The 55,635-nt window shown below is 62.6% G+C and carries 53 protein-coding genes and 1 other RNA gene (2 of these 54 running past the window's edge); 22 read left to right on the forward strand and 32 right to left on the reverse strand.

The window, feature by feature from the left end; translation table 11 throughout:
• Positions 1-448, reverse strand: partial view of a gamma-glutamyl-gamma-aminobutyrate hydrolase family protein gene (locus JFU57_RS05975; protein ID WP_020295896.1) — the 5' portion only. 329 nt of this gene lie to the left of the window's left edge; 448 of the gene's 777 nt are visible here — the first part of the coding sequence; the start codon lies at positions 446-448; its stop codon lies beyond the left edge, outside the window.
• Between the two features lie 278 nt (positions 449-726).
• Between JFU57_RS05975 and JFU57_RS05980 the strand changes: the two genes are divergently transcribed.
• Positions 727-2,103, forward strand: a complete 1,377-nt coding sequence (locus JFU57_RS05980) for a glutamine synthetase family protein (protein WP_020295897.1) — start codon at positions 727-729, stop codon at positions 2,101-2,103.
• 159 nt (positions 2,104-2,262) lie between these two features.
• The gene (locus JFU57_RS05985; RefSeq protein ID WP_201128467.1) at positions 2,263-2,895 is read left to right on the forward strand and encodes a TetR/AcrR family transcriptional regulator; all 633 of its coding nucleotides are present in this window, start codon (positions 2,263-2,265) and stop codon (positions 2,893-2,895) included.
• Between the two features lie 74 nt (positions 2,896-2,969).
• On the opposite strand, the gene JFU57_RS05990 is transcribed toward JFU57_RS05985, so the two are convergent.
• The 10 genes from JFU57_RS05990 to argE all read right to left on the reverse strand — a co-directional run bounded on the left by JFU57_RS05990 (position 2,970) and on the right by argE (position 13,371).
• Positions 2,970-3,185, reverse strand: coding sequence for a TOBE domain-containing protein (locus JFU57_RS05990; RefSeq protein ID WP_003213899.1), 216 nt, complete (start codon positions 3,183-3,185; stop codon positions 2,970-2,972).
• A gap of 108 nt (positions 3,186-3,293) precedes the next feature.
• Positions 3,294-4,100, reverse strand: a complete 807-nt coding sequence (gene ssuB / locus JFU57_RS05995) for an aliphatic sulfonates ABC transporter ATP-binding protein (protein WP_201128468.1) — start codon at positions 4,098-4,100, stop codon at positions 3,294-3,296.
• Positions 4,097-4,885: an aliphatic sulfonate ABC transporter permease SsuC gene (gene ssuC, locus JFU57_RS06000; protein WP_020295900.1), complete on the reverse strand. Its 789-nt coding sequence runs from the start codon at positions 4,883-4,885 to the stop codon at positions 4,097-4,099. Before ssuC ends, ssuB begins: the two co-directional genes overlap by 4 nt.
• A gap of 8 nt (positions 4,886-4,893) precedes the next feature.
• Complete coding sequence (gene ssuD / locus JFU57_RS06005; protein WP_201128469.1) at positions 4,894-6,042, reverse strand: FMNH2-dependent alkanesulfonate monooxygenase; 1,149 nt, start codon at positions 6,040-6,042, stop codon at positions 4,894-4,896.
• Between the two features lie 25 nt (positions 6,043-6,067).
• Entirely contained in the window at positions 6,068-7,033 is a 966-nt protein-coding gene (locus JFU57_RS06010) for a sulfonate ABC transporter substrate-binding protein (RefSeq protein ID WP_078470544.1), read from the reverse strand.
• A gap of 99 nt (positions 7,034-7,132) precedes the next feature.
• Entirely contained in the window at positions 7,133-7,726 is a 594-nt protein-coding gene (gene ssuE, locus JFU57_RS06015) for an NADPH-dependent FMN reductase (protein ID WP_020295903.1), read from the reverse strand.
• Between the two features lie 260 nt (positions 7,727-7,986).
• On the reverse strand, positions 7,987-8,625 hold the full coding sequence (locus JFU57_RS06020) for a peroxiredoxin (protein WP_201128470.1): 639 nt from the start codon (positions 8,623-8,625) through the stop codon (positions 7,987-7,989).
• Positions 8,626-8,895: 270 nt separating this feature from the next.
• Positions 8,896-10,266, reverse strand: a complete 1,371-nt coding sequence (locus tag JFU57_RS06025) for an OprD family porin (RefSeq protein WP_201128471.1) — start codon at positions 10,264-10,266, stop codon at positions 8,896-8,898.
• 514 nt (positions 10,267-10,780) lie between these two features.
• Entirely contained in the window at positions 10,781-12,079 is a 1,299-nt protein-coding gene (gene argA / locus JFU57_RS06030) for an amino-acid N-acetyltransferase (RefSeq protein ID WP_020295906.1), read from the reverse strand.
• A 134-nt stretch (positions 12,080-12,213) separates the two neighbouring features.
• Positions 12,214-13,371: an acetylornithine deacetylase gene (gene argE / locus JFU57_RS06035; RefSeq protein WP_020295907.1), complete on the reverse strand. Its 1,158-nt coding sequence runs from the start codon at positions 13,369-13,371 to the stop codon at positions 12,214-12,216.
• 158 nt (positions 13,372-13,529) lie between these two features.
• On the opposite strand from argE, the gene JFU57_RS06040 reads away from it, so the two are divergent.
• Positions 13,530-14,897 (forward strand): CYTH domain-containing protein, encoded by a 1,368-nt coding sequence (locus JFU57_RS06040; protein ID WP_201128472.1) that lies wholly within the window; start codon positions 13,530-13,532, stop codon positions 14,895-14,897.
• Between the two features lie 56 nt (positions 14,898-14,953).
• Here the strand turns inward: JFU57_RS06040 and JFU57_RS06045 are convergent, their stop codons facing one another.
• Positions 14,954-15,424 (reverse strand): Lrp/AsnC family transcriptional regulator, encoded by a 471-nt coding sequence (locus tag JFU57_RS06045; RefSeq protein ID WP_020295909.1) that lies wholly within the window; start codon positions 15,422-15,424, stop codon positions 14,954-14,956.
• A 124-nt stretch (positions 15,425-15,548) separates the two neighbouring features.
• On the opposite strand from JFU57_RS06045, the gene JFU57_RS06050 reads away from it, so the two are divergent.
• Together JFU57_RS06050 and JFU57_RS06055 are read left to right on the forward strand one after the other, a co-directional pair.
• On the forward strand, positions 15,549-15,878 hold the full coding sequence (locus JFU57_RS06050) for a hypothetical protein (RefSeq protein ID WP_201128478.1): 330 nt from the start codon (positions 15,549-15,551) through the stop codon (positions 15,876-15,878).
• Between the two features lie 131 nt (positions 15,879-16,009).
• Positions 16,010-17,788 (forward strand): GspE/PulE family protein, encoded by a 1,779-nt coding sequence (locus JFU57_RS06055; protein WP_201128485.1) that lies wholly within the window; start codon positions 16,010-16,012, stop codon positions 17,786-17,788.
• Here JFU57_RS06055 and JFU57_RS06060 read toward each other — a convergent pair.
• Positions 17,785-18,807 carry a hypothetical protein gene (locus JFU57_RS06060; protein WP_201128487.1) on the reverse strand — a complete coding sequence of 341 codons (1,023 nt, stop codon included), beginning with the start codon at positions 18,805-18,807 and terminating at the stop codon, positions 17,785-17,787. The genes JFU57_RS06055 and JFU57_RS06060 overlap by 4 nt on opposite strands.
• A gap of 209 nt (positions 18,808-19,016) precedes the next feature.
• Here JFU57_RS06060 and JFU57_RS06065 point away from each other — a divergent pair, with 209 nt between their 5' ends.
• Positions 19,017-19,334: a DUF2388 domain-containing protein gene (locus JFU57_RS06065; protein WP_020295913.1), complete on the forward strand. Its 318-nt coding sequence runs from the start codon at positions 19,017-19,019 to the stop codon at positions 19,332-19,334.
• 86 nt (positions 19,335-19,420) lie between these two features.
• On the opposite strand, the gene gcvP is transcribed toward JFU57_RS06065, so the two are convergent.
• The gene (gene gcvP / locus JFU57_RS06070; protein ID WP_201128492.1) at positions 19,421-22,294 is read right to left on the reverse strand and encodes an aminomethyl-transferring glycine dehydrogenase; all 2,874 of its coding nucleotides are present in this window, start codon (positions 22,292-22,294) and stop codon (positions 19,421-19,423) included.
• 187 nt (positions 22,295-22,481) lie between these two features.
• Between gcvP and JFU57_RS06075 the strand changes: the two genes are divergently transcribed.
• Entirely contained in the window at positions 22,482-23,624 is a 1,143-nt protein-coding gene (locus tag JFU57_RS06075; protein WP_078470537.1) for a DegT/DnrJ/EryC1/StrS family aminotransferase, read from the forward strand.
• A 53-nt stretch (positions 23,625-23,677) separates the two neighbouring features.
• On the opposite strand, the gene gcvH is transcribed toward JFU57_RS06075, so the two are convergent.
• The 9 genes from gcvH to JFU57_RS06120 form a co-directional block, all read right to left on the reverse strand.
• Positions 23,678-24,061 (reverse strand): glycine cleavage system protein GcvH, encoded by a 384-nt coding sequence (gene gcvH, locus JFU57_RS06080; protein ID WP_020295916.1) that lies wholly within the window; start codon positions 24,059-24,061, stop codon positions 23,678-23,680.
• A 52-nt stretch (positions 24,062-24,113) separates the two neighbouring features.
• Positions 24,114-25,196, reverse strand: a complete 1,083-nt coding sequence (gene gcvT, locus JFU57_RS06085; RefSeq protein ID WP_078470536.1) for a glycine cleavage system aminomethyltransferase GcvT — start codon at positions 25,194-25,196, stop codon at positions 24,114-24,116.
• Positions 25,197-25,350: 154 nt separating this feature from the next.
• Positions 25,351-26,967, reverse strand: a complete 1,617-nt coding sequence (locus JFU57_RS06090; protein WP_201128493.1) for an ABC transporter permease subunit — start codon at positions 26,965-26,967, stop codon at positions 25,351-25,353.
• A gap of 136 nt (positions 26,968-27,103) precedes the next feature.
• Complete coding sequence (locus tag JFU57_RS06095) at positions 27,104-28,105, reverse strand: extracellular solute-binding protein (RefSeq protein WP_078470534.1); 1,002 nt, start codon at positions 28,103-28,105, stop codon at positions 27,104-27,106.
• A gap of 128 nt (positions 28,106-28,233) precedes the next feature.
• A complete protein-coding gene (locus JFU57_RS06100; RefSeq protein ID WP_201132082.1) occupies positions 28,234-29,451 on the reverse strand; it encodes a 2-octaprenyl-3-methyl-6-methoxy-1,4-benzoquinol hydroxylase in 1,218 nt (405 codons plus the stop codon).
• Between the two features lie 9 nt (positions 29,452-29,460).
• A complete protein-coding gene (locus JFU57_RS06105; RefSeq protein ID WP_201128494.1) occupies positions 29,461-29,946 on the reverse strand; it encodes a DUF4442 domain-containing protein in 486 nt (161 codons plus the stop codon).
• Positions 29,939-31,126, reverse strand: a complete 1,188-nt coding sequence (gene ubiH, locus JFU57_RS06110) for a 2-octaprenyl-6-methoxyphenyl hydroxylase (RefSeq protein WP_201128496.1) — start codon at positions 31,124-31,126, stop codon at positions 29,939-29,941. The genes JFU57_RS06105 and ubiH overlap by 8 nt, the downstream gene beginning before the upstream one ends.
• Positions 31,123-32,457 (reverse strand): Xaa-Pro aminopeptidase, encoded by a 1,335-nt coding sequence (pepP, locus tag JFU57_RS06115; protein WP_201128498.1) that lies wholly within the window; start codon positions 32,455-32,457, stop codon positions 31,123-31,125. Before pepP ends, ubiH begins: the two co-directional genes overlap by 4 nt.
• A gap of 27 nt (positions 32,458-32,484) precedes the next feature.
• Positions 32,485-33,042 carry a YecA/YgfB family protein gene (locus tag JFU57_RS06120; RefSeq protein WP_078470529.1) on the reverse strand — a complete coding sequence of 186 codons (558 nt, stop codon included), beginning with the start codon at positions 33,040-33,042 and terminating at the stop codon, positions 32,485-32,487.
• A gap of 140 nt (positions 33,043-33,182) precedes the next feature.
• Here JFU57_RS06120 and JFU57_RS06125 point away from each other — a divergent pair, with 140 nt between their 5' ends.
• From JFU57_RS06125 to JFU57_RS06140, 4 genes are all read left to right on the forward strand, one after another.
• On the forward strand, positions 33,183-33,392 hold the full coding sequence (locus tag JFU57_RS06125) for a TIGR02449 family protein (RefSeq protein ID WP_007940359.1): 210 nt from the start codon (positions 33,183-33,185) through the stop codon (positions 33,390-33,392).
• The gene (locus tag JFU57_RS06130; protein WP_020295926.1) at positions 33,389-33,712 is read left to right on the forward strand and encodes a cell division protein ZapA; all 324 of its coding nucleotides are present in this window, start codon (positions 33,389-33,391) and stop codon (positions 33,710-33,712) included. The genes JFU57_RS06125 and JFU57_RS06130 overlap by 4 nt, the downstream gene beginning before the upstream one ends.
• A 23-nt stretch (positions 33,713-33,735) precedes the next feature.
• Positions 33,736-33,914, forward strand: a non-coding RNA gene (gene ssrS / locus JFU57_RS06135) — 6S RNA.
• A gap of 68 nt (positions 33,915-33,982) precedes the next feature.
• Positions 33,983-34,648, forward strand: coding sequence for a 5-formyltetrahydrofolate cyclo-ligase (locus JFU57_RS06140; RefSeq protein ID WP_201132083.1), 666 nt, complete (start codon positions 33,983-33,985; stop codon positions 34,646-34,648).
• A 7-nt stretch (positions 34,649-34,655) separates the two neighbouring features.
• Here the strand turns inward: JFU57_RS06140 and JFU57_RS06145 are convergent, their stop codons facing one another.
• The gene (locus JFU57_RS06145) at positions 34,656-34,802 is read right to left on the reverse strand and encodes a hypothetical protein (RefSeq protein ID WP_178102934.1); all 147 of its coding nucleotides are present in this window, start codon (positions 34,800-34,802) and stop codon (positions 34,656-34,658) included.
• A 194-nt stretch (positions 34,803-34,996) separates the two neighbouring features.
• Here JFU57_RS06145 and JFU57_RS06150 point away from each other — a divergent pair, with 194 nt between their 5' ends.
• The 4 genes from JFU57_RS06150 (at position 34,997) to JFU57_RS06165 (ending at position 40,451) form a co-directional block, all read left to right on the forward strand.
• A complete protein-coding gene (locus JFU57_RS06150) occupies positions 34,997-35,446 on the forward strand; it encodes an EVE domain-containing protein (RefSeq protein WP_078470527.1) in 450 nt (149 codons plus the stop codon).
• Between the two features lie 195 nt (positions 35,447-35,641).
• Positions 35,642-36,607 (forward strand): HlyD family secretion protein, encoded by a 966-nt coding sequence (locus JFU57_RS06155; protein WP_078470526.1) that lies wholly within the window; start codon positions 35,642-35,644, stop codon positions 36,605-36,607.
• The gene (rbbA, locus tag JFU57_RS06160) at positions 36,604-39,333 is read left to right on the forward strand and encodes a ribosome-associated ATPase/putative transporter RbbA (RefSeq protein WP_201128500.1); all 2,730 of its coding nucleotides are present in this window, start codon (positions 36,604-36,606) and stop codon (positions 39,331-39,333) included. The genes JFU57_RS06155 and rbbA overlap by 4 nt, the downstream gene beginning before the upstream one ends.
• Positions 39,333-40,451, forward strand: a complete 1,119-nt coding sequence (locus tag JFU57_RS06165; RefSeq protein ID WP_201128502.1) for an ABC transporter permease — start codon at positions 39,333-39,335, stop codon at positions 40,449-40,451. The genes rbbA and JFU57_RS06165 overlap by 1 nt, the downstream gene beginning before the upstream one ends.
• Positions 40,452-40,582: 131 nt before the next feature.
• On the opposite strand, the gene JFU57_RS06170 is transcribed toward JFU57_RS06165, so the two are convergent.
• Positions 40,583-40,990, reverse strand: coding sequence for a flagellar basal body-associated protein FliL (locus tag JFU57_RS06170; RefSeq protein WP_020295933.1), 408 nt, complete (start codon positions 40,988-40,990; stop codon positions 40,583-40,585).
• Positions 40,991-41,148: 158 nt separating this feature from the next.
• Here JFU57_RS06170 and JFU57_RS06175 point away from each other — a divergent pair, with 158 nt between their 5' ends.
• On the forward strand, positions 41,149-42,126 hold the full coding sequence (locus JFU57_RS06175) for an NADPH:quinone oxidoreductase family protein (RefSeq protein ID WP_201128504.1): 978 nt from the start codon (positions 41,149-41,151) through the stop codon (positions 42,124-42,126).
• Positions 42,127-42,143: 17 nt separating this feature from the next.
• Here JFU57_RS06175 and JFU57_RS06180 read toward each other — a convergent pair whose 3' ends face one another.
• On the reverse strand, positions 42,144-42,791 hold the full coding sequence (locus JFU57_RS06180) for a gamma-glutamylcyclotransferase (RefSeq protein WP_201128513.1): 648 nt from the start codon (positions 42,789-42,791) through the stop codon (positions 42,144-42,146).
• 305 nt (positions 42,792-43,096) lie between these two features.
• Here JFU57_RS06180 and JFU57_RS06185 point away from each other — a divergent pair, with 305 nt between their 5' ends.
• A complete protein-coding gene (locus JFU57_RS06185; RefSeq protein ID WP_078470521.1) occupies positions 43,097-43,576 on the forward strand; it encodes a sn-glycerol-3-phosphate transporter in 480 nt (159 codons plus the stop codon).
• A gap of 30 nt (positions 43,577-43,606) precedes the next feature.
• Here JFU57_RS06185 and JFU57_RS06190 read toward each other — a convergent pair whose 3' ends face one another.
• The 5 genes from JFU57_RS06190 to JFU57_RS06210 all read right to left on the reverse strand — a co-directional run bounded on the left by JFU57_RS06190 (position 43,607) and on the right by JFU57_RS06210 (position 48,846).
• The gene (locus tag JFU57_RS06190) at positions 43,607-44,575 is read right to left on the reverse strand and encodes a CDP-6-deoxy-delta-3,4-glucoseen reductase (protein ID WP_078470520.1); all 969 of its coding nucleotides are present in this window, start codon (positions 44,573-44,575) and stop codon (positions 43,607-43,609) included.
• A complete protein-coding gene (gene ubiD, locus JFU57_RS06195) occupies positions 44,575-46,041 on the reverse strand; it encodes a 4-hydroxy-3-polyprenylbenzoate decarboxylase (protein WP_020295938.1) in 1,467 nt (488 codons plus the stop codon). Before ubiD ends, JFU57_RS06190 begins: the two co-directional genes overlap by 1 nt.
• 141 nt (positions 46,042-46,182) lie before the next feature.
• Positions 46,183-47,442: a transcription termination factor Rho gene (rho, locus tag JFU57_RS06200; RefSeq protein ID WP_020295939.1), complete on the reverse strand. Its 1,260-nt coding sequence runs from the start codon at positions 47,440-47,442 to the stop codon at positions 46,183-46,185.
• 249 nt (positions 47,443-47,691) lie between these two features.
• Positions 47,692-48,021: a thioredoxin TrxA gene (gene trxA / locus JFU57_RS06205; protein ID WP_003206727.1), complete on the reverse strand. Its 330-nt coding sequence runs from the start codon at positions 48,019-48,021 to the stop codon at positions 47,692-47,694.
• 120 nt (positions 48,022-48,141) lie between these two features.
• Entirely contained in the window at positions 48,142-48,846 is a 705-nt protein-coding gene (locus JFU57_RS06210; RefSeq protein WP_078470519.1) for a FadR/GntR family transcriptional regulator, read from the reverse strand.
• Positions 48,847-49,100: 254 nt separating this feature from the next.
• Between JFU57_RS06210 and JFU57_RS06215 the strand changes: the two genes are divergently transcribed.
• From JFU57_RS06215 to ppx, 5 genes are all read left to right on the forward strand, one after another.
• Positions 49,101-49,886, forward strand: a complete 786-nt coding sequence (locus tag JFU57_RS06215) for a transporter substrate-binding domain-containing protein (protein ID WP_020295941.1) — start codon at positions 49,101-49,103, stop codon at positions 49,884-49,886.
• A 21-nt stretch (positions 49,887-49,907) separates the two neighbouring features.
• Positions 49,908-50,576: an amino acid ABC transporter permease gene (locus JFU57_RS06220; RefSeq protein WP_201128515.1), complete on the forward strand. Its 669-nt coding sequence runs from the start codon at positions 49,908-49,910 to the stop codon at positions 50,574-50,576.
• Positions 50,573-51,223, forward strand: a complete 651-nt coding sequence (locus tag JFU57_RS06225; protein WP_078470518.1) for an amino acid ABC transporter permease — start codon at positions 50,573-50,575, stop codon at positions 51,221-51,223. Before JFU57_RS06220 ends, JFU57_RS06225 begins: the two co-directional genes overlap by 4 nt.
• On the forward strand, positions 51,210-51,947 hold the full coding sequence (locus JFU57_RS06230; protein WP_078470517.1) for an amino acid ABC transporter ATP-binding protein: 738 nt from the start codon (positions 51,210-51,212) through the stop codon (positions 51,945-51,947). Before JFU57_RS06225 ends, JFU57_RS06230 begins: the two co-directional genes overlap by 14 nt.
• A gap of 118 nt (positions 51,948-52,065) precedes the next feature.
• Positions 52,066-53,568, forward strand: coding sequence for an exopolyphosphatase (ppx, locus tag JFU57_RS06235; protein ID WP_078470516.1), 1,503 nt, complete (start codon positions 52,066-52,068; stop codon positions 53,566-53,568).
• A gap of 45 nt (positions 53,569-53,613) precedes the next feature.
• On the opposite strand, the gene ppk1 is transcribed toward ppx, so the two are convergent.
• Positions 53,614-55,635, reverse strand: partial view of a polyphosphate kinase 1 gene (ppk1, locus tag JFU57_RS06240; protein ID WP_078470515.1) — the 3' portion only. It continues 207 nt past the right edge of the window; 2,022 of the gene's 2,229 nt are visible here — the last part of the coding sequence; the start codon falls outside the window, past its right edge — the gene reads right to left on this strand; the stop codon is at positions 53,614-53,616.

The following is a 55,635-nucleotide window of genomic DNA, read 5'->3' on the forward strand; positions in this document are numbered from 1 at the left end:
CCTCCAGCGGCTGGCTGGGATCTTCGCGGTGGTCCATGTAGGGGCCGACCAGATGAACGTTCTGATGCAGGCTGCCGCCGAAGGCGACGTTCATTTCCTGAAAGCCGCGGCAGATGCCGAGCACTGGAATTCCGGCCGCAACAGCAGCACGAATCAACGGGAGGGTGGTGGCGTCGCGTGCAGAATCATGAGCAGTACCCGGCGCACTGGCCTGGCCCTGGTAATGAAAAGGTTCGATATTGGAAGGGGAGCCGGTAAAGAGAATGCCGTCCAGACCGTCAATAATATCGTTCGGGTCGAGCAGCTCTGCCAGGGCTGGCAGAATCAATGGCAAGCCCTTGGCAGCAACAGCAACTGCGCGGACGTACTTATCGCCACTGATATGATAAGCATGCAGACCGACCTGCTTGGTGCAGGCGGTGACGCCGATTAACGGCAGGCGAGACATGAAGCACCCCGGTATTATTGCTGTTATGGGTTTGAATCGAGCTTAGCCTTGTTCATTTTTTTACACAACACCCCCGTAAAAAATACAACACGGCCCGCTCAAGCCTGCGGTACCGGAGGTAGCTGAAGACGGAAAAACGCCCTGTTTTGCCGCGAAAGTGCCGTGCAAGCGCTTTATTAGGGCGTAAAAGGCCTCACTTGACTTCGGCATGCCGTTCGGGTTGACTGAAACCAGAAAAGATCAATGATTGATATTTTTAACAACAAAGGTGTTGCATCATGTCGGTACCCCCGCGTGCCGTTCAGCTTAACGAAGCGAACGCGTTCCTTAAGGAACATCCTGAGGTTCTGTACGTTGACCTTCTGATTGCGGATATGAATGGTGTGGTGCGCGGCAAGCGCATCGAACGCACCAGCCTCCACAAGGTTTACGAGAAAGGCATCAACCTGCCGGCCTCTCTATTTGCTCTGGATATCAATGGCTCGACGGTGGAAAGCACCGGCCTGGGTCTGGACATCGGTGATGCTGACCGAATCTGTTATCCGATCCCCGATACCCTGTGCAATGAGCCGTGGCAGAAGCGCCCCACCGCGCAACTGTTAATGACCATGCACGAACTCGAAGGCGAACCTTTCTTCGCCGACCCGCGTGAAGTGTTGCGCCAAGTCGTTACAAAATTCGATGACCTGGGCCTGACCATCTGCGCCGCGTTCGAGCTGGAGTTCTACCTGATCGACCAGGAGAACGTGAATGGCCGCCCGCAACCGCCGCGCTCGCCGATCTCCGGCAAACGCCCGCACTCGACACAGGTCTACCTGATCGACGACCTCGACGAATACGTCGACTGCCTCCAGGACATTCTGGAAGGTGCGAAAGAGCAAGGCATCCCGGCTGACGCCATCGTCAAGGAAAGTGCCCCGGCGCAGTTCGAAGTGAACCTGCACCACGTCGCCGACCCGATCAAGGCCTGCGACTACGCAGTACTGCTCAAGCGCCTGATCAAGAACATCGCCTACGACCATGAGATGGACACCACCTTCATGGCCAAGCCTTACCCGGGCCAGGCGGGCAACGGTCTGCACGTGCACATTTCGATTCTGGACAAAGACGGCAAGAATATTTTTGCCAGTGAGGATCCCGAGCAGAACGCCGCATTGCGTCACGCGATCGGCGGTGTGCTCGAGACCCTACCGGCGCAGATGGCTTTTCTCTGCCCGAACGTCAACTCGTACCGTCGTTTCGGCGCTCAGTTCTACGTGCCGAACTCGCCGTGCTGGGGCCTGGACAACCGCACCGTGGCGATCCGCGTCCCGACCGGTTCGTCCGATGCCGTGCGCATCGAACACCGCGTAGCCGGCGCCGACGCCAACCCGTACCTGCTGATGGCTTCGGTCCTCGCAGGCGTGCACCACGGCCTGACCAACAAGATCGAGCCGGGGGCGCCGGTTGAAGGCAACTCCTACGAGCAGAACGAGCAAAGCCTGCCGAACAACCTGCGCGATGCCCTGCGCGAGTTGGACGACAGCGAAGTCATGGCCAAGTACATCGACCCGAAATACATCGATATCTTTGTCGCCTGTAAAGAGAGCGAGCTGGAGGAGTTCGAACACTCCATCTCCGACCTCGAATACAACTGGTACCTGCATACCGTGTAAACGGTTGCGATAAAAACAACGCCGCAGGCTTCAGCGCCTGCGGCGTTTTTTTATGGGTCGCCACCAGGCGCGTTTATCAGCGGCGGTGCGCGACGGTGTCCTGGCAGACAACACTCCACCCTGCTCGTACAATGCCCGCTGCCCAGTGAGGAGACTTCGATGACCCGCCCCGCCCCCCTTCGCAAACCCCGCGCTCGCAGCCAGGCCCGCATCGACTCGATCCTCGATGCCGCCCGCACCCTGCTGGCCGCCGAGGGCGTGGCCAGCCTGTCGATCTACAGCGTGGCGGAACGGGCGCAGATCCCGCCGTCGTCGGTCTACCACTTCTTCGCCAGCGTCCCGGCGTTGCTGGAGGCCCTCACCGCCGATGTGCACGCCGCCTTTCGCGCCTGCCTGCAAGAACCCATCGAAACCACCCGCCTGCACAGCTGGCGCGATCTCTCGCGCCTGGTGGAGCAACGCATGCTCGCCATCTACAGCGAGGATGCCGCGGCCCGCCAGTTGATCCTCGCCCAGCACGGCCTGACCGAAGTCACCCAGGCCGACCGCCAGCACGACCTTGAGCTGGGCGACCTGATGCACACTCTGTTCGATCGGCATTTCCAGTTGCCGGCGCTGCCGACCGATGTCGACGTGTTCGCCCTGGCCATGGAGCTGGGCGATCGGGTCTATGCGCGCTCGGTGCAACAGCACGGCCAGATCACCCCGCGCATGGCCGAGGAAGGCATGCGCGTGTTCGACGCCTATCTGGGGCTGTACCTGCCGCCGTACCTGGCCAAACGCGAGGCGTGACCCGCCGCTTGCCCGGGCGCCCATAAAAAAGCCCCGAAGGGCTCACACCCGTCGAGGCTGTCTCAACACCGCGATCACAACTTGGCGATCGACACCTCGGTGGATTTCACGAACGCGATCACTTCGCTGCCGATCACCAGCTCAAGCTCCTTGACCGAACGGGTGGTGATCACCGACGTGACGATGCCGGAGGCCGTCTGCACGTCGATTTCCGACAGCACGTCGCCTTCGACGATTTCCTTGATGGTGCCTTTGAACTGGTTACGGACGTTGATGGCTTTGATAGTCATGCGATTTCTCCTAGGGTCGAAAATAAGCGGCAAGTGGCGAGCTTCAAGCAGCAAGTAAAAGCGCCGTGCTCTTGCTTGCCGCTGGACGTTCGCAACGTGCAGCTGCTCTTACTGTGCCCAGCGTAATTGCGTGGGCAAGGGTGAAACAGGTTCCGGCTCCGGGGGTGACCCTGGCAGCGACAGCACACGATTCAGGACTTCGGTTTCCAGCGCGGCCAGGCGGTGCGAACCACGGGCCCGAGGGCGCGGCAGGTCCACCAGCAGGTCGAGGCCGACTTCACCGTCTTCGATCAGGATCACGCGGTCGGCAATGGCCACCGCTTCGCTGACGTCATGGGTGACCAGCAACACCGTGAAGCCATGTTTTTGCCACAGGCCTTCGATCAGCTGCTGCATCTCGATCCGGGTCAAGGCGTCCAGGGCACCCAGGGGCTCATCCAGCAACAGCAGGCGCGGCTGGTGGATCAAGGCGCGGGCCAGGGCCACGCGCTGCTTCTGCCCGCCGGAAAGCGCCGCCGGCCATTCCTGAGCCCGATCCGCCAGGCCGACCGCCTCCAGGGCCTGCAACGCCTGCGGACGCCAGTTGCCCTTGAGGCCAAGGCCGACGTTGTCGATGACTTTTTTCCAGGGCAGCAGGCGCGCCTCCTGGAACATCAGCCGGGTGTCTTCAATCGCCTCGCTGAGCGCTGCCGACCCCGCCAGCAGCTCGCCGGCCGTGGGCTTGTCGAGACCGGCCAGGAGGCGCAGCAAGGTGCTCTTGCCGCAGCCGCTGCGACCGACCACGGCCACGAACTGCCCGGCCGGAATATGCAGGTCGACCTCGCGCAACACCTGGCGCGAGCCAAAAGTCTTTTGCAGCTTGCGCACTGCCAGCGGAATGCCGCGCAGCAGGCGTGGAGGTTGTTGAGCCGTCATTGCGCACCGCCTTTAGCCACTTGATAGGCCGGATGCCAACGCAACCAGACACGTTCCAGGCCCCGGGCGGCCAGGTCGGCCAGCTTGCCGAGCACGGCGTACAGGACGATCGCCAATACCACCACGTCGGTCTGCAGGAATTCCCGGGCGTTCATTGCCAGGTAACCGATGCCGGAGCTGGCAGAGATGGTTTCCGCCACGATCAGCGTCAGCCACATAAAGCCCAGAGCAAACCTCACCCCCACCAGAATCGATGGCAGCGCACCCGGCAGGATCACCTGGCGGAACAGGCTGAAGCCGGACAGGCCGTAGCTGCGGGCCATTTCCACCAGCGCCGGATCGACGTTGCGGATGCCGTGATAGGTGTTGAGGTAGATCGGGAACAACGTCCCCAAGGCCACCAGGAAGATTTTTGCCGACTCATCGATGCCGAACCACAGGATCACCAGCGGAATCAGCGCCAGGTGCGGCACGTTGCGAATCATCTGCACCGAGCTGTCCAGCAGGCGCTCGCCCCACTTCGACAGGCCGGTGATAAAGCCCAGGGCCAGGCCGATGCCGCCGCCGATCAGGAAGCCGATCGCCGCGCGCCAGCCGCTGATGGCCAGGTGGGTCCAGATTTCGCCGCTGCGAATCAGGCTGACCCCGGCTTCAATCACGGCGCTCGGTGCCGGCAGGATCCGCGTCGATAACCAGCCCGCCGACACCGACAGCTGCCACACCGCCAGCAGCAATACCGGCAAGGCCCACGGCGCCAGCCGATGGAATACGTTTTGACTGTTCATGGCCGCGCTCAGCTCTGGGACACAGCTTTGGGAAGGATGTCGTTGGCCACCATCTCGCCGAACGGGCTCACGTAACCGCTGCTTTTGGGCAATTCGGGACGCTCGATATCCAGGTGCGGGAAGAGCAGTTCGGCAACCCGATAAGCCTCTTCCAGGTGTGGGTAACCGGAGAAGATAAAGGTGTCGATGCCCAGGTCCGCGTACTCCTGCATGCGCGCTGCCACCGTCGGCCCGTCGCCGACCAGGGCAGTGCCGGCACCACCGCGCACCAGGCCGACGCCGGCCCAGAGGTTGGGGCTGACTTCCAGCCGGTCGCGGTTGCCGCCATGCAAGGCTGCCATGCGCTGCTGGCCGACCGAATCAAAGCGCGCCAGCGAGGCCTGGGCCCGGGCGATGGTGTCGTCGTCCAGGTGGGAAATCAGGCGCTCGGCGGCTTGCCAGGCTTCGTCGTTGGTTTCACGCACGATCACATGCAGGCGAATACCAAAGCGCACGGTGCGCCCCAGCTTGGCCGCCTTGGCCCGCACCTGTTCGATCTTCTCGGCCACCGCCGCCGGGGGCTCGCCCCAGGTCAGGACCATCTCCACCTGCTCGGCCGCGAGATCCTGGGCCGCTTCCGACGAACCGCCAAAGTACAGCGGCGGGCGCGGTTGCTGGATGGGCGGGTACAGCAGCTTGGCGCCCTTCACACTGATGTGCTGGCCGTCGTAGTCGACGGTTTCACCTTCCAGTACCCGGCGCCAGATGCGGGTGAACTCCACGGAAGCCTGGTAACGCTCTTCATGGCTCAGGAACAACCCATCGCCGGCCAATTCATCCGGATCGCCACCCGTCACCAGGTTGAACAACGCCCGGCCACCGGACAGGCGATCCAGGGTCGCTGCCTGACGCGCCGCCACCGTCGGGGAAATGATCCCGGGGCGCAGGGCTACCAGGAATTTCAGGCGCTGGGTCACGGGGATCAACGAGGCGGCCACCAGCCAGGAGTCCTCGCAGGAACGTCCGGTAGGGATCAGCACCCCGCCAAAGCCAAGACGATCGGCGGCCTGGGCAATCTGCTGCAGGTAACCGTGATCGACGGCCCGTGCGCCTTCGGCGGTGCCAAGGTAATGGCCGTCACCGTGGGTAGGCAGGAACCAGAAAATATTGAGGCTCATGGAGTTGTCTCCTAAGGGGTTCGAGTTACGGCGCTTTGGCAACGGCGGCAGGTGGGGTCCAGATCACATCCTTGATGCTCAACGGCTTGGGAATCAGCTTGAGCTGGTAGAAGCTGTCGGCGATTTTCTGCTGCGCGGCCACCACCTCGGGGGTCAGGAACAACGCGCCGTAGCCCTGGCGCTTGACCGACGTCAGGGTGATGTCGGCGGGCAGGCCCAGCAGCGGCGACACCTGTTTGGTCACCTCCTCGGGGTTGGCCTTGGACCATTCACCGACTGCGCGCACTTCTTCCACCAGGGCCTTGATCACCTCAGGGTGTTGCTCGGCGTAGGGCTTGGTTGCCAGGTAGAACTGGTGGTTGTCGACGATGCCGCTGCCATCGCGCAGGGTGCGCGCTTGCAACTGTTGCTCGGCGGCGGCCTGGTAAGGGTCCCAGATCACCCAGGCATCGACACTGCCGCGCTCGAAAGCGGCACGGGCATCGGCGGGTGGCAGGAAAATGGTCTGGATATCGCTGTATTTCAGGCCTGCATCTTCCAGGGCCCGCACCAGCAGGTAATGCACGTTGGAGCCTTTGTTGAGCACCACCTTCTTGCCCTTGAGGTCCTGCACCGACTTGATCGGCGAGCCCTTGGGCACCAGGATCGCTTCGCTGGTCGGTGCCGGCGGCTCATAAGCCACGTAGAGCAGATCGGCACCGGCGGCCTGGGCGAACACCGGCGGGGTTTCACCGGTCACACCGAAGTCGATCGAACCGACATTGAGCCCTTCAAGCAGCTGCGGGCCACCGGGGAACTCGGTCCACTGCACGTCGACGCCTTGCGCCGCCAGGCGTTTCTCCAGGGAACCCTTGGCCTTGAGCAGCACCAGGGTGCCGTACTTCTGATAACCGATACGCAGGCTTTCAGCCTGGGCTTGGGTGATGGCGCCGAAGGACACAGCCGCAACAAACAGAGCGACCAGACCGCGACGCAAAACTACAGGGCGCATGGCGCTCTCCTTTTGCTGTGGGGTTTTTGGCTGCACCTGCTTGGCCGTTAGCGGCTGAGTAAGGTGAGTACTGCAAAATTCGGGTAAGGCGGTTGCGGCTCAAATGCTCCAGCGAGCACTCAACAAACGTTCATTCAAGATATGCGGATCCAGCGGCTTGGGACGGCGTGCCATGGCGCTGTGGAACTGCTCCAGGGCCTCGCTCAGACGCTGCTCCAGAGCCGGCGCCAGTTGCGCCTGGGCACTGCCTTCGCCGTAAGCGATCTGGCTGTCCTCGGCAAAAATGCCGTGCAGCATTTCCTGGGCCTTGAGCGCCGACAGCACCGGCTTGAGCGCGTAATCCACTGCCAGCATATGGGCGATGCTGCCACCCGTGGCCATTGGCAACACCACCTTGTGACTCAGGGCGCGTTCGGGCAGCAGATCGAGCACGGTCTTCAACGCGCCGGAGAACGACGCCTTGTACACCGGCGTGGCGATCAGCAAGCCGTCGGCCTGGTCGATCTGTTGCAACAGGTCGATCACTTTTGGGCTGTCGAAGCGGGCGTGCAGCAGATCTTCGGCCGGGAAGTCCCGTACCTGATAGCTGACAACTTCCACACCGTGCTGCTGCAACCAGCGCCTGGAGTGATCCAGCAGCACCCCGGAACGGGAGCGTTGGCTGGGACTTCCACCGAGTGAGACGACCAGCATGCAGAGGTTTCCTTGAGGGCTGAAAGCGATTCGCGGTTTGCGATCTCGCTGAATGGGACAGACCTTAACAGTCAATTTATATATCTATAAATCTTATTTTTTCATTTGTTTATTCTTAAAAAGAATATAAGAAGCAAAATCTTCCAGGCAAAAAAATAGGCCGTCGAGACGGCCTTAAACCCCTGCTTCATGATTCTGCAAAGCCCAGGGGGAGCGGGCATGGCAGCCCATAGTCCGTCGCCAGGCTCCCCCAGGCGCGATTAACGATTGGGCTGTGGCGTCAGGCGCAGGTAGGGCTTCACTGCGCGGTAACCTTTAGGGAAGCGTTTCTTGATTTCGTCTTCGTCCTTGAGGGACGGCACGATCACCACTTCATCACCGTCCTGCCAGTTGGCGGGAGTCGCCACCTTGTAGTTGTCGGTGAGCTGCAGCGAGTCGATCACCCGCAGGATCTCGTGGAAATTGCGCCCGGTGCTGGCCGGGTAGGTGATGGTCAGGCGGATTTTCTTGTTCGGATCGATCACGAACAGCGAACGCACGGTCAGGGTGTCGTTGGCATTGGGGTGAATCAGGTCGTAGAGGTCGGACACCTTGCGATCGGCGTCGGCCAGGATCGGGAAGTTGACGATAGTGTTCTGGGTTTCGTTGATGTCCTCGACCCACTTGTGGTGCGAGTCCACCGGGTCCACCGACAGGGCAATGGCCTTGACCCCACGTTGGGCGAATTCGTCCTTGAGCTTGGCGGTAAAGCCCAGCTCCGTGGTGCACACCGGGGTGAAGTCCGCCGGGTGGGAAAACAGCACGCCCCAGCTGTCGCCGAGCCATTCGTGAAAACGGATCTTGCCGGCGCTGGAATCCTGCTCGAAATCGGGGGCGATGTCGCCCAGTCTTAGGCTCATGGGTGCTGCTCCTGTGAGTGCGGTATGCAGCTACTCTGCCTGCACTGGAGCTTATTTAAAAAGAATAAATATCGATTTATTCAGATCATAAAGGAATATTAAAAATCTATTCACTGGACCCACAGGCAGGCGAAGACCACCATTCTCATCAGGGTTCGAGAAGGCCTTGAGTGGTTGCAAAGAGGGGATTCGGGAAGGGCTCGCGGGGGTGGGCCCGACTTGAAACAGCACCACGCCCGGCATTGCGCCGGGCGTGGTTTTAACGCGGTATTACAACAGCGGCAGCGAGTAGCTGACGATCAGACGGTTTTCGTCCTGGTCGCGCTGGCCCGGTACATCGTTGCGCCACATGGCGTTTTTCCAGGTCAGACCCAGGTTTTTCAGCGGGCCTTCCGGAATAACGTAGGCAACGGTCAGGTCGCGTTCCCACTCGGAGCGGCCGGAGCCTGCAACGGAACGGTTCGCCGCTACGGTGTCGATGTTATCGCCACGCAGGTAGATCACACCGGCGGTCAGGCCTGGTGCACCCAGCTTGGCGAAGTCGTAAGCGTAACGCGCCTGCCAGGTACGCTCGCCAGCGCGGTTGAACTTGGCGATCTGCATGTCAGTGGTCAGGTAAGCCGAAGCGCCGTCACCCTGGTTCAGGAACGGGAAGTCACTGCTGCCGTTGCTGACCTGGTAACCGCCACCGAAGGTATGACCGGCGACCGAGTACAGGAACAGGCCGCTGTACAGGTTGTTATCGACTTTGCCTTTACCGCTAGGCACACCGGAGTAGTTGCCGGAGGTGTAGTAGGCCGCTTCGTGGCCGTTGGCACCGTCGTCACGGCTATTGAAGTAACGCAGGTCGGACTTCAATACGCCAGGGCCGATCGCCCAGTTATGGGTCAGACCCAGGAAGTGCTGTTTGTAGAAGTCTTCCAGATTGCCGTAGTAGTACTGGGCAGTCAGGTCTTTGGTGATTTTGTAGTCACCACCACCGTAGTAGAACTTGTTGCTGAACTTGCCATTGCCAAAGTTGGAACCACCGTTGGCGCCCGCAATGGACAGGTTTTCATTGTTGCTGGAGTTACGACCTTTGGCTTTCTCGATCTGACCACCGACCAGAGTCAGGTCCTTGATGTCGTTGGAAGTGATCTGGCCGCCCTGGAAGGTTTGCGGCAGCAAACGACCATCGTTGGTCACGATAACCGGCAGTTTTGGCTGCAGGGTGCCGAGCTTGAGCTCGGTCTGGGAGATCTTGGCTTTGGCAGTCAGGCCCAGGCTGGAGAAGTCATCAACCGCTTCGCCGTTGGACTTGCTTGGGAACACGATGCCGCCATAGGAGCCGGAGTTGGCGCCGGAACGTGCGGTTGCACCGTTGGTGCCGCCACCGGAATCAAGTTTGACGCCGAGCAGACCAATGGCATCAATACCAAAACCGACAGTGCCTTGGGTGTAACCGGAAGTGAAGTTGAGCTGGAAGCCCTGACCCCATTCTTCGCTCTTGTTCACAGTGGCAGCAGAGTCACGGTTGTCTTGGTTGATATAGAAGTTACGCAGACCCAAGGTTGCCTTGCTGTCTTCGATAAAACCAGCGGCGCCTGCTTGCTGCGCCAAAACCCCTACGGCCACAGCCAGGGCCAAGGTGGACTTATTCATGTTTCGCTCCTCGTTTCTAATTTTTGTGGTTCTTTGGCCCTGGGTCGTACGCCCGGATCCACAGATGCGCGATTAGCGCCAGACCGTGACTGATAAGTCAATCGCAACTATCGGCGTCTACGACCATGGTCTAATCGTGCTGATTTGGTCCCTGCAGGGTAATGAATTCCTCATAAACCCAAAAAGAATTATTTCATTCTTTTTCATACCATTCAGGAATATGCCTTGGCGTGCCGTAAGCCAGCCGAATCATCCACATCGGCTACCGAGCCAATTCCTTAATGGTATTTCCCATAAATGCTTAAGACCGATCTGATTTGGCGCAAGTAAATACGTCAAACCAGGTCAGAAAAGCGACGCCATCATGGCGAAGAGCTCATCCTCCCGTCAATTTGTTACAGTTTATGTGTCGAACAGACTTTTTTTTGCAACATTGCCGCTATACGCCTGACACATGCCGCTGCAGGACAGCGGCGAGTGCGCCCCCGCCGATACGGCGGGGACGAGCAGGATTTCAGAGTGCTTTTTCGAAGATTTTCGAGTTGCGCTGGTAGTTGTACAGCGAGGCCCGCGCCGATGGCAGGCGCTCGACACTGCTGGGCACAAAGCCGCGCTCGCGAAACCAGTGGGCGGTGCGCGTGGTCAGTACGAACAGGGTTTTCAGCCCTTGAGCCCGGGCCCGGGTTTCAATCCTTTCCAACAGTTCATCGCCGCGACGGCCGTGGCGGTACTCGGGGTTCACCGCCAGGCACGCCAACTCGCCGGCATCGGAGTCGGCGATCTGATACAGCGCCGCGCAGGCAATGATCATCCCTTCGCGCTCGACCACGCTGAACTGCTCGATTTCACGCTCCAGCACTTCCCGCGAGCGGCGCACCAGAATCCCCTGTTCTTCCAGCGGGCTGATCAGATCCAGCAAACCGCCGACATCCTCGATGGCTGCCTCGCGCACCAGCTCGAACTGCTCCTGGGCCACCAGGGTGCCGCCGCCGTCGCGGGTGAAAAGCTCGGTCAGCAGCGCACCATCTTCGGCGTAGCTGACGATATGGCTGCGCCCCACGCCACCGCGACAGGCTTCGGCAGCGGCATCCAGCAGTTCGGCCTGGTAATTGGCCCCCAGGCGCTGCAAGTGCGCGGGCACCTGTTGCGGCCGCAGTTCGCGCACCAGCTTGCCGTTTTCGTCGATCAGCCCGCGGTCGGCGCCAAACAGCAGCAACTTGTCGGCCGCCAGGTCGATGGCGGCGCGGGTGGCGACGTCTTCGCAGGCGAGGTTGAAGATCTCCCCGGTCGGCGAGTAACCCAGGGGCGACAGCAGCACGATCGAGCGCTCGTCCAGCAGGCGGTTGATGCCCTTGCGGTCGACCCGCCGCACTTCACCGGTGTGGTGGAAGTCCACGCCTTCGAGCACGCCGATCGGCCGCGCCGTCACCAGGTTGCCGCTGGCGACCCGCAGGCGCGAGCCCTGCATCGGCGACGAGGCCATGTCCATGGACAAGCGCGCCTCGATGGCAATCCGCAGATGGCCGACCGCATCGATCACGCACTCAAGGGTCGCGGCATCGGTAATGCGCAGGCCGTGGTGGTAATGGGGGGTCAGGCCTCGCGCAGCCAGGCGGGTTTCAATCTGCGGCCGCGAACCGTGCACCAACACCAGGCGCACGCCCAGGCTGTGCAACAGCACCAGGTCGTGGACGATATTGCCGAAGTTGGGATGATCAACCCCATCGCCGGGCAACATGACGACGAAGGTGCAATCGCGGTGGGCGTTGATGTAAGGAGAAGCGTGACGAAGCCAATTGACGTATTCGGGCATGAACCTGAGCCTTAATAAAAAGCAGCCTATAAAAGGGTGAAACAGAGAACGCACATCGGGCTGATGGTTATCGTCGGAACAGGCTTGGCGACACGCTGACTCTCCTTATAGGTACGGACCTGGGCACCGGCGCTTTACTGGGGTTGGGCCGGCGTCAGGCAATAATGTTCGATCAGTTCACGTAATAGATGCACGGTAGGCTGCAAGCGTGACATTTCGAGGTACTCCCCCGGTTGATGCGCACAGGCGATGTCGCCAGGGCCCAGTACCAGGGTCTCGCAGCCAAGGCGCTGAAGATAAGGCGCTTCGGTGCCAAACGCCACCGCTTCGGCGCGATGCCCGGTCAGTCGTTCGGCCACCCGCACCAGTTCGGCATCTTCTGCCTGTTCAAAGGGTGGCACTTCAGGGAACAGTGGCGCGTAGTCGATCTTCACCTGATGGCGCTCGGCCAGGGGTTCCAGTTTCTGCCGGATGGCCGCGCGCAGCATCTGCGGGTCCATGCCCGGCAAAGGCCGCAGGTCGAATTCCAGGGAACACTGGCCGCAAATTCGATTGGGGTTGTCGCCGCCGTGAATGCAACCGAAGTTCATGGTTGGCTGCGGCACACTGAATTGCGGGTTGCGAAATTCGCGCTGCCACGCCAGCCGCAGGCCGCGCAGCTCGCCGATGGCGTCATGCATCGCCTCCAGCGCGCTGTGGCCCAGGCGCGGGTCAGAGGAGTGCCCGCTCTGCCCGAGGATGTCGATGCGTTCCATCATCACCCCCTTGTGCAGGCGGATCGGCTTGAGCCCGGTGGGCTCACCGATCACCGCAGCGCGGCCCAGTGGCCGACCGGCTTCGGCCAGGGCGCGGGCCCCGGCCATGGAGCTTTCCTCGTCACAGGTGGCCAAAATCAGCAGCGGTTGCTTGAACGGCTGGTCCAGCAGCGGCTGGACCGCCTCGATCACCAGGGCAAAAAAGCCCTTCATGTCACAGCTGCCCAGGCCGATCCAGCGCCCGTCGACTTCGGTCAGTTTCAAGGGGTCGGTCTGCCACAAGGCTTCGTCGAATGGCACGGTATCGCTATGACCTGCCAGGACCAGCCCGCCCGGGCCGCTGCCGAAGCTGGCCAGCAGGTTGAACTTGCCGGGGCTGACCTGCTGGATATCACAGGCAAACCCCAGGTCACCGAGCCAGGCGGCAAGCAGGTCGATCACTGCACGATTGGATTGATCCAGCGCCGCCTGGGTGCAGCTGACGGACGGTGCGGCAATCAGCGCGGCGAACTGGTCTTTCATGGACGGCAATGGCATGCGCTGGCTCCCGACGGCAAAGATGAGGCTCATCATAGAGCCATCTTGCGACAGGAATAAACCGGCGCGGCACCTCCAGGCGCCTTGTCCTGTACACTGCACGGCCTTGGCAGCCACACATTCCCCTGGCTGCGCTCCCGATTCTGGATTTTCCGGCCATGCAGAAAGAAACTGAAATCAAACTCCGCGTCAGCCGCGAAACCCTCGCCGCCTTGCGCGAGCACCCGCTGCTGAAAAAACGCAACAAAAGTGGCTGGGAACGCCGTGAGCTGATGAACCAGTACTTCGACACCCCAGAGCGTGACCTGGCCCAGGCCAAGGTCGCCCTGCGCCTGCGTCGCGATGGCGAAGAAGTGATTCAGACCCTCAAGACCCGTGGCCACAGCGTTGCCGGTCTGTCCGAGCGCAATGAATACGACTGGCACCTGGCCAAACCCAAGCTCGACGTGAAAAAGCTCGACGGCGAATGCTGGCCCGAAGAACTGGCCGAGCTGGACAAAAAGACCCTCAAGCCAATCTTCACCACCGACTTCGTCCGCGAACGCGCGGAAATCGCCTGGGGCCGCGGCAAGGCCAAAGTAGTGATCGAGGCCGCCCTGGACCTGGGCCACGTGGTTGCTGGCAAGCAGAAGGAAGAAATCTGCGAGCTGGAACTGGAACTGCGCGAAGGTGAACCGGCCGCGCTGCTGGAGCTGGCCGCAGAACTGGCGGCGACCCTGGCCCTGATGCCGTGCGATATCAGCAAGGCCGAGCGCGGCTATCGCCTGTTCGATGCCAACAGCTACACGCTGAGCCTGCCGGCACCGGAGTTAAGCGCCGAAACCGCACTGGATGACGCCTTTGCCGCCCTGACCTGGCACCTGCTGGGCAGCAGCCAGCGCCTGGCCGAACAGTATCGCTTCAACGGCCACTGGCGCCTGCTGCAGGACTGGGTGGAAAACCTCGCCGAACTGCGCGCCCTGCTCAGCAGCCTGGGCCAGGCCGCACCGCGCCAGTCCACCGCCGAACTGCGCAGCGCCCTCGACGCCCTGCTTGAAGACTGGCGCCCACTGGTGCAAGCCGGCCTGGAAGACGAAGACGTGCGCAAGGCAGCGCCGGAGCAGTTCATCGAAGAACTGGAAGACGTGCGCTGGGGCCTGTTCTCGCTGAACACTTCGCGCTGGTTGCTGGCCCGCAGTTGGACCACCGAGCGCAACACCCGTGGCAACCGCCAGGGCGCCGCGCAACTGGGCAACTGGCTGCCGCGCCTGCTGGCCGACGAGGCCGTGGCCCTGCAACTGCCGCGCTATCAGCAACAGCCTGAAGACCTGGCTGAACAGTTGCCGCGTATCGAACGGATCCAGGCCTGGCTGCACCACGCCCGCAACGTCCTGGACATCCCGGAGCTGGACCGCCTGTACGGCGAACTGAACAAGCTGGTGCAACTGGCCAACGAGCCCATCAGCGATGAAGTGCTCGACGCGCGCAAACAGCAAGCCATCACCGTGTTCCAGAGCCGTGCCTGGAAAACCCTGCTGCGCCTGTAACCTGCTCCTCACCGGCAAGCCTGCGGGCCTGTCGGTGAGCGCACCGCCCTAGAGTTTCAGCGCAGCACCGGCAAACTCGTCGTCGACTTGATTTCGGACAAGGCGACGATCGAGTTCACCTCCTGGATTCCCGGCACCATCGACAGCTTCTCGAAGAAAAACCGCTCATAGGCTTCAATATCGGCGGTGACGATGCGCAGCAGGAAATCCACCGCCCCCATCAGCACATAACACTCCAGCACTTCGGGAAAGCCGCGAATCGCCTCGGTGAACTCCGTAAAGTTGGAGCGCCCGTGGGCGTTGAGTTTGACCTCGGCGAAGATCTGCGTGTTGAGGCCGATTTTCTTGCGATCGAGCAAGGTCACCTGGGCGCGAATCACCCCCTCCTCTTTCATCCGCTGAATCCTGCGCCAGCATGGCGACTGGGACAGCCCGACCTGCTCGGCGATCTGCGCGCTGGACAGCGAGGCGTCCTCCTGCAGCAAGGCGAGAATCCGGCGGTCATAGGCGTCAAGCTCGCTGTGCATAGATATTCCTTTAATAGGCATATACAAGAAATGAATAATTCATTATTCGCCCAATCACGCTCATCTTAGATAAGAAATACCCGGGACCCCATGTAAAAATTTCTCCACTGATCTGGAGAACGCCATGCCCCACCTCGAAGCCGTAAACCGTGAACCTTGCCGTGCCGATGTGTGGAGCCGCGCCAACAGCCACTGCCAGGTGCGCTATCAATTGAGCGCGGAAGCCGAAGCCGACGTGCTGTGCCGGGTGCTCAACCATTTCGCCTTGCAGAGCCTGGTGCCGCAGCAGGTTGCAGTGCTGCAACGGGATGGCCAGTTACACATCGAGGTGGCGCTCGACGGTCTGAGCTGGCACCGGGCCGGAGTGATTGCGGAAAAACTTCGTAACCTGATCAGCGTGGAATCGGTAACGCTCGAGCCCATCGAGCTTTCCCGCCTGCACGCGGCGGGCTGACAGGCTGCCGGCAAAACCCTGCAACCCTTGGACGACGGGCCGTCGGTTACCCGGGACTATTCTTGGCAATTCGCGGTCAGAGGCGCACACCTTGAAACCGCTTGGTGCCCGAATACCCCCAAGGAGCCCGAATGCCTGTTTCCCGCGTTACCCAGGACCGCTGGCTGGACCTCAATGATGTGCTGCGCGACCTGCTCAGCCAGGGCCTGCTCAACCAGGACTCGGCCGAACGCGCACTGAGCAGCCGGCGCAACGCCGCCAACAGCCAGCTGCACCCTCTGGAATTTCTGGCCGGCCAGCAACTCGATGATCAGCGTCGCCCCGGACGCAGCCTGGACTTGGAAAGCCTGACCCTGTGGCTGGCACAACGCGCGGGCCAGCCCTACCTGCGAATCGACCCGCTGAAAATCGATGTCGCCAGCATCACGCCGCTGATGTCCTACGCCTTTGCCCAGCGCCACCAGATTCTCGCGGTGGCCATCGACCCCCATGGGGTCACCGTGGCCAGCGCACAGCCTGATGTGAACGCCTGGGAAGCCGACCTGGCCCATGTCCTGAAACTGCCCATCAAGCGTGTCGTGGCCAACCCGGCGGATATCCAGCGATTCACCCAGGAGTTCTACCGCCTGGCCAAGTCGGTCAGCGGCGCCAACACCGAACGCAAGATGCACAGCCTGGGCAACTTCGAACAACTGCTCAACCTCGGCGCCAGTGACCAGCAGCCCGACGCCAACGACGCCCATATCGTCAATATTGTCGACTGGCTGTTCCAGTACGCCTTCCAGCAGCGCGCCAGCGATATCCATATCGAGCCCCGCCGCGAGCAGGGCACGGTACGCTTTCGCATCGACGGGATACTGCACAACGTCTACCAGTTCCCGCCCCACGTCACCGTGGCCATCGTCAGCCGCCTGAAGAGCCTGGGGCGAATGAACGTCGCGGAAAAACGCAAACCCCAGGATGGCCGGGTCAAGACCAAGACCCCGGATGGCGCTGAAGTGGAACTGCGCCTGTCGACCCTGCCCACCGCGTTTGGCGAAAAAATGGTGATGCGCATCTTCGACCCGCAGGTGTTGCTCAAGGACTTCGACCAGCTCGGCTTCGGCGCCGAGGACCTGCTGCGCTGGCAGGACATGACCCGCCAGCCCAACGGCATCATCCTGGTCACCGGCCCCACCGGCTCGGGCAAGACCACCACCCTGTACACCACCCTCAAGCAACTGGCGACGTCCGAGGTCAACCTGTGCACCATCGAGGACCCGATCGAGATGGTCGAGCCGGCGTTCAACCAGATGCAGGTCCAGCACAATATCGACCTGACCTTTGCCAGCGGCGTGCGCGCCCTGATGCGCCAGGACCCGGACATCATCATGATTGGTGAAATTCGCGATCTGGAAACAGCGGAAATGGCGATCCAGGCCGCGCTCACCGGACACCTGGTGCTGTCCACGGCACACACCAACGATGCCCCTGGCGCCATCAACCGGCTGCTGGAACTCGGCGTGCCCCATTACCTGATCAAGGCCACGGTGTTGGGGGTCATGGCCCAACGCCTGGTACGCACCCTGTGCCCGCACTGCAAGGCACCGCAGAAGCTGGGCGCAGATGACTGGCAGGCCCTGACCCACCCCCGGCAATTGCCCCTGCCCGAACATGCCTGCCGCGCCGTTGGCTGTGCGGAATGCCGGGACACCGGCTACCACGGGCGGGCCGGGGTGTACGAGATCATGCAGATGAGCGACAGCCTCAAGGCCCTGATCAGCCGCGACACCGACCTCCTGGCCTTGCGCCGCCAGGCGGCCAGGGACGGCATGCGCAGCTTGCGCCTATCGGGCGCGCAGAAGGTCGCTGCCGGCCTGACCACCCTGGAGGAGGTGTTGCGCGTCACACCGCAAAGCGAGCAGCCCTAGCCCCCGAACTCCTCCCAGTCGATGACCCCGACCTTGTCATTGGGCTGGATATCCAGCACCGCGCCATCGGCACGCTGCTGCAGAATGGAACGCCCCACGGACAGCTTCTTGCGGGTCTGATGGTTAACCGCGGTGGACTCGCGGGTCGGGCTGAACAGCAGGCGGTCCGGCGCTTCCTGGCGCACCCGCATGCCTGCCGGGTAATGCCATTCCCCGAGCTGCACCGGCTGGGCCAGGACACCCGACCATTGGCGTAACTGTTGGTTTTCATCCAGGTCCAGGGTCAGCGACAGGAACTGCATGCCCTGGTAGGCCACGGGACTCGGCACCTCGCCGTCGGTGCGCACGATAAAGCCGGAGGACTCGTGGAACACCTGGCTGCCCGCGGGCCAGGTGACATCGGCCAAGCGGGCATCCGGGCTCATGTGGCATTCATCGAAGCGCCAGCGGCTGGGAAAGGTCCGGTCTTCGACGGTGCGGTCAAAGCTGACCCAGCCGCCACCCTTGCAGGGCCAGCCGGCGATCTGTTGGTCGCCCACCAGCAACAGTTTTGAAAAGTAGTAATGCGGCGGCATGTCTATTTCGCTGACCTGCAGGCCCAGCACCGACTGCGGCGTCTTGAACGTCGCATAAGCGACGCTTTGCAGGCCCGACAGCTGCGACTCCCCCTTCCAGTCCACCGGGTCCAGGGTATCGAGCTTGACCAGGGTCCCGGCCGGGAAGTGCAGTTCGTCCAGTTGAAGATCCGCTTGCAACCGCGGGTTCAGCGCCTGGGTCCGCTCTTGTTGCGCGACGGAAAGGGCCACCATACCCCACACAAACTTGAGCCCCAGGCCGACGAAAAACAGCATGGCCAGGGTCAGGGGCACGTGCAGCCACAGGCGCTTGCGCAGTCGCTGGCGTTTTTCCGGGTGGCGCAGCGCCATGACCAGGGACACCAACCCTGCCGCGCTGGCGCCGCAGAGGATCAGCAACAGGTACAGGTACATGAACGCGATGGGGCTGGGGCCGAAAATCAAAGGTGAACATCCGTGCTCTGGCAGAAGCCGCGCATCGTGCCAAATTTTCCCCGGCGGGCATACCGCTGGATCACACGCTGGGCAGTTGAAACACGCACTCGCCGGCCAAACACCCACCACAGGTCGAAAACCTTCTTCCCATGCCACGGAACTCCTTCAGGTCGTCTGTAATCAAATTGTTCAGATACCCCCAGTCGGAGTCACCCACCATGCGTCTAAAAATAGCTGTCGCGACACTTGCCTTGCTCTCCCTTCCTGTCGGTTCGGCAATGGCCGACAGCTTCTGGCGTAACGTCATTTCCTCCGGTGCCACCACCGGTTCCACCTACCTGACCTTCAAGGATCACAAACTGATCGTTGCGGCGCAGGACGACGCGGGCAGTTTCGTTGCCAGCGACGGCGGGATCCGTGGCCCGTACCTGGAAGCTGCCATGCAGAAAGTCCGGGCCGATAACCCGGGCCTGCAGGCAACGGACATGGAACTGGCCAACGCCATCCTGGCCAAAAACGCGGTCGCGCAAGAGTGATCGCGGTTGTGAGATAAAAGTTGTGAGATAAAAAATGCCGCTCCCATGAGCGGCATTTTTTTGCCTGTTTTTTGATCAGTCCGCCCTCAGCGATAGGCATCCACCGGCACGCAAGCGCAAAACAAGTTGCGATCGCCATAGACGTTATCGACCCGATTCACTGTCGGCCAGTACTTGTGGCTGCGGGTATGGGCGCTGGGCAGCACCGCCTGTTGAATGCTGTAGGGCCGCTCCCAGACTCCGGTGATATCGGCCAGGGTATGGGGCGCACCCTTGAGCGGGTTGTCGTCGGCTGGCCAGTGGCCGTCCTGGACCAGGGCGATCTCCGCGCGAATGCTCAGCATCGCCTCGATAAACCGATCCAGCTCGGCCTTGGACTCGCTCTCCGTGGGTTCGACCATCAGGGTTCCCGGCACCGGAAAGGACATGGTCGGCGCATGAAAGCCGTAATCCATCAGGCGCTTGGCCACGTCCTCCTCGCTGATTCCGGTCTGGGCCTTTAGCGGTCGCAGATCGAGGATGCATTCATGGGCCACCCGCCCATTGCGCCCGCTGTAGAGCACCGCAAAGGCCCCGCTCAACTGCTCCGCCAGGTAATTGGCCGCCAGGATCGCCACCTCGCTGGCATCCACCAATTGCGGGCCCATCATCGCGATGTACATCCAACTGATGGGCAAGATGCTCGCGCTGCCCCAGGGCGCCGCGCTGACCGCATCGTTGCCTGGCAACGGCCCCTCCAGCGGCACCACCGGATGATTGGCGACAAACGGCGCCAAGTGCGCCCGCACGCCGATCGGCCCCATGCCCGGACCACCGCCGCCATGGGGAATGCAAAAGGTCTTGTGCAGATTCATGTGGGAGACATCGGCGCCGATATCCGCCGGCCGGGCCAGGCCGACCTGGGCATTGAGGTTGGCTCCGTCCATGTACACCTGGCCGCCATGGCTGTGGATAACTTCGCAGATTTCGCGCATGCCCTCCTCGTACACGCCATGGGTCGATGGATAGGTCGCCATCAGGCAGGCCAGTTGCTCGCCGGCGGCCTGGGCCTTGGCCTTGAGGTCTTCAAGGTCGACGTTGCCCGCAGCGTCGCATTCGACAATCACCACCTGCATCCCGGCCATCTGCGCCGAAGCCGGGTTGGTGCCGTGGGCCGAGGCTGGAATCAGGCAGATATCACGCCCCGCCTGCTGCCGGCTGGCGTGGTACTTACTGATCGCCAACAACCCGGCGTACTCGCCCTGGGCCCCGGAATTGGGTTGCATGCAGATGGCATCGAAACCGGTGATCGCACACAGCCAGCGCTGCAATTCGTCGATCATCAGCCCATAGCCCACCGCCTGCTCCAGGGGAGCAAAGGGATGCAGGTTGGCAAATTGCGGCCAGGTGATGGGGATCATCTCGCTGCTGGCGTTGAGCTTCATGGTGCAGGAGCCGAGCGGGATCATCGATTGGTTGAGCGCCAGGTCCTTGTTTTCCAGCTGCTTGAGGTAGCGCAGCATCCGGGTTTCGCTGTGGTGCGCGTTAAACACCGGGTGGGTCAGGTAGCGGCTGCTGCGCAGCAGCTCGGGGGGGATTCCACCGGGCAGCGCCTGGGCATCGAGTTCGGCCAACTGCAACCCGTGGTCGGCCCCCAGGAACAGGTCGAACAAGCGGGCCACGGTGCTTTCGTCGCAGCCCTCATCCAGGCTCAGGCCCAATTGCCCGCGCCCGAGAATCCGCAGGTTGATCTGCGCCGCCTTGGCGCTTTCGATGATCGCCGTCTGGCTCCCGCCCACCTCCAGGGTCAGGGTGTCGAAAAAATGCCGATTGAGCCGGGTGATACCATGGCGCTCCAGCCCGGCGGCCAGGATGCAGGTCAGCCGGTGCACCCGTTGGGCAATGCGTTTGAGGCCCTCGGGGCCGTGATACACCGCGTAGAAACCGGCGATATTGGCCAGCAGCACCTGGGCCGTGCAGATATTGGAATTGGCCTTCTCGCGACGGATATGTTGCTCGCGGGTTTGCAGGGCCATGCGCAGGGCCACATTGCCCCGGGCGTCCCGCGACACGCCGATGATCCGGCCCGGCATGGCTCGCTTGTACTCGTCACGGCAGGCAAAAAAGGCCGCATGGGGTCCGCCGTACCCCATAGGCACGCCAAAGCGCTGGGATGAGCCGAGCACCACGTCAGCCCCCTGCTCGCCCGGCGGCGTCAACAGCAGCAGGCTGAGCAGGTCGGTGGCGACACAGGCCAGGGCATGCTGCCCGTGCAGGTGGTCGATCAGCGGACGCAGGTCGCGTATCTCGCCATGGGTGTCCGGGTATTGCAGCAAGGCCCCGAACACCTGCTGCCCCGGCAAGTTATCCACAGCGTCGACCACCAGCTCGAAGCCAAACCCTTCGGCCCGGGTGCGAACCACGGAAATCGTCTGCGGGTGGCAGTTATGGTCGACAAAGAAGCGGTTGCTGGTGGATTTGGCGACCCGCCGGGCCAGGGCCATGGCTTCGGCCGCCGCAGTGGCTTCATCCAGCAGCGAGGCATTGGCCAGCTCCAGGCCGGTCAGGTCGATGGTCAGTTGCTGAAAATTGAGCAGGGCCTCGAGCCGGCCCTGGGCGATTTCCGGTTGGTAGGGGGTGTAAGCGGTGTACCAGCCGGGGTTCTCCAGCACGTTACGCAGAATCACCCCCGGGGTCAGAGTGGCGTGGTAGCCCATGCCGATCAGGCTGGTCCAGACCTGGTTCTGCTCGGCGTAGCCACGCAGCTTGGCCAGGGCCGCCTCTTCGTCCAGGGCTGGCGGCAGTGCCAGCGCTCCCTTGAAGCGAATCCCCGGCGGCACTGTCTGCTCGATCAGCTCGGTCCGGCTGCCCAGCCCCAGGCTGTCGAGCATCGCCTGCTGCTCGGCGGCATCGGGCCCCAGGTGGCGGCGTAAAAAAGCGTTCGGATCGCGCAATTGGCTCAAGGACGGCAACTGGGACATGACGGGCTCTCTCTTAAGTGGCGCTCAACGTCGATGCAACACGGTCAAGCCAGCATAGCAGCCGCTTTCGGGCGTCGACGCGCTGGCGCCGTCGCCGAATCGGTACCATTATGCTGGGCGTCAGCGCGCCAGCCTCGGCGCGCACCCTGCCTGTTTCTACCCTCTGCTTACCGGGTGCACCCTCGTCATGAGCCAACTGCCTTTCCTGCCGTTTTCCAAACCCACCATCGATGAAGCCACCATCGCCGCTGTCGGCGACGTCCTGCGCTCGGGCTGGATCACCAGCGGGCCCAAGGTCCAGGCCTTCGAAGCCCAGCTCTCGGAGTTCTTCGGCGGACGCCCGGTGCGCACCTTCAACTCCGGCACCTGCACCATGGAGATCGCCCTGCGCATCGCCGGCATCGGCCCCGGCGACGAAGTCATCACCACCCCGATCTCCTGGGTGGCCACGGCCAACGTGATTCTGGAAGTCGGCGCCACTCCGGTATTTGCCGATATCGACCCGATCACCCGCAACCTCGACCTGGCCCAGGTGGAGGCGGCGATCACCCCGCGCACCAAAGCCATCATCCCGGTGTATCTGGCCGGGTTGCCGGTGGACATGACGCGCCTCTACGCCCTGGCGCGCAAGCACGGCCTGCGGGTGGTGGAAGACGCCGCCCAGGCCCTGGGTTCGAGCTGGGACGGCCAGCGCATCGGCGCCAGCGGTGACTTTGTGTCATTCAGCTTCCAGGCCAACAAAAACGTCACCTCGTCCGAGGGCGGCTGCCTGGTGCTGAACACCCCCGAAGAAGTGCGCCTGGCCGAGAAGTACCGCCTGCAAGGCGTCACCCGCAACGGTTTCGACGGGCTGGATGTGGATGTCCTGGGCGGCAAGTTCAATATGACCGACGTCGCCGCCGCCATCGGCCTGGGGCAGTTCGCCCATATCGAACACATCACCACCCATCGCCGTGAACTGGCCCGCTACTACTTCGACTGCTTCGGCAGCGATTTCGAGGCCACCTACGGCGCCCAACTGCCGCCGGCGGACTTCAGCAACAGCAACTGGCACCTGTTCCAATTGGTGCTGCCTGAACGCCGGGACGGCAAGCCCGCCCGCGCCAGCTTTATGGAGCAGATGCAGGAACGCGGCATCGGGATCGGCTATCACTACCCGCCCATCCACCTGCTGAGCCTGTACCGCAAACTCGGCTTCAAGGAGGGCATGTTCCCGGTGGCGGAACGGGTCGGGCGCCTGATCGTTTCGCTGCCGATGTTCACCAGCATGAGCAAAAGCGACGTCGAGCGCTCGGTGGCGGCGGTCAAGGCCGTGCTGAAAGACGCCTGATACGGCGCCCATAAAAAAGCCTCGAATGATCGAGGCTTTTTTCTTCCAAGGGCTTACTCGCCGATGGCGGCCTTGTAGCCGGCAGCATCCAGCAGCTTGTCCAGGTCTGCGGCATTGCTTGGCTTGAGCTTGAAGATCCAGGCGCCATACGGGTCGCTGTTGAGCAGCTCGGGGCTGGCGCTCAGCTCTTCGTTGATGGCAATCACTTCGCCCGCCACCGGTGCGTAGATATCGGAAGCCGCCTTGACCGACTCCACCACGCCCGCCTGATCCCCTGCACCGAACACGGTGCCGACTTCGGTCAGCTCGACGAATACCACGTCGCCCAAGGCTTCCTGAGCGTGGTCGCTAATACCCACGGTCACGCTGCCATCGGCTTCCACACGGGCCCATTCATGACTTTCGGCAAAACGCAGGTCGGCAGGGATATCGCTCATATTCTGTGTCCTCAAGAAGAAATGTCAGCGGCTGACTGCCCGCCGGAAAAAGTTAGATCAGGGTTTTGCCATGGCGCACGAAGGTCGGCTTGACCACTCGAACCGGGTACCACTTGCCACGGATTTCCACTTCTGCACGGTCGGCGGTGGCCATCGGCACCCGCGCCAGTGCGATCGATTTGCTCAGCGTAGGGGAGAAACTACCACTGGTGATCTCACCTTCGCCAACATCTGTGATGCGAACCACCTGGTGCGCTCGCAAAACACCGCGTTCTTCCAGGACCAGGCCCACCAGCTTCTGCTTCACTCCGCTCGCCCGCTCGGCTTCCAGTGCGGTGCGACCGATGAATTTGCGTGAGGCCGGCTCCCAGGCAATGCTCCAGGCCATGTTGGCCGCCAGGGGCGACACGTCCTGGTGAATGTCCTGGCCGTACAGGTTCATCCCGGCCTCGAGACGCAAGGTATCGCGGGCGCCAAGGCCGATAGGGGAAATGCCTGCGCCCACCAGGTCGTTGAAGAATGCCGGGGCCTGATCGGCCGGAAACATGATTTCCAGACCATCCTCGCCGGTATAGCCAGTACGGGCGATAAACCAGTCACCGTCGAAACGGCCTTCGAATGGCTTGAGCTGGTGGATCAACGCGCCACGGGCCTGGGTCACCAGTTCGGCGATCTTGTGCCGCGCCTGGGGGCCCTGGATGGCGAGCAACGCCAGGTCCGAGCGTTCGCGCAACTGCACCTGGAACGCCCCCAGCTGCGCCTGCATCCAGGCGATATCCTGGTCGCGAGTGGCGGCGTTGACCACCAGCCGGTAACCGTCTTCGGTGCGGTAGACCAGCATATCGTCGACGATGCCGCCACGTTCGTTGAGCATGGTGCTGTACAAAGCCTGCCCGGGGCTTTGCAGGCGCTCGACATCATTGGCCAGCAGATACTGGAGCCAGGCCTTGGCCTGGGGGCCGCTGATGTCGATCACGGTCATATGGGATACATCGAAAACACCGCAGTCACGGCGCACCTCATGGTGCTCCTCGACTTGCGAGCCGTAATGCAGAGGCATGTCCCAACCGCCAAAATCGACCATCTTCGCGCCAAGGGCGAGGTGAAAGTCATACAGAGGCGTGCGCTGTCCCATGGGTTTCTCCTTCCGGGCGTGGCGAAGGTGCGGACCGCCGCTGCACGAGTGAAAGCCTTGAAATAGATGGCTTTCAGCCGATTCCAGCCAGCAGATCCGAAGATGGACCGCACCGAATGCCGCGCATTGTAGCCGCAAGGTTGAGGACTGGCACCTAACCGATTCGATGAGCCGAGCGGCGGATCAAGCCAATGACCGGCAACAACCCGACCAGAACCAGGGTCAAGGCCGGCAGCGAAGCACGCGCCCACTCCCCTTCGCTGGTCATCTCGAAGATCCGTACCGCCAGCGTGTCCCAGCCGAACGGGCGCATCAGCAGGGTGGCGGGCATTTCCTTGAGCACATCGACGAACACCAGCAACGCGGCGCTGAGGGTTCCGGGCAGCAGCAACGGCAGATACACCTTGCAAAACAGTCGTGGCCCGCTGACCCCCAGGCTGCGGGCAGCTTCCGGCAAGGACGGACGGATCCGCGCCAGGCTGTTTTCCAGCGGCCCATAGGCCACCGCGATGAAGCGCACCAGATACGCCAGCAACAGCGCACAGAGGCTGCCCAGCAGCAGCGGCTTGCCGGCGCCGCCGAGCCAGCTCGACAGCGGGATCACCAGCTCGCGGTCCAGGTAACTGAACGCCAGCATGATTGACACCGCCAGCACCGAGCCCGGCAGCGCATAGCCGAGGTTGGCCAGGCTGACCCCGGTACGGATCGCCCGGGTCGGCGCGAGGCGCCGGGCAAACGCCAGCAGCAGGGCCACGCTCACCGTGATCAGCGCCGCCATGGCCCCCAGGTAAAGGGTGTGCACGATCAACCCGGCATAGCGCTCGTCGAGGTCGAAGCGTCCACGCTGCCAGAACCACACCACCAGCTGCAGCAGCGGAATCACGAAGGCGCAGGCGAAGACCAGCAGGCACCAACTGCTGGCTGCCAGGGCCTTGAGCCCGCGCAGGTGGTACAACGCCTTGCCCCGCGGCCGCTCATTGCCTGCACGGCTGGCGCCACGGGCGCGACGCTCGCCGTACAGCACCAGCATCACCGCCAGCAGCAACAGACTGGCCAGTTGCGCGGCGCTGGACAGGCTGAAGAAGCCATACCAGGTCTTGTAGATAGCGGTGGTGAAGGTGTCGAAATTGAACACGGCGACCGCGCCGAAATCGGCCAGGGTCTCCATCAATGCCAAAGCCACGCCGGCGCCGATGGCCGGGCGCGCCATGGGCAGTGCCACGCGCCAGAACGCCTGCCACGGCGACTGGCCCAATACCCGCGCGGCCTCCATCAGGCCCTTGCCCTGGGCCAGGAATGCGGTGCGCGCCAGCAGGTAGACATAGGGGTAGAACACCAGCACCAGCACCAGGATCACTCCGCCGGTGGAACGCACCCGGGGCAGGCGCAACCCGCTGCCGAACCACTCACGCAGCAGGCTTTGCACCGGGCCGGAAAAATCCAGCAGGCCGACAAAGACAAAGGCCAGCACATAAGCCGGAATCGCGAACGGCAGCATCAGCGCCCAATCCAGCCAACGCCGACCGGGAAACTCACAGAGGCTGGTCAACCACGCCAGGCTGACCCCGAGCAGGGTCACGCCGACACCCACCCCCAACACCAGGACCAAGGTGTTGCCCAGCAGCCTCGGCATCTGGGTTTGCCACAGGTGCGACCAGATCTGCTGGTCGACCACCTGCCAGGACAGCAGCAGGACGCTCAGCGGCAGCAGGACCAGGGCGGCAATGGCGAAGACCAGGGGATACCAGCGGCGTTGGGCGGGATGGGCCACAAAAAACTCTCGGGCAGGTGGGACAGGCAAAAAGGCTTGCGGATCGCCGGGGCGAGGAGCGTGCTCGCACCCGGCGGTATCGCCGCCCCTTTAAAGCAAACGCCCCGCATAGGCGGGGCGCAGTATAACGGCAGGCTCAGTTCCAGCCAGCGCGGTCCATCAGGCGAATGGCTTCGGCCTGGCGCTTGCCGGCCACTTCCACCGGCAGGGTATCGGCGACGAACTTGCCCCAACTGGCCACTTCAGCCGACGGCTGCACTGCCGGGTTGGCCGGAAATTCCTGATTCACGTCGGCGAAGATCTTCTGCGCTTCCGGGGTGGTCATCCACTCCACCAGGGCCTTGGCGGCTTCCGGGTGCGGCGCATGCTTGGTCAGGCCGATGCCCGACAGGTTGACGTGCACCCCACGGTCGCCCTGGTTCGGCCAGAACAGCTTCACCGCCAGATCCGGCTTCTGCTTGTGCAGGCGGCCGTAGTAGTAGGTGTTGACGATACCGACGTCGCATTGCCCGGCATTGATCGCTTCCAGCACCGCGATGTCGTCGGAGAACACATCGGTGGACAGGTTGTTGACCCAGCCCTTGACGATCTCTTCGGTTTTCTCCGCGCCATGGGTTTCGATCAGCGTGGCCGTCAGCGACTGGTTGTAGACCTTTTTCGCCGTGCGCAGGCACAGTCGGCCTTCCCATTGCTTGCCGGCCAGGGCTTCGTAAGTGGTCAAGTCACCCGGTTTAACGCGGTCGGTGGAGTAGGCGAGGGTCCGCGCGCGCAGGCTCAGGCCCGTCCAAGCGTGGGCCGAGGAGCGGTATTGCAGGGGAATATTGGCGTCGATCACCTTGGAGGTGAACGGTTGCAGAATGCCCATCTGCTCGGCTTGCCAGAGGTTGCCGGCATCCACGGTGAGCAGCAGGTCGGCGGTGGCGTTTTCACCCTCGGCCTTGATCCGCTGCATCAGGGGCGCTTCCTTGTCGGTGATGAACTTGACCTGTACCCCGGTTTTTTTGGTGTAGGCATCAAACACCGGCTTGATCAGCTCGTCGATACGCGAGGAGTAGACCACCACCTCATCGGCCGCCTGGGCGGTTCCGCCGATAAGGGTGAGTGCCAGGGCAGTCAGTAGACGCTTCGGTGCCAACATGGGAGCGGTCTCTCGATATCAAAGTGAGGCCAAATGATAAGGACTCACATTTACCTTCTCAAACCGAACGTGTCCTTGAGGCGTTACCAGATGTTGCACCGAACGCAATGGGCGCAGAGCCGAGGGGTTCAGGCCTTGGCCAATGCCGGCAGATCGCCGCTCAACCCCAGCGCCTGACGCACAAACAGCGCCTTGGCTTCGGGCATCTGGTCGACGATTTTCAACCCGGTGTTGCGCAGCCAGCGCAACGGCAGCGGGTCTGCCTGGAACAAACGTTCAAAGCCTTCCATCGCCGCCATCAACGCCAGGTTGTGCGGCATGCGCCGGCGTTCGAAACGGCTGAGCACCTTCACATCGGCCAGGCGCTCGCCACGGCTGTGTGCGCGCAGCAGTTCTTCGGCCAGCACCGCCGCATCGAGAAAGCCCAGGTTGACGCCTTGCCCGGCCAGCGGGTGGATGGTGTGCGCGGCGTCGCCGATCAGCGCCAGGCCCTCGGCCACGTAGCGCTTGGCATGGCGCTGGCGCAGCGGCACGCAGAGCCGTGGGTCGGCGCTCAGCACCGTGCCCAGGCGACCCTCGAAGGCGCGCTCCAGCTCGCGGCAGAACACCTCGTCGTCCAGCGCCATGAGGCGCTCGGCCTCGCCTGGCGTGGTCGACCAGACAATCGAGCACCAGTCCTGCTGCCCATCGCGCTCCAGCGGCAGAAACGCCAAGGGGCCGTTATCGGTGAAACGCTGCCAGGCGGTCAGTTGGTGCGGCTGGCTGCTGCGCACGCTGGTGACGATGGCGTGGTGCAGGTAATCCCACTCGCGAGTGGCGCAACCGGTCAGGCGCCGCACCGCCGAGTTGGCGCCATCGGCCGCGATCACCAGGGGCGCGCGCAGCACCCGGCCATCGGCCAGGGTCAGCAGCCAGTCATCCCCGGAGCGCCGCATCTGCTCCAGGCGCGCATTGGCCAGCAGGCCCAGGTCGCATTCGTGCAAACGCTCGAGCAAGGCGTCCTGGACCACGCGGTTCTCAACGATATGCCCCAGCACCTCGGCATGCACGCTGGCCGCCGAAAAGTGGATCTGCCCTGTGCCACTGCCATCCCAGACCTGCATCTGCGCGTAAGGGCTGGTGCGGCGTCGGGCAATCCCCTCCCAGACGCCCAGGCGTTGCAGGATCCGCTGGCTGGCCGCCGACAAGGCACTCACCCGCGGCTCGAAGGGCGCCTCGGCAGCGAAGGGTTTGACCGTCAGCGGGCTGCCATCGAGCAGCAGGACTTCCAGCCCACTGTCCTGCAAGGCCAGCGCCAGGGCGCTACCGACCATTCCGGCACCGACAATCAGCAGATCTGCGCGCATTTCCATGCTTTAAGCCTGTCTCGCTTGCGGCTTGAGCCGCACGTAAAGGGTTTTATCGACCCGCGCCACCAAGGTGCCGTCGCCGTCGTGGATATCCACCTGCAACAACGGCAGGTACTTCTCGCCACTGGCGGTGTGCTGACGGATCTGGTCGAGCAGGGCCTGGTCGATCGTGAACCGGGCGAACACCGGGCATTTGCCCGGGGCGATGAAATCAATGGTGGCGGCCTTGTCCCAGACGATGTACTCGCGGCCGAGGTTTTCCATCAGCATCAACATGAAAAACGGGTCGACCATGGCGTACAGGCTGCCGCCGAACTGGGTGCCGACATAGTTGCGGTTGTACCAGCCCAGGCCCATGGACACCCGGACCTCACGAAAATCCGCGCTGATGTGGCGGACCCGCACCCCGGCACCGAGGTACGGCGGATACAGGCACATGATCCAGCGCAGCAGGCGCGCCTTGCCCAGGCGCTGGTTCAGCCACTTAAGCATCCGGGCGCGTGCCCAGGCCCATGGCCTGACGGGCAAACCAGCGCTTGGCCGGAGGCAAGAGATCCAGCCCCAGCAGGCCGATATTGCGCCCCAGGGACACCAGCGGCTGCTTGCTGCCAAACAGGCGGGTGACCTGGTCGGAGAAGCCCACGGTCAGGGTCTGATCCTGGCGCTGGCGTTCGCGATAAGCCTGCAAGGTGGCGAAATCCCCTGGCGAATCCTGGCTGGCCAGCAACGCATCGGCCAGGGCCTGGGCATCGCGCAGAGACAGGTTGAAGCCCTGGCCGGCAATGGGATGCAGGCTGTGGGCGGCGTTGCCGAGGACGGCCAGGTGCGGGCGCACCTGTTCTTCGGCCTCCACCAGTGACAGCGGATAAAGATGCCGCGCGCCCACTTGCTTGAGGGTGCCCAGGCGATAACCGAAGACGCCCTGCAGCTCGCTGAGGAAGCTGCGGTCATCCAGGCTGGCCAGGCGCTGCGCATCCATCCCCAGGCGAGTCCAGACCAGGGCGCAGCGATTTTCCGGCAGGGGCAGCAAGGCCATCGGCCCATCATCGGTAAAACGCTCGAAGGCCATGCCGTTGTGGGCTTCGCTGGGGGTGATGTTGGCGATCAGCGCGCTCTGGTTGTAAGGGCGATTCTTGACCCCGATCCCCAGTTGCTCGCGCAACCCGGAGCGGCCGCCATCGGCCAATACCGCCAGCTCGCATTCCAGGGTGGTCTCGTCATTCAGGGTCAGGCGGTAGCCGTCCGGCAACGGCTCCATGCGCGTGACTTCAGCCGGGCAGCGCCAATTGATCACGTCCTTGTCCAGGGCCTGCCACAGGCACTGGCCAAGCCAGGCGTTCTCCACCACATAACCGAGGGCCGGAACCCCCTCCTCCATGGCCGACAGACGCGCGGTGGAAAACCGCCCACGGTCGGAGACATGAATCTGCTTGATCGGCTCGGCGCGACGGGAAATTTCCTGCCACACACCCAGCCGCTGATAAATCTGTCGCGCGCCAAAGGACAGCGCCGAGGAGCGGGCGTCATAGCTGGGCTGGTAACTGTCGCCGGGGGCGAAGGGTTCGATCAGCACGATCTTCCAGCCCCGGGCCTTGGCCCCGGCCTGCAACGCCAACGCCAGGCTGGCGCCGACCAGGCCGCCACCGATGATCGCCAGATTGACCCGGGTCATGCGACCTGGGCCCGTGCGGCGGCCATCAGTGCTTCGATCTCGGCGACCGTCTTCGGCACGCCACCGGTGAGAATCTCACAACCTTGCTTGGTCACTACCACGTCATCCTCGATGCGCACGCCAATGCCGCGCCACTTCTTCGCCACGTTCTGATTGTCCGGGGCAATGTAAATCCCCGGCTCCACCGTCAGCGCCATGCCGACCTCCAGCACCCGCCATTCGCCGCCGACCTTGTACTCGCCGACGTCGTGCACATCCATGCCCAGCCAGTGCCCGGCGCGGTGCATGTAAAACGCCTTGTAGGCTTCGCTGGCGATCAGTTCGTCGACATCGCCTTCGAGCAAACCCAACTGCACCAGGCCCTGGGTGATCACTTGCACCGTGGCCTCATGGGCCTGGTTCCAGTGCTTGTTCGGTGCAATCTCGGCAAACGCCGCTTCCTGGGAAGCCAGGACCAATTCGTAGATCGCCTTCTGCTCCGGCGAAAACCGACCGTTGACCGGCCAGGTACGGGTGATGTCGCTGGCGTAGCAATCGATCTCGCAACCGGCATCGATCAGCACCAGGTCACCGTCCTTGAGCAGCGCGTCATTCTGCTGGTAATGCAGGATGCAGCTGTTGCGCCCGGCGGCGACGATGGAACCGTAGGCCGGCATCTTCGCCCCGCCCTTGCGGAACTCGTAGTCCAGCTCAGCTTCCAGACTGAACTCATGCAGACCGGCTCGGCTGGCCTGCATGGCGCGGATATGGGCCTGGGCGGAAATTCGCGCGGCTTCACGCATGACCTTCACTTCTGCCGCCGATTTATACAGGCGCATGTCGTGCAGCAGATGATCCAGGGCAACGAATTCGTTCGGCGGCTGGGCGCCGAGGTGCGCTTTAGAGCGGATGACGTTGATCCAGTCCATCAGGTGCCGGTCGAATTCCGGATTGCTGCCCATGGCCGAATAGACCCGGTCACGCCCTTCGATCAGGCCCGGCAGGATGTCGTCGATGTCGGTGATGGGGAAGGCATCGTCAGCGCCGTAGTCGCGCATCGCGCCTTCCTGGCCAGCCCGCAGGCCGTCCCAGAGTTCACGCTCGGCGTTGCGCTCACGGCAGAACAGCACGTACTCGCCATGCTCGCGGCCCGGCATCAGGACGATGACCGCCTGGGGCTCGGGGAAACCGCTGAGGTATTGGAAGTCGCTGTCCTGGCGGTACACGTGCTCGACATCGCGATTGCGGATCGCCACGGCGGCGGCCGGCAGAATCGCGATGCTGTTGGGTTCCATCTGCGCCATGAGCGCCTTGCGGCGGCGGGTGTATTCCGATTTCGGGATATGGATCATGGGCAGACGGACTTCCCTATCAAGCAGTTAGTGCAAAGACGGCTTGGCAGCCGGTTCAACTTTTTTGTTGGTCTCGGTGAACAACAGCAAGGGGGCGACCCGCAGGTACTCCATCACTTCCATATAGTCGCTTTCGCCGTCATCGGATTCTTCCAGGGCATCTTGCACCTGGGCGATCGCGGCAAGGTCTTGCAACACTTCGGTGGCTTCGGTGCTCAGGGCGCTGCTGTCGCGGGAGTTCAAGCCGAAACCGCTGAGGAAGCCCTGGCACCACTGGCCCAGTGCCGCGGCACGTTCGGTCAGGGGCGCATCGTCGCTGGGCAACAGCAGAACCACGGTCATGTCATCGCTGGTCAGCTCGCCCTTGACCATTTCCTGCAGGCCGATCAAGGCGTTGCGCACGTTGTCTTGTGGTTCGCCTTCGAGCAGTTCGGCGGCGTCGATCAACCAGCCGTCGACATCAAAGCCGGCGCCGGCGCAACTGCGACCGAGCAACAGGCCGTGCAATTCGGCTGGCGAGACAGGGTGACCGCTGCTGGTGAGCAGGGTGGCGAAGGCGTTGTACGGAGAATTCTGAATGGGCATGGGCAGCTAGGCGCCAAGCGGCGCAATGTCTAGAATGGAGGCCTTGTATCGTAGCATCGGCGGACGCGCCAAGACCATCAAGGCCGTCAACTCGTTTGCCCAGCCTGTTGCCACTCATCAGACAAATCCAGTGGGATCCAATGGAAGACACCGACCTGCAAGCGCTGATGGCCAGACTCGAATTGCTAATTACCAGGGTCGAGCAACTAAAGAGTCAAAACGCACTCTTATTAGCTCAGGAAAAGACCTGGCGCGAGGAACGCGCGCACCTCATTGAAAAAAATGAAATCGCCCGGCGTAAGGTCGAATCGATGATTTCGCGCCTCAAGGCCCTGGAGCAAGACTCATGAGTTCAAGCAATAGCGTAACCGTGCAGATCCTCGACAAAGAGTATTCGATCATCTGCCCTCAGGAAGAGCGCAGCAACCTGGTGAGCGCCGCCCGTTACCTGGACGGCAAGATGCGCGAGATTCGCAGCAGCGGCAAAGTCATAGGCGCCGATCGCATCGCCGTCATGGCCGCCCTCAACATTACCCACGATTTGCTGCACAAGCAGGAGCGCCCCGACATACAGGCCAGCGGTTCGACCCGCGAGCAAGTACGCGACCTGCTGGAACGCGTCGATCTGGTCCTGGCGACCGATCCGGAACAACCCAAAGCTGATTCCTGAAGGCGGTTGCGGTATACTCCCGCCACTCCCTGGGGTGCTTGCCAGTTGACGATGTCCCTGAGCCGATTCGCACTACCCTGGAGGTTGCACGTTGGGCTGGTGTGCATGTCCGCTAGACGGAAAGCCTTAAAGCCTACTGCATCTTCCACCTTGAACTTTCGGGTTCAAGGGCTAAGTCGACAGCGGTTCATCCGGGGAGCCTGAATTGCAAACCAATGCCAGCCATCGTGCTGGCATTGTTGTTTCTGCCGCCGGCCGTTTAGCGGTAGGCTGGGCCATCCGAACCCAGCTCCCACGGCCTGCCCCCATGACCGACGCCCCCTCTCCCGCCCGCAACTTCGTCGCCTGCTACGCCGCGCGCGGCGTGCCCTCAGCCCCAGCGAGCAGCGCCAGGCCGCACGCGGGCTGTATCGACAGCTGGCGCAAAACCCGCTGTTCCGCCGGGCGCGGCATATCTCCCTGTACCTGCCCACCGACGGTGAAATCGACCCGCGCCTGCTGCTGCGCGCCGCCCAGCGCCGGGGCAAGGCCACCTACCTGCCGGTACTCAGCGCCTGGCCCAGGACCAAGATGGTGTTCCAGCGAGTACGTCCGGGAGAGAAGCTGCGGCCCAATCGTTTCCGGATTCTTGAACCGCGGGTGAATGTCGCACGCCAGCGCAAGGTCTGGGCCCTGGACCTGGTGCTATTGCCGTTGGTCGGTTTCGACGATGTGGGGGGGCGCCTGGGGATGGGCGGCGGCTTCTATGACCGCAGCCTGGCGTACCTGGCCCGGCGCCAGAATTGGCGCAAGCCGACGCTATTGGGCCTGGCCCATGAGTGTCAGAAGGTCGAGCGACTGGATCAGGCGAGCTGGGATGTGCCGTTGCAGGCTACGGTGACAGACGGGCGGTGGTATTTTGCAGAGCAGGCGCCACTTGAAGGCAGCGGCGCCTGAGACGGGATCAACGCTTGAAGGGTTGCTGCTGTTGCGCGAGCTCGATCGGGGCATCGGCTTTACTGGCCCACAGGCTCTGCGCATAGCCAGTGGTCACCACACCCAAACCGAACAAAATAACCAAAATCCATAGTAAATCCGGTTTGCGTTTCATCGATTGCCCCCCTAAGGCCTATCACACACGATGACAGCAACGGCTTGCGTAATAGTCCGTGCAGCAGCGTCAAGCTTAAAATCCCGGCATTCTGCGATAACGTGAACCGACACGCAAATGCTGACGTCAACCGACTGTCGGTTTGTCATAAAATTGCCAGACAACTTGCCCACAGCCCTCGAGGAGCGCAAAAAATGGCCTATTGGCTGATGAAGTCCGAGCCCGAAGAACTCTCGATCAAGGGCCTGGAAAAGCTCGGCGAAGCCCGTTGGGACGGGGTGCGCAATTACCAGGCACGCAACTTCCTGCGGGCCATGGCGGTGGGCGACCTATTCTTCTTCTATCACTCCAGTTGCCCGGAGCCCGGGATCGCCGGCATCGGGCAGATCATCGAAGCCGCCTACCCGGACCCAACGGCCCTGGACCCGCAAAGTCCCTACTTCGACGCCAAGGCCACGCCGGAAAAAAATGCCTGGAGTGCAATCACCGTTGCCCATGTCGAGACTTTCTCCCAGGTGTTGCGCCTGGACTATTTGAAACAACAGGCCGCCCTCGACGAAATGCCGCTGGTACAAAAAGGCAGCCGCCTCTCGGTGATGCCGGTGACCGCCGAGCAATGGGCCGCGGTACTGGCCCTGCGCTGATCCACGGCAAGCCGTGCCGCGCACCGCTCGCGGCACGCGCCCACGGTTTTTATCTCGAGAACCCGGCAGTCATCGCGCACAACCATGCATCGTCTGGCCAATAGGGTTAGGCTTACGGCTTTCATTTGACGGGTATCAAGTCGCCTAACGGCGTCTACCGTCAGACTTGGACGCTATAAGCCGCAGGATGCACCTATGTCGACGAACCATCGTTCTTCCCGCCTTTTCGCCATTTCTTTATTGGTCCTGCTGCTCGCTGCCGGCGGCTTCGGTTATTGGAAGTCGCTCAGCGATCGCCTGCCCGAAGGCCTGAGCATGGGCAACGGTCGGCTCGAAGCCACAGAAGTGCAGATCGCCAGCAAGATCCCCGGGCGCCTGGCGGAAGTGCGGGTCAACGAAGGTGACAAAGTCCTGCAAGGCCAACTCCTCGCGCGCATGGACACCCGCACCCTGGAGGCCCAGCGCACCCAGGCGGAAGCGGAAGTGCTGCGGGCGCGGGAAAACTTCGCGGCCGCCGAAGCCAACGTGCAACTGCGCCAGAGCGAGTTGTTGCTGGCCAACCAGGAATTCAAGCGCTCCCAGGAGCTGTTCAAGCGCGGCTTCGCCAGCCAGCAGATCATCGACCAGCAACAGGCCCGCCTGAACACCGGGAACGCGGCCGTGCTGGCCGCCAGGTCCCAGGTCGCGGCGGTCCAGGCCGCCATCGGCGCCGCCCAGGCCCAGGTTGCGCAGCTCACCAGCGAGATCGACGACAGCAGCCTGCGTGCGCCTATCGACGGCATTATCCAGCTGCGCCTGGCCGAGCCAGGCGAAGTCCTGGGTGCCGGCGGCCGGGTCCTGCTGCTGATTGACCCCAATGACCAGTACATGAACCTCTACCTGCCCGCCTCGGTCACCGGTCGCCTGACCGTTGGCTCGGACGCGCGGATTCTGCTCGACGCCCTGCCCGATCAGCCGCTGCCGGCAAAAATCACCTTTGTCGCGGCCAAGTCCCAGTTCACCCCCAAAGAAGTCGAGACCCGTGACGAGCGGCAGAAGCTGGTGTTCCGGGTAAAACTGCGGCTGACCGAGCCGAGTGCCGTGCCTCAGGCCAAGCCGGGCATGCCCGGCGCCGGCTATGTGCGCACCGCGACCGTGGACTGGCCGGCTAACCTGCAATGACCGCCCTGGCGCTGCAAGCCACGGGGATCAACCATCGCTATGGGCAACAGCAGGCCCTGATCGACATTGCCTTCAGCCTGCCGGCGGGCACCCGCTGCGGGCTGATCGGCCCGGATGGGGCCGGCAAGTCGAGCCTGCTGGGCCTGATCGCCGGGGTCAAAAAGCTGCAACAGGGCCAGCTCGAAGTGCTGGGCGGCCCCATCGAGCAGCGCCGGCACCGCAACAGCCTGTATCCCCGCATCGCCTTCATGCCCCAGGGCCTGGGCGGCAACCTGTACCCCGAACTGTCGATCAGCGAAAACATCCGCTTCTTTGCCACCCTGTTCGGCCTGTCGAAAGCCGAATGCGAGCAGCGCATGCATGGCCTGCTGCTGGCCACCGACCTGCTGCGCTTCGCGGAGCGGCCGGCGGGCAAGTTGTCCGGCGGCATGAAGCAGAAGCTCGGACTGTGTTGCGCCCTGATCCACGAGCCGGACCTGCTGATCCTCGATGAGCCGACCACCGGCGTCGACCCCCTGTCCCGCCGGCGCTTCTGGGAGTTGGTGGAAGACGTGCGCAGCCAGCGCCCGCAGCTGACCCTGCTGGTCGCCACGGCGTATATGGAAGAAGCCGAACAGTTCGAACACTGCCTGATGCTCGATCGCGGCAAGCTGATCGCCCAGGGCCTGAGCCGCGAGCTGGCGGCGGCAACCCCCAGCGGTAAGCTCGACGAAGCCTTTACCCATTTCCAGGGTGACAGCGGCCATAACAATGAGCCGCTGGTGATCCCGCCGCGCCCCGGCGACAACCACGACATCGCCATCGAAGCCCACGAGCTGACCCTGCGTTTCGGCGATTTCACGGCGGTGAACAAAGTCAGCTTCGCCATCGGCCGCGGCGAGATTTTTGGCTTCCTGGGCTCCAATGGCTGTGGCAAGACCACCACCATGAAAGTCCTGACCGGGCTGATGCCGGCCACAGAAGGCAGCGCCAAACTGCTGGGCAACCCGGTCAACGCCAAGGACCTGGCAACCCGCAAACGCGTGGGTTTCATGTCCCAGAGCTTCTCGCTGTACGGCGAACTCAGCGTGCGCCAGAACCTGGTGCTGCACGCCCGGCTATTCGACCTTCCGGCCAGTGAAAGCGCGCCGCGTATCGAAGAACTGATCCAGCGTTTCGACCTCGGCGCCATCGCCGAGCAGCAGTCCGGCGCCCTGCCCCTGGGCCTGCGGCAACGCCTGTCGCTCGCGGTGGCAGTGCTGCATCGTCCGGAAGTGCTGATCCTCGATGAACCGACCTCGGGCGTCGACCCGGCGGCACGCGATGACTTCTGGCGCCTGCTGATCGAGTTGTCGCGCGAGCAGGGGGTGACGATTTTCCTGTCCACCCACTTCATGAACGAAGCCCAGCGCTGCGACCGCATTTCCCTGATGCACGCCGGCAAGGTACTGGCCTGCGACACCCCCGCCGCGCTGCAACAGCAGTTCGCCGGCGATACCCTGGAAGCCGCCTTCGTGACCTGCCTGGAGCAGGCCCAAGGCGCCGCCGACGCCGCACCGACGCCAGCCCCTGCGGCAGAAACCACCCAGGCCCCGAGCAGCGTACCGCCAAGCAAACCCGGTTTCAGCCTGGCCCGCCTGCTGGCAGTGGCCACCCGCGAGGGCAAGGAATTGCTGCGCGACAAGGTGCGCCTGGGCTTTGCCCTGCTGGGGGCGATTTTCATGATGGTGATCTTCGGCTACGGCATTTCCCTGGATGTGGAGAAGCTGGCTTTCGCCGTCTACGACCAGGACCAGACGCCGCAAAGCCGCGCCTACCTGGAGGCGTTTCGCAGCTCGCGGTACTTTCAGGAACAGCCGCCGATCCGCGATTCGGCCGAACTGCACCGACGCCTGCAGCGCTCGGAAATCAAGCTGGCACTGGAAATCCCCCCCGGTTTCGGCCGCGATCTGTACGCCGGGCGCCAACCGGCGGTGGCGGCCTGGCTGGATGGCGGTATGCCGTTTCGCGCCGAAACCAGTCGCAACTATGTCGAGGCCGTGCACCAGGCCAACCTGGAGCAACTGGCCGAACAAAGCAGCCCGGCCTACAACCCGCGCCCTGCGGCCCGGCTGGAAACACGCTTTCGCTACAACCAGGACGTGGTCAGCGTGAATGCCATCGGCCCCGGGGTGATGGCGCTGATCCTGGCGTTTATCCCGGCGATGCTGACGGCGCTGGGGATTGTCCGCGAGAAGGAACTGGGCTCGATCACCAACTTCTACGCCACACCCCTGACGCGCCTGGAGTTTCTCCTGGGTAAGCAGGCGCCGTACCTGGCGGTCAGCCTGATCAACCTCGGCCTGCTGGTGGCGATGAATCGCTGGCTGTTTGGGGTGCCCTTCAAGGGCAGCGGCCTGACCCTGGCCTTCGGCGGCATGCTTTATGTGCTGGCCACCACCAGCATGGGCTTGCTGATCTCGGCATTCACCCGGACCCAGATCGCGGCGATCCTCGGCACCATGATCATCACCAGCCTGCCGACAATCCAGTTCTCCGGGCTGATCGTGCCGCGCTCGTCCCTTGAAGGCGCGGCGGCCTTTATGGGGCAGATGTTCCCTGCCGGCTATTTCCTCGATATCGCCGTCGGCACCTTCACCAAAGCCCTGGACCTGCGCCAACTGTGGCCGCAGTGCCTGGCGCTGTTCGGGTTCTTCCTCGGCTTCACCGGGCTCAGCCTGGCCATGCTGAAAAAGCAGGAGGTCTGATGCACCAGCTCACCCACATCCTGCGCCTGGGCCTCAAGGAGCTCACCAGCCTGCGCCACGACAGCGTGCTGCTGCTGTTCCTGCTGTACGCCTTCACGGTGGCGATCTACATGCCTGCGGCCGGCTCGGTCATCGGCGTGCACAATGCCAGCGTGGCCCTGGTGGACGAGGACCACAGCCACCTCTCCCGGCAGTTGGCCGAAGCCCTGCAACCGCCCGAATTCCAGAGCGCGGTGGCGCTGCCCTACGATCAGTTGGACAAGGTCATGGACAGTGGCCAGTACACCTTCGTGATCAACGTACCGGCCAACTTCCAAAGCGATCTGCTGGCCGGGCGCGAGCCCGCGGTGCAGGTCAACGTCGATGCCACGGCCATGAGCCAGGCGTTCATGGGCGCCGGCTATATAGGACGGATCTTCCAGCGCGAACTGCTGACCTACGGCGGCCAGAACGAAGCGACCAGCAAGGCGCCCGCCCTGCTGACCACGCGCGCGCTGTTTAACACCAACCTCGAAGGGGGCTGGTTCCTGGCGGTGATCCAGATCGTCAATAACATCACCATCCTCGCCATCGTCCTCACCGGCACCGCCCTGCTGCGCGAACGCGAGCACGGCACCCTGGACCACTTGCTGGTGCTGCCGCTGACGGCACTGGAAATCATGCTGGCAAAAATCTGGAGCAACATGCTGGTGGTGGTGCTCTGCACCTGGATCTCGCTGGAGGTGATCGTCAAAGGTGCCCTGGGGGTGCCGCTGGCGGGCTCGATGACCTTGTTTTTGCTGGTGACCGCGCTGTACCTGTTCGCCAGCACCGCCCTGGGGATTTTCCTCGCGACCCTGGCCCGTTCCACGCCGCAGTTCGGCCTGCTGGCGATTCCGGTGATCATCCCGATGCTGCTGTTATCGGGCGGCAGCACGCCGCTGGACAGCATGCCGCAGTGGCTGCAATGGGTGATGCAGGGCTCGCCGTCGACGCATTTCGTCAGCCTGAGCGCGGCGATCCTGTTTCGCGACGCCGGGGTCAGCGTGGTGTGGCCGGACCTGTTGGCCCTGGCGGGGATCGGCCTGTTGTTCTTCGCCATTGCCCTGGCGCGCTTTCGCAAAAGCCTGGCCTCATAGCCGCCGGGGTTTAGCCGGCGCCGAAAACGACACAGCGCCGGCCCGCCGATTCCTGGAGAGTCATGCCCAGGGGTCGACGTGCAGGCGCTGGAGGCAGGTGCGGCACCTCGTTCGAGATACCGAGCCGCGGCTTACTGGATGATCAGGTTGTTGAACAGCAGGTCTTCCACCACCGGCTTGCCGGTTTCGTCGTTCATCACCTGCTGGGTCTGCTTCAGGGCTTCCTGGCGCAGTTTTTCCTTGGCTTCGACGTTGTTCATGGTCTCGGTGGTCTGCTGGGCGAACAGCGCCACCAACTGGTTGCGGATCAACGGCTCATTGGCCTTGACCGCCTTGGCCGCTTCATCGCCCGTGACCCGCAGGGCGACGTCTGCCTTGTAGACCTTGAGCTTCTGGGTGCCATCGAGGCCGTAGTTACCCACAAACGGCGGGCTCAGGCTGATGTAGCTGACTTTCGGTGCTTCGCCTTCTTTGGCTTCTTCGGCCATGGCTGCCATGGGCAGAGTCAGGGCCAGCATCAACATGATCCACGCTTTCACAGTTCGCTCCTTATCCGGTTTGCGGCCTAGCATAAAGGCCCCACTGCCTGAGCCCAAGCACAAAGCTTATGGGCGGCTATCAGGACGGGGCATGCTCGTTGACCGCGTTATTCACACACCTACACTTATCGGCCACCACTCCCAAAGGAATAGCCCTGATGAAAGCCGTGCTGTGCAAAGCCTTCGGCCCCGCCGAAACGCTGGTGCTGGAAGACGTCGCGAGTCCTGTGCCGAAGAAGAACGAAATCCTGCTTGAGGTGCACGCGGCCGGGGTCAACTTCCCGGACACCCTGATCATCGAGGGCAAATACCAGTTCAAGCCGCCCTTCCCGTTTTCGCCGGGCGGTGAGGCAGCCGGGGTGGTCAGCGCGGTTGGGGAGAAAGTCAGCCACCTCAAGGTCGGCGACCGGGTCATGGCCCTGACCGGCTGGGGCAGCTTTGCCGAGCAGGTGGCGGTGCCGGGCTACAACGTGCTGCCGATCCCGCCGAGCATGGACTTCAAGACCGCCGCTGCCTTCAGCATGACCTACGGCACGTCGATGCACGCGCTCAAGCAGCGCGGCCACCTGCAACCGGGCGAGACCCTGCTGGTGCTCGGCGCCTCGGGCGGTGTGGGACTGGCGGCAGTGGAAATCGGCAAGGCCATGGGCGCCCGGGTGATTGCCGCCGCCAGCAGCGCAGAGAAACTCGCGGTGGCCAAGGCCGCCGGAGCCGATGAGCTGATCAACTACAGCGAAAGCAACCTCAAGGACGAGATCAAGCGCCTGACCGACGGCAACGGCGCCGACGTGATCTACGACCCGGTAGGCGGCGATCTGTTCGACCAGGCCGTGCGCTCCATTGCCTGGAACGGCCGCCTGCTGGTGGTGGGCTTCGCCAGCGGACGCATCCCCGAGCTGCCGGTGAATCTGGCGCTGCTCAAAGGCGCAGCGGTGGTCGGGGTGTTCTGGGGCTCATTCGCCCAGCGCCAGCCTCAGGACAACGCGGCCAACTTCCAGCAGCTGTTCGGCTGGTTCGCCGAAGGCAAGCTCAAGCCGCTGGTATCCCAGGTCTACCCCCTGGCACAGGCCGCACGGGCGATCGACGATCTGGGCCAGCGCAAGGCCGTGGGCAAGGTGGTGGTGCAGGTGCGCTGAGGCGCAGCAAACCGGGCTTAATGCGCTGCGGACTTGCAGCGCTTGAGCCGCGCTTCCAGGTTGCGATCCGGCATCGCGTGGCTACGCAAGGCGTGCACGGTCTGTTCGACGTAATCACGCGTGGTGCCGTAGCGCCCGCTGGCGCTTTCAAACACCTGGCTCAGCACATGGTCCGGCAGATTGCCGGCATAGCTGGGCAGGTGCCGTTCCAACACAAAACCCAGGGCCTGGACCTGACTGCCATCTTCGAGTCGGCAATTGAGCCAGTGCGGGCGATAGGACGGATAAGGCATCTCACGCTGCCACAGCGCAAACAGCGAAGCGTCGAGCTGTTCCTGGGGCAGGCGATAAGCAAAGCCGCTGCAGGAGCCGCCGCGATCCAGGCCGAAGACCAGCCCGGGCAATTCCGGCGTGCCGCGATGCTCGTGGGACCACAGGTACAAACCCCGGTGGTAGCCGTGCACCCGGCCACGCATGCGCTCGACAGCAGAGCATTCCGGGCGCCAGATCAGCGACCCATAGGCAAACAACCACACCGGGCCGCCCTTGTGGCGAGCCATGGTCGATTGCATTGAGCTGAGCAATTGTTCGTGAGTCAGCTGCGGCCCCAGATCGAGCCGCGGAGGATAAGCAGGATTCAAACAAGCAGATTCAATGGCGGTCATAACGGATGATGTTCGGCCCCGCAAGTATTACGAGATGCAATCAAGATTAACGCCCTGAAACATATCGCAATAAGAATAAAACGAAAAGTACTTAAAGACGTATGACTCAATTACCTGGCAACAATGGCCAAACTCGGTGCCGCTGGCCATTTGCATATAGCTTAATACTACTTAGGAAATGTCTTAAATATCAGAATGAAATATGCATAAGCCTAATGTTTGACTAGGATGTGCCCTCATCTCTCTGAAGTACCGCCACTCTTGGCCGTCCCCAGGCATATACAGCACGCCTAAAGAGGCCCCTCATGAAAAAACTTCGACTCAGCGGCCTGCTATTACTGGCCCACGCCGGTGCAGCACTGGCAAGCGGCGACACTCAGGCAACAGACCAGGGTTTCTGGTACCTGCAAACCAGTGTCTTTACCAAACACTATTCCCCCGACCCGGATCACAATAACAACCAGGACTTATTGGGCCTGGAGCGCAATGAAGCGTCGGGCTGGGTATATGGCGCGGCAACTTTTCGCAACTCGTTCAGCCAGCGCTCCTATTACGCCTACGCCGGCAAACGTTATCAAAGTGCCAACTATCCGCTGTACCTGAAACTCACGGGGGGATTACTGGAGGGCTACCGCGGCAAATACCAGAACAAGATCCCGCTCAACCGCTTCGGTGTAGCGCCGGTGATTATCCCGTCGCTGGGCACTTACTACGGCCCGGTGGCGGCGGAACTGGTGCTGTTGGGCGCCAACGCCGCAATGATCACCACCGGCGTGCGTTTCTAGAGCCGACGCCCTGCGCAGCCTGGGCCCGACTCAGGGCCGCGGGGCATAGGCGAAGACATCGGCGCGCATCTGGTGCGCATCCATCCCCGCATTGACCAGCGCATCGAGCGTCGCATAAATCATCGCCGGCGAGCCGCTGGCGTAGACGTACACCGCGGACAGGTCAGCAATGTCTTCGCAGACCGCTTCGTGCAGCATGCCGCAGCGCCCTTCCCAACCGCACAGATCACTGACGACCTGATGCAGATAGAGATTGGGCAGTTGCTGCCACTGTTCCCATTCGTCGATGCGGTAGAAATCTTCAGGCCGGCGTACGCCCCAATACAGGTGTACCGGGTGCTTGAAGCCGCTGGCCCGACAATGCTCGATCAGACTGTGCATCTGCGCCATGCCGGTACCGGCCGCGATCAGCACCAGCGGCCCATCGGGCAACTCAGCCAGGTGGGTATCGCCAAACGGCAGCTCGACCCGCACGACGCGGTTGCGTTGCAGCTGTTCGATCAGGCTCTGGGCGCTGCTTTCGCGGACCAGCACATGCAGTTCGATATCACGCCCGGAATGGGGCGCCGAAGCCAGGGAAAAAGCCGATTTCTCGCCGTTTTCCCGCTCCAGCATCAGATATTGGCCAGCGTGGTAACGCGGCGGCTTGCCGGCGGGCGCACGCAAGCTCACCCGCCAGACATCACCGCCGACTTCCACGCACTCACTGACCTGACACGACAGACTGCGCACCGGCAGCTCTCCCAGGGCAAGCACGCCATCCCACAACACAATGCAGTCTTCCAGCGGCTCTGCAATGCAAGTGTAGAACTCGCCATGGTCACGCACATCGCCAGCTTGGCGGACGCTGCCTTCGACCAGCAAGGCGCCACACACGTGGCAATTGCCATTGCGGCAGCTTTGCGGGCACTCATAGCCCAGGCGTCGCGCCGCATCGAGAATCCGCTCGCCGGGCAGTGTCTCAAGCACGGCTCCGGAGGGCTGCAAGGTTACACGCATCAATCTATTCCTAACTGATTCCAGATGGCATCGATCCGGCGGGTCACCGCCTCATCCTTGACGATCACCCGGCCCCACTCGCGCGTGGTTTCACCGGGCCATTTATGCGTGGCATCGAGCCCCATCTTCGACCCCAGGCCGGAAACCGGCGAGGCAAAATCCAGGTAGTCGATCGGCGTGTTATCGATCATCACCGTGTCGCGCTTGGGGTCCATGCGCGTGGTAATGGCCCAGATCACGTCGTTCCAGTCGCGTGCGTTGATATCGTCGTCAGTGACAATAACGAACTTGGTGTACATGAATTGTCGTAAAAACGACCACACACCCAGCATCACGCGCTTGGCATGGCCGGGGTACTGCTTCTTCATGGTCACCACCGCCATGCGGTACGAGCAGCCTTCGGGCGGCAGGTAGAAGTCGGTGATTTCCGGGAACTGCTTCTGCAGGATCGGCACAAACACTTCATTGAGCGCCACGCCGAGAATGGCCGGCTCATCCGGCGGGCGGCCGGTATAAGTGCTGTGGTAGATCGGCTTGATGCGATGGGTGATGCGCTCCACGGTGAACACCGGGAAGCTGTCGACCTCGTTGTAATAACCGGTGTGATCGCCGTAAGGGCCTTCATCGGCCATCTCGCCCGGGTGAATCACCCCCTCAAGGATGATTTCGGCGGTGGCCGGCACTTGCAGGTCATTGCCCCGGCACTTCACCAACTCGGTGCGGTTGCCCCGCAGCAGGCCGGCGAAGGCGTACTCGGAAAGGCTGTCCGGCACCGGGGTCACGGCGCCAAGGATGGTCGCAGGGTCCGCGCCCAGGGCCACGGCCACCGGAAATGGCTGCCCCGGGTTCTTCTCGCACCACTCGCGGTAATCCAGCGCGCCGCCACGATGGCTCAACCAGCGCATGATCACTTTGTTGCGGCCGATCACCTGCTGGCGATAGATGCCCAGGTTCTGCCGGTCCTTGTTCGGGCCTTTGGTGACCGTCAGGCCCCAGGTGATCAGGGGGCCGACATCGCCCGGCCAGCAGGTCTGCACCGGCAGCATCGCCAGGTCGACGTCGTCGCCTTCGATGACCACCTCCTGGCACACCGCGTCCTTCACCACCTTGGGCGCCATGGCGATGATCTTGCGGAAGATCGGCAGCTTGGACCAGGCGTCTTTCAGGCCTTTGGGCGGCTCGGGCTCCTTGAGGAAAGCCAGCAGCTTGCCGATTTCCCGCAGCTCGCTGACGGCTTCCGCGCCCATGCCCAGGGCGACACGCTCGGGCGTGCCGAACAGGTTACCGAGCACCGGAATGTCATAACCCGTAGGGTTTTCAAACAACAGGGCCGGACCTTTGGCACGCAGGGTGCGATCGCAGACCTCGGTCATTTCCAGCACTGGGGACACCGGAACCTGGATGCGCTTGAGTTCACCGCGCTGTTCCAGGCCGCTGATAAAGTCGCGCAAGTCGCGATACTGCATGCGTGAGCCTCGTTTTGGCCGTGGCGTTCGGGGCAGGCAGTTTAGCGCCGAACCCAGCTGTTCAGAACAGCGAACTGCCCGTTGATCAATAATCAGATAGCAAAAAGCCGGGTTTCCCCGGCTTTTGCGGTCCCGCTCGACTTACTTGCGTTTCATCGACAGGAAGAACTCATCGTTGGTCTTGGTCTGTTTCAGCTTGTCGATCAAGAACTCGATGGCGGCGACTTCATCCATAGGATGCAGCAGCTTGCGCAGGATCCACATGCGCTGCAGCTCGTCGTCGGCGGTCAGCAACTCTTCGCGGCGGGTGCCGGAACGGTTGATGTTGATGGCCGGGAACACGCGCTTCTCAGCGATGCGACGGTCCAGAGGCAGCTCCATGTTGCCGGTGCCCTTGAACTCTTCGTAGATCACTTCATCCATCTTCGAGCCGGTTTCAACCAGCGCGGTAGCGATGATGGTCAGCGAGCCGCCTTCTTCGATGTTGCGCGCGGCGCCGAAGAAACGTTTCGGTTTCTCCAGGGCGTGGGCATCGACACCACCGGTGAGCACTTTGCCGGAGCTCGGGATCACGGTGTTGTAGGCACGGGCCAGACGGGTGATGGAGTCCAGCAGGATCACCACGTCCTTCTTGTGCTCAACCAGGCGCTTGGCCTTCTCGATGACCATTTCGGCAACCTGCACGTGGCGGGTTGGTGGCTCGTCGAAGGTCGAGGCAACCACTTCGCCGCGCACGGTGCGCTGCATTTCGGTTACTTCTTCCGGGCGCTCGTCGATCAGCAGAACGATCAGGTGCACTTCCGGGTTGTTACGGGTGATGTTGGCTGCGATGTTCTGCAACATGATCGTCTTGCCCGCTTTTGGCGGTGCCACGATCAGACCACGCTGGCCTTTGCCGATCGGGGCGCAGAGGTCGATCACACGACCGGTCAAGTCTTCGGTGGAACCGTTGCCGGCTTCCATCTTCATGCGCACGGTCGGGAACAGCGGAGTCAGGTTTTCAAACAGAATCTTGTTCTTGGCGTTCTCGGGACGATCGTAGTTGATCGTGTCGACCTTGAGCAGCGCGAAGTAACGCTCGCCTTCCTTTGGAGGGCGGATCTTGCCAACGATGGTGTCACCGGTGCGCAAGTTGAAACGACGGATCTGGCTTGGCGAGACGTAGATATCGTCTGGGCCGGCCAGGTAGGAGGCGTCGGAAGAACGGAGGAAGCCGAAGCCGTCCTGGAGGATCTCCAGCACGCCATCACCGGAGATTTCCTCGCCGCTTTTCGCGTGCTTTTTCAGCAGGGAGAAAATCACGTCCTGCTTGCGCGAACGGGCCATATTTTCTATGCCCATCTGTTCGGCCAATTCGAGCAGTTCGGTAATCGGCTTTTGCTTGAGTTCAGTCAGATTCATATAGGAATGACGTAATCATTTATGGAGGGGGGGAAATTAAGCTTTTGGCTTAATGAGGCCGCGCCGCGGAGAAGGCGACAGGATCGCGTACTTGTTCGAAAGGAGAGCGTCGGCGACGGCTTGCAGGGGGCAGTGGAGAAACCAGTGCGGGGCCGAATGTAACACCTGAGTTTCTGAGCGTCTAGCCCTCAATCATGAAAAAGCCCCGCAATTTGCGGGGCTTTTTTTGACCGGATCTGACAACGCCGCTTAGATGTTGGCGTCGAGGAAAGCAGCCAGTTGCGACTTCGACAGAGCACCTACTTTGGTGGCTTCAACGTTGCCGTTCTTGAACAGCATCAGTGTCGGGATACCACGTACGCCGTGCTTGGCAGGGGTTTCCTGGTTCTCGTCGATGTTCAGCTTGGCAACGGTCAGCTTGCCTTTGTAGGTCTCGGCGATTTCGTCCAGAACCGGAGCGATCATTTTGCAAGGGCCGCACCATTCAGCCCAGTAGTCGACCAGTACAGCGCCTTCGGCCTTGAGTACGTCGGCCTCGAAGCTAGCGTCGCTAACGTGTTTGATAAGATCGCTGCTCATGGAAGTCTCCAGGTTGTAAGCAAAAAAACGTGGCCCATCATAGCCGCCCTTCCCGCGTTCAGGAAGCCGGAGATGATTGACTCTCGCTATGGTGAGGCATGAGTTTGGGTATAGCTCAACTCAGGACGAGCCAGGGGTCACAAAGGCGATTCCGGTGCGCAGCGCGGCACCCCGAACATGTTCCTGCATGGCCTTCTGCGCCGCGCCGGACGCGTGCCGGGCCAGGCCGCGCAGGATCTTGCGGTGCTCCTGCCAGGTTTCCATGGCTCGCTCGGGTCGGATGAACGGTAGTTTCTGGCTCTCCAGAAACACCTCGGCACTGGCACTGAGGATGCTCAGCATCGCCTGGTTGCCGCTGGCCAGGAGGATCTTCTGGTGAAACTCGAAGTCCAGCCGCGCCGCCGCTTCGAAGTCCCCGGCCCGCAGCTCGCGGCGCATGGCCTCGACGTTATCTTCCAGGGCATCCAGCTCGTCGGCGGTCAGGGTCACGGCCGCAAGGCCGGCGGCAAACCCCTCCAGCGCATAACGCAGCTGGAAGATATCCACCGGTGAGGCCTGGGCCGCGAACGGCCAGCTCAGGCCTGCGGCATTCGCCAACGGCTCCGGCGCCTGGACGAACACCCCCTTGCCCGGCTGCACGCTGATCACCCCCAGTGCACTCAGGGACGACAGCGCCTCACGCAATGAGGCCCGGCTGACGCCCAATTGCAGTGCCAGGTCCCTTTGCGAGGGCAAGGCATCGCCCGGGCCGAAGCCCTGTTCGGTAATCAATTGACGAATGGCTTGCAACGCCACTTCGGGCACGGCGCGGGAGATCGAGTTCATAGATTTCAGCTGGGTCGGACCACGAAAGCGGTAGTTGTAAAGCTATTCGCCGAGCCCGGCAAGTCGTGCCCCAAGCGGGTTCGGACGCCTGGGCCGACGCTCGATAAGGGTGCGAAAACCGGCACAACTGTTCAGACCAGTAAGACCGATCAAGCCCAGTAAAACCCGGCCCGGCAAGGCTTTTGCCGTGATCTGGCATGGGCTGTGCTGTGTCGCAACCCAGAAATCACTCGCCGCCGTTCCGGAGAATTGCCATGACCCAGCGTTTCAGCGCCCTGCTCTGCGCCCTGTTTGCCAGCCTGATGCTGAGCCAGGCCCCCGCCCACGCCAATGGCCTGGACGATGTCGTCGCCCGCGGCACGCTCAAGGTCGCCGTGCCCCAGGACTTCCCGCCCTTCGGCTCGGTGGGCCCGGACATGAAACCCCGCGGCCTGGATATCGACACCGCCAAGCTGCTGGCCGAGCAACTCAAGGTCAAACTCGAACTGACCCCGGTCAACAGCACCAACCGCATCCCGTTCCTCACCACCGGCAAGGTCGACCTGGTGATCTCCAGCCTCGGCAAGAACCCCGAGCGCGAGAAGGTCATCGACTTCTCCCGCGCCTACGCTCCCTTCTACCTCGCCGTGTTCGGCCCGCCGGATGCCGCCATCAGCAGCCTCGACGACCTCAAGGGCAAGACCATCAGCGTCACCCGTGGCGCCATCGAAGACATCGAACTGACCGCAGTGGCACCCCAAGGCGTGACCATCAAGCGCTTCGAGGACAACAACTCGACCATCGCTGCCTACCTCGCCGGGCAAGTCGACCTGATCGCCAGCGGCAACGTGGTAATGGTGGCCATCAGCGAACGCAACCCGAAACGCATCCCGGCCATGAAGGTCAAGCTCAAGGACTCTCCGGTCTATGTCGGTGTGAACAAGAACCAGCCGGAGCTGCTGGACAAGGTCAACCAGATCCTGGCCACCGCCAAGAGCGACGGCAGCCTGGAAAAGAACGCACAGCTGTGGCTCAAACAGCCACTGCCGGCTGATCTCTGATCGCACCGACGGAGGTTAGCCATGGCCTATCAGTTCGACTTTCTACCGGTGCTGGAAAACACCGGCCTGCTGTTGCGTGGCGCCCTGTTCACCCTTGAGCTGACCGCCATCGGCACCCTGCTCGGGGTCAGCCTGGGGATCGTCGGCGCGTTGGTGCGGGCCTGGAAGATCCAGCCCTTCTCGGCGATCTTCGGCGTCTACGTCGAGCTGATCCGCAACACGCCGTTCCTGGTGCAGTTGTTCTTTATCTTCTTCGGCCTGCCGTCCCTGGGGCTGCAGATTTCCGAATGGCAGGCCGCCGTGCTGGCGATGGTGATCAACCTGGGCGCCTATTCCACCGAGATCATCCGCGCCGGCATCCAGGCCATCCCCAAGGGGCAGCTGGAGGCGGCCGCGGCCCTGGCCATGAGCCGCATGGAAGCCTTCCGCCACGTGGTGCTGCTACCGGCCCTGGGCAAGGTGTGGCCGGCCCTGAGCAGCCAGATCATCATCGTCATGCTCGGCTCGGCGGTGTGCTCGCAGATCGCTACGGAGGAGCTGAGCTTTGCCGCCAACTTTATCCAGTCGCGCAACTTCCGCGCCTTCGAGACCTACGCCCTGACCACCCTGGTCTACCTGTGCATGGCCTTGCTGATCCGCCAATTGCTGAACTGGATCGGCAGGCGCTATATCGCGAGGAGCAGCCAATGAGCGACTTCACCTTCTGGGACATCCTGCGCAACCTGCTGGGCGGCCTGCAATGGACCCTGGCCCTGTCCCTGGTGGCCTTTATCGGTGGCGGCCTGATCGGCTTGCTGATCATGACCCTGCGCATTTCCGCCAAGGCCTTCCCACGGGGCTTCGCCCGCCTCTATATCGAGCTGTTCCAGGGCACGCCGCTGTTGATGCAACTGTTCCTGGTGTTCTTCGGCATTGCCCTGCTCGGGATCGACATCTCCGCCTGGCTGGCGGCGGCGATCGCCCTGACTCTGTTCACCAGCGCCTACCTGGCGGAGATCTGGCGCGGCTGCGTAGAGTCGATCCCCCATGGCCAGTGGGAGGCGTCGTCGAGCCTGGCCCTGAGCCCGCTGGAGCAATTGCGCCATGTGATCCTGCCGCAAGCCCTGCGCATTGCCGTGGCGCCCACCGTGGGCTTCTCGGTGCAGGTGGTCAAAGGCACGGCGGTGACCTCGATCATCGGCTTCACCGAACTGACCAAGACCGGCGGCATGCTCGCCAACGCCACCTTCGAACCCTTCATGGTCTACGGCCTGGTAGCGCTCGGATATTTCCTGCTCTGCTACCCCCTGTCCCTCAGCGCGCGCTACCTGGAAAGGAGACTGCATGCCTCTGCTTAGAATTTCCGCCCTGCATAAATATTACGGCGACCACCATGTGCTCAAAGGCATCGACCTGAGCATCGAAGAGGGCCAGGTGGTGGCGATCATCGGCCGCAGCGGCTCGGGCAAAAGCACCCTGCTGCGCACCCTCAACGGCCTGGAGTCGATCAACGACGGGGTCATCGAGGTCGACGGCGAATACCTCGACGCGGCGCGAGCCGACCTGCGCAGCCTGCGACAGAAGGTCGGCATGGTGTTCCAGCAGTTCAACCTGTTCCCGCACCTGAGCGTCGGCGAGAACGTGATGCTCGCGCCCCAGGTGGTGCAGAAAGTGCCCAAGGCCAAGGCCGCCGAGCTGGCACGGCAGATGCTGGAACGGGTCGGCCTGGCGGAGAAGTTCGACGCCTTTCCCGACCGCCTGTCCGGCGGCCAGCAGCAGCGGGTGGCGATCGCCCGGGCCCTGGCGATGTCGCCCAAGGTACTGCTGTGCGACGAGATCACCTCGGCGCTGGACCCGGAACTGGTCAACGAAGTGCTCAGCGTGGTGCGCCAGCTGGCGAGGGATGGCATGACCCTGATCATGGTCACCCATGAAATGCGCTTCGCCCGCGAGGTGGGGGACAAACTGGTGTTCATGCATCAGGGCAAAGTGCATGAAGTGGGCGACCCCAAAGTGCTGTTCGCCAACCCGCAAACCCAGGAGCTGGCCAACTTCATCGGCAACCAGGAGGCCGTAGGCTGAGCCTCTGGCCGCCAGCGCCCGCTTTTATGCGCTGAATCAACGCATTAAACACTGCGCGTTGGCGGCAGCGGTTGATCGTGGCAGGATGTTCAGGTTATCGACCGAGATCCCCCCAACCATGCCGCAATCCCAAGCCAAGAATCTGTCCCTGATCGCCGCCATCGACCTGGGCTCCAACAGCTTTCACATGGTCGTGGCCAAGGCCCAGAACGGTGAAATTCGCATTCTCGAGCGGCTCGGTGAAAAGGTTCAACTGGCCGCCGGGATCAACGACGAGCGCCAGCTCAACGAAGAGTCCATGCAGCGCGGGCTCGATTGCCTGAAGCGCTTTGCCCAACTGATCAATGGCATGCCCCTGGGTGCCGTGCGTATCGTCGGCACCAACGCCCTGCGCGAAGCGCGCAACCGTGGCGAATTCATCCGCCGCGCCGAAGAAATCCTCGGCCACCCGGTTGAAGTCATTTCCGGCCGTGAAGAAGCCCGCCTGATTTACCTCGGCGTGTCCCACACCCTCGCCGACACCCCGGGCAAGCGCCTGGTGGCCGACATCGGCGGCGGCAGTACCGAATTCATCATCGGCCAGCGTTTCGAGCCACTGCTGCGCGAAAGCCTGCAGATGGGCTGCGTCAGCTTTACCCAGCGTTATTTCAAGGACGGCAAGATCACCCCGGCGCGCTATGCCCAGGCCTACACCGCGGCACGCCTGGAAATCATGAGCATCGAACACGCCCTGCACCGCCTGACCTGGGATGAAGCCATCGGCTCCTCGGGCACCATCCGCGCCATCGGCCTGGCGCTGAAGGCCGGCGGGCATGGCACCGGCGAGGTCAACGCCGAAGGCCTGGCGTGGCTCAAGCGCAAGCTGTTCAAGCTGGGCGATGCGGAAAAAATCGACTTCGAAGGAATCAAGCCCGATCGCCGGACTATTTTCCCGGCAGGCCTGGCGATTCTCGAAGCCATCTTCGATGCACTCGAACTGCAACGCATGGACCACTGTGAAGGCGCGCTACGTGAAGGCGTGCTCTACGACCTGCTGGGCCGTCATCATCACGAAGACGTGCGCGAACGCACCCTCAGCTCGTTGATGGAGCGCTACCACGTCGACCTGGAACAAGCTGCCCGGGTCGAGCGCAAGGCGCTGCATGCCTTCGACCAGGTGGCCGAGGACTGGGACTTGGAAGACGGCGTGTGGCGCGAGCTGCTGGGCTGGGCGGCCAAGGTGCATGAAGTGGGGCTGGACATCGCCCACTATCACTACCACAAGCACGGCGCCTACCTGATCGAGCACTCGGACCTTGCCGGCTTCTCCCGCGAAGACCAGCAAATGCTCGCGCTACTGGTGCGTGGCCACCGGCGCAATATTCCCAAGGACAAGTTCGCCGAGTTCGGCGATGAAGGCACCAAGCTGATTCGCCTGTGCGTGTTGCTGCGCTTTGCGATTCTGTTCCATCACATCCGCGGCACCCAGGAAATGCCCCAGGTCAAACTGCACGCCGCGGGCGACAGCCTGGATGTGGTGTTCCCGGAAAACTGGCTGGATGAAAACCAGCTGACTCAAGCCGACTTCGCCCTGGAAGCGGAGTGGCTGACCAGGGTCGGCATCAGCCTCAACGTGCATTGAGGCTCGCGGCGGCCCTTGCGGGCCGCCGCTTCGCTGTCACTTCTCCTAGCGAACGCTCAACACTGGATTGCTCAGGCGCTCCAGCAGAATCGCCTGGGCGCTGCGCGGGTTCTGGTTGCCGGTCGGCGTGTTGCGGATGTAGCGCCCGTCCGACTGCAGGCTCCAGCTGTGGGTGTTGTCGGTGAGGTAACTCTCCAACTCTTTCTTGACCCGCAGGATCAGCTTCTTGCCCTCGACCGGGAAGCAGGTCTCGACCCGCTTGTCGAGGTTGCGCTCCATCCAGTCGGCACTGGAGAGGAACATCTGCTCCTCGCCGCCGTTGAGGAAGTAGAACACCCGGGTGTGCTCCAGGAAGCGGCCAATGATCGAGCGCACATGAATGTTGTGCGAGACCCCGGCGATGCCCGGACGCAGGCAGCACATGCCGCGCACCACCAGGTCGATGCGCACGCCGGACTGGCTGGCCTTGTACAGCGCGCGGATGATCTTCGGATCGGTCAGCGAGTTGAACTTGGCGATGATGTGCGCCGGCTTGCCGTCGAGGGCGAACTGAGTCTCCCGGGCAATCATGTCGAGCATGCCCTTCTTCAGGGTGAACGGCGCGTGCAGCAGCTTCTTCATGCGCAGGGTCTTGCCCATGCCGATCAACTGGCTGAACAACTTGCCCACGTCTTCGCACAGGGCGTCGTCGGAGGTCAGCAGGCTGTAGTCGGTGTAGAGACGGGCGTTGGCCGCGTGATAGTTGCCGGTGCCCAAGTGCGCGTAACGCACGATCTCGCCGGCTTCACGGCGCAGGATCAGCATCATCTTGGCGTGGGTCTTGAAGCCGACCACACCGTAGATCACCACCGCACCGGCCGCTTGCAGGCGGCTGGCCAGTTGCAGGTTGGACTCTTCGTCGAACCGCGCGCGCAATTCGATCACTGCCGTGACTTCCTTGCCGTTACGCGCCGCATCCACCAGCGCATCGACGATTTCCGAGTTGGCGCCGCTGCGGTACAGGGTCTGCCGGACAGCCAGCACGTGGGGGTCCTTGGCGGCCTGGCGCAGCAGGTCGACCACCGGGGTAAAGGACTCGAAGGGGTGCAGCAACAGGATGTCCTGCTTGCTGATCACGCTGAAGATGTTCTCGCTGTTCTGCAGCAGCTTGGGGATCTGCGGGGTGAACGGCGTGTATTGCAGCTCCGGATGGCTGTCCAGGCCGGTGATGCTGAACAGGCGCGTCAGGTTCACCGGGCCATTGACCTGATACAGCTCGGTCTCGTGCAGGTTGAACTGCTTGAGCAGGTAGTCCGACAGGTGTTTCGGACAGGTGTCGGCCACTTCCAGACGCACCGCGTCGCCGTAGCGACGGGAGAACAGCTCGCCGCGCAGGGCGCGGGCCAGGTCTTCGACGTCCTCGGTGTCCACGGCCAGGTCGGCGTTACGGGTCAGGCGGAACTGATAGCAGCCTTTTACCTTCATGCCCTGAAACAGGTCATCGGCATGGGCGTGGATCATCGACGACAGGAACACATAGTTGTCGCCTGGGCCGCCGACTTCTTCCGGCACCTTGATGATGCGCGGCAGCAGGCGCGGCGCCGGGATGATCGCCAGGCCGGAATCACGGCCAAAGGCGTCGATCCCTTCCAGCTCGACGATAAAGTTCAGGCTCTTGTTCACCAGCAACGGGAACGGGTGCGTCGGGTCGAGGCCGATCGGGGTGATGATCGGCGCGATTTCGTCGCGGAAATAGCGGCGGACCCATGTCTTGAGCTTGGTGGTCCAGTTGCGGCGACGGATAAAGCGGACCTGATGTTTCTCCAGCTCCGGCAACAGGATGTCGTTGAGGATCGCGTACTGGCGGTCGACGTGGCCGTGCACCAGTTCGCTGATGCGCGCCAGCGCCTGGTGCGGCTGCAGGCCGTCGGCCCCGGCTTGTTCACGGGCGAAGGTGATCTGCTTTTTCAGGCCGGCAACGCGGATCTCGAAGAATTCGTCGAGGTTGCTGGAGAAGATCAGCAGGAACTTGAGCCGTTCCAGCAGGGGGTAGGACTCATCCAGGGCCTGCTCCAGGACCCGGATGTT

The organism is Pseudomonas sp. TH07 (assembly GCF_016651285.1).
Classification (GTDB): domain Bacteria; phylum Pseudomonadota; class Gammaproteobacteria; order Pseudomonadales; family Pseudomonadaceae; genus Aquipseudomonas.

What these genes read in the sequence shown, in the direction of transcription:
- JFU57_RS06055 (WP_201128485.1), top strand. Translation starts at nt 16,010, where the DNA reads ATGCCTGTTTCCCGCGTTACCCAGGACCGCTGGCTGGACCTCAATGAT.
- argE (WP_020295907.1), bottom strand. Translation starts at nt 13,371, where the DNA reads ATGCCATTGCCGTCCATGAAAGACCAGTTCGCCGCGCTGATTGCCGCA.
- JFU57_RS05980 (WP_020295897.1), top strand. Translation starts at nt 727, where the DNA reads ATGTCGGTACCCCCGCGTGCCGTTCAGCTTAACGAAGCGAACGCGTTC.
- JFU57_RS06020 (WP_201128470.1), bottom strand. Translation starts at nt 8,625, where the DNA reads ATGAGCCTAAGACTGGGCGACATCGCCCCCGATTTCGAGCAGGATTCC.
- ubiH (WP_201128496.1), bottom strand. Translation starts at nt 31,126, where the DNA reads ATGACCCGGGTCAATCTGGCGATCATCGGTGGCGGCCTGGTCGGCGCC.
- JFU57_RS06120 (WP_078470529.1), bottom strand. Translation starts at nt 33,042, where the DNA reads ATGCCCATTCAGAATTCTCCGTACAACGCCTTCGCCACCCTGCTCACC.
- JFU57_RS06095 (WP_078470534.1), bottom strand. Translation starts at nt 28,105, where the DNA reads ATGTTGGCACCGAAGCGTCTACTGACTGCCCTGGCACTCACCCTTATC.
- gcvT (WP_078470536.1), bottom strand. Translation starts at nt 25,196, where the DNA reads ATGGGACAGCGCACGCCTCTGTATGACTTTCACCTCGCCCTTGGCGCG.
- JFU57_RS06230 (WP_078470517.1), top strand. Translation starts at nt 51,210, where the DNA reads ATGCCTCTGCTTAGAATTTCCGCCCTGCATAAATATTACGGCGACCAC.
- JFU57_RS06145 (WP_178102934.1), bottom strand. Translation starts at nt 34,802, where the DNA reads ATGAAACGCAAACCGGATTTACTATGGATTTTGGTTATTTTGTTCGGT.
- JFU57_RS06155 (WP_078470526.1), top strand. Translation starts at nt 35,642, where the DNA reads ATGTCGACGAACCATCGTTCTTCCCGCCTTTTCGCCATTTCTTTATTG.
- trxA (WP_003206727.1), bottom strand. Translation starts at nt 48,021, where the DNA reads ATGAGCAGCGATCTTATCAAACACGTTAGCGACGCTAGCTTCGAGGCC.
- gcvH (WP_020295916.1), bottom strand. Translation starts at nt 24,061, where the DNA reads ATGAGCGATATCCCTGCCGACCTGCGTTTTGCCGAAAGTCATGAATGG.
- JFU57_RS06105 (WP_201128494.1), bottom strand. Translation starts at nt 29,946, where the DNA reads ATGCTTAAGTGGCTGAACCAGCGCCTGGGCAAGGCGCGCCTGCTGCGC.
- ubiD (WP_020295938.1), bottom strand. Translation starts at nt 46,041, where the DNA reads ATGCAGTATCGCGACTTGCGCGACTTTATCAGCGGCCTGGAACAGCGC.
- JFU57_RS06010 (WP_078470544.1), bottom strand. Translation starts at nt 7,033, where the DNA reads ATGCGCCCTGTAGTTTTGCGTCGCGGTCTGGTCGCTCTGTTTGTTGCG.
- JFU57_RS06040 (WP_201128472.1), top strand. Translation starts at nt 13,530, where the DNA reads ATGCAGAAAGAAACTGAAATCAAACTCCGCGTCAGCCGCGAAACCCTC.
- JFU57_RS06125 (WP_007940359.1), top strand. Translation starts at nt 33,183, where the DNA reads ATGGAAGACACCGACCTGCAAGCGCTGATGGCCAGACTCGAATTGCTA.
- ssuE (WP_020295903.1), bottom strand. Translation starts at nt 7,726, where the DNA reads ATGCTGGTCGTCTCACTCGGTGGAAGTCCCAGCCAACGCTCCCGTTCC.
- ssuC (WP_020295900.1), bottom strand. Translation starts at nt 4,885, where the DNA reads ATGAACAGTCAAAACGTATTCCATCGGCTGGCGCCGTGGGCCTTGCCG.
- ssuD (WP_201128469.1), bottom strand. Translation starts at nt 6,042, where the DNA reads ATGAGCCTCAATATTTTCTGGTTCCTGCCTACCCACGGTGACGGCCAT.
- JFU57_RS06215 (WP_020295941.1), top strand. Translation starts at nt 49,101, where the DNA reads ATGACCCAGCGTTTCAGCGCCCTGCTCTGCGCCCTGTTTGCCAGCCTG.
- JFU57_RS06065 (WP_020295913.1), top strand. Translation starts at nt 19,017, where the DNA reads ATGCGTCTAAAAATAGCTGTCGCGACACTTGCCTTGCTCTCCCTTCCT.
- JFU57_RS06045 (WP_020295909.1), bottom strand. Translation starts at nt 15,424, where the DNA reads ATGCACAGCGAGCTTGACGCCTATGACCGCCGGATTCTCGCCTTGCTG.
- JFU57_RS06025 (WP_201128471.1), bottom strand. Translation starts at nt 10,266, where the DNA reads ATGAATAAGTCCACCTTGGCCCTGGCTGTGGCCGTAGGGGTTTTGGCG.
- JFU57_RS06175 (WP_201128504.1), top strand. Translation starts at nt 41,149, where the DNA reads ATGAAAGCCGTGCTGTGCAAAGCCTTCGGCCCCGCCGAAACGCTGGTG.
- argA (WP_020295906.1), bottom strand. Translation starts at nt 12,079, where the DNA reads ATGCCCGAATACGTCAATTGGCTTCGTCACGCTTCTCCTTACATCAAC.
- JFU57_RS06100 (WP_201132082.1), bottom strand. Translation starts at nt 29,451, where the DNA reads ATGCGCGCAGATCTGCTGATTGTCGGTGCCGGAATGGTCGGTAGCGCC.
- JFU57_RS06130 (WP_020295926.1), top strand. Translation starts at nt 33,389, where the DNA reads ATGAGTTCAAGCAATAGCGTAACCGTGCAGATCCTCGACAAAGAGTAT.
- JFU57_RS06180 (WP_201128513.1), bottom strand. Translation starts at nt 42,791, where the DNA reads ATGACCGCCATTGAATCTGCTTGTTTGAATCCTGCTTATCCTCCGCGG.
- JFU57_RS05990 (WP_003213899.1), bottom strand. Translation starts at nt 3,185, where the DNA reads ATGACTATCAAAGCCATCAACGTCCGTAACCAGTTCAAAGGCACCATC.
- JFU57_RS05985 (WP_201128467.1), top strand. Translation starts at nt 2,263, where the DNA reads ATGACCCGCCCCGCCCCCCTTCGCAAACCCCGCGCTCGCAGCCAGGCC.
- ppx (WP_078470516.1), top strand. Translation starts at nt 52,066, where the DNA reads ATGCCGCAATCCCAAGCCAAGAATCTGTCCCTGATCGCCGCCATCGAC.
- JFU57_RS06220 (WP_201128515.1), top strand. Translation starts at nt 49,908, where the DNA reads ATGGCCTATCAGTTCGACTTTCTACCGGTGCTGGAAAACACCGGCCTG.
- JFU57_RS06185 (WP_078470521.1), top strand. Translation starts at nt 43,097, where the DNA reads ATGAAAAAACTTCGACTCAGCGGCCTGCTATTACTGGCCCACGCCGGT.
- pepP (WP_201128498.1), bottom strand. Translation starts at nt 32,457, where the DNA reads ATGATCCATATCCCGAAATCGGAATACACCCGCCGCCGCAAGGCGCTC.
- JFU57_RS06165 (WP_201128502.1), top strand. Translation starts at nt 39,333, where the DNA reads ATGCACCAGCTCACCCACATCCTGCGCCTGGGCCTCAAGGAGCTCACC.
- JFU57_RS06190 (WP_078470520.1), bottom strand. Translation starts at nt 44,575, where the DNA reads ATGCGTGTAACCTTGCAGCCCTCCGGAGCCGTGCTTGAGACACTGCCC.
- JFU57_RS06075 (WP_078470537.1), top strand. Translation starts at nt 22,482, where the DNA reads ATGAGCCAACTGCCTTTCCTGCCGTTTTCCAAACCCACCATCGATGAA.
- rbbA (WP_201128500.1), top strand. Translation starts at nt 36,604, where the DNA reads ATGACCGCCCTGGCGCTGCAAGCCACGGGGATCAACCATCGCTATGGG.
- ssuB (WP_201128468.1), bottom strand. Translation starts at nt 4,100, where the DNA reads ATGACGGCTCAACAACCTCCACGCCTGCTGCGCGGCATTCCGCTGGCA.
- JFU57_RS06210 (WP_078470519.1), bottom strand. Translation starts at nt 48,846, where the DNA reads ATGAACTCGATCTCCCGCGCCGTGCCCGAAGTGGCGTTGCAAGCCATT.
- rho (WP_020295939.1), bottom strand. Translation starts at nt 47,442, where the DNA reads ATGAATCTGACTGAACTCAAGCAAAAGCCGATTACCGAACTGCTCGAA.
- JFU57_RS06150 (WP_078470527.1), top strand. Translation starts at nt 34,997, where the DNA reads ATGGCCTATTGGCTGATGAAGTCCGAGCCCGAAGAACTCTCGATCAAG.
- gcvP (WP_201128492.1), bottom strand. Translation starts at nt 22,294, where the DNA reads ATGTCCCAGTTGCCGTCCTTGAGCCAATTGCGCGATCCGAACGCTTTT.
- JFU57_RS06050 (WP_201128478.1), top strand. Translation starts at nt 15,549, where the DNA reads ATGCCCCACCTCGAAGCCGTAAACCGTGAACCTTGCCGTGCCGATGTG.
- JFU57_RS06225 (WP_078470518.1), top strand. Translation starts at nt 50,573, where the DNA reads ATGAGCGACTTCACCTTCTGGGACATCCTGCGCAACCTGCTGGGCGGC.